Annotated in this window: 48 protein-coding genes and 2 pseudogenes (2 of these 50 running past the window's edge); 24 read left to right on the top strand and 26 right to left on the bottom strand. The window is 74.9% G+C overall.

Features of this window, described 5'->3' with window-relative positions:
• The 9 genes from eccCa to ABD223_RS24945 form a co-directional block, all read right to left on the bottom strand.
• Positions 1-3,773, bottom strand: partial view of a type VII secretion protein EccCa gene (eccCa, locus tag ABD223_RS24985; protein ID WP_344038905.1) — the 5' portion only. Its footprint begins 160 nt before the window's first position; the window shows 3,773 of its 3,933 coding nt (coding positions 1-3,773); the start codon lies at positions 3,771-3,773; the stop codon falls past the left edge of the window.
• Positions 3,770-4,693, bottom strand: coding sequence for a nucleotide-binding protein (locus tag ABD223_RS24980; RefSeq protein ID WP_344038958.1), 924 nt, complete (start codon positions 4,691-4,693; stop codon positions 3,770-3,772). Before ABD223_RS24980 ends, eccCa begins: the two co-directional genes overlap by 4 nt.
• Positions 4,694-4,721: 28 nt before the next feature.
• Positions 4,722-6,032: a type VII secretion integral membrane protein EccD gene (gene eccD, locus ABD223_RS24975; RefSeq protein ID WP_344038904.1), complete on the bottom strand. Its 1,311-nt coding sequence runs from the start codon at positions 6,030-6,032 to the stop codon at positions 4,722-4,724.
• Complete coding sequence (locus ABD223_RS24970) at positions 6,029-6,274, bottom strand: hypothetical protein (RefSeq protein WP_344038903.1); 246 nt, start codon at positions 6,272-6,274, stop codon at positions 6,029-6,031. The genes eccD and ABD223_RS24970 overlap by 4 nt, the downstream gene beginning before the upstream one ends.
• Before the next feature lie 12 nt (positions 6,275-6,286).
• Entirely contained in the window at positions 6,287-8,032 is a 1,746-nt protein-coding gene (locus ABD223_RS24965; protein WP_344038902.1) for an AfsR/SARP family transcriptional regulator, read from the bottom strand.
• 16 nt (positions 8,033-8,048) lie between these two features.
• A complete protein-coding gene (locus ABD223_RS24960; RefSeq protein WP_344038901.1) occupies positions 8,049-9,407 on the bottom strand; it encodes a glycoside hydrolase family 16 protein in 1,359 nt (452 codons plus the stop codon).
• A gap of 109 nt (positions 9,408-9,516) precedes the next feature.
• Positions 9,517-10,170: a response regulator transcription factor gene (locus tag ABD223_RS24955; protein WP_344038900.1), complete on the bottom strand. Its 654-nt coding sequence runs from the start codon at positions 10,168-10,170 to the stop codon at positions 9,517-9,519.
• A 22-nt stretch (positions 10,171-10,192) separates the two neighbouring features.
• Positions 10,193-10,894 (bottom strand): helix-turn-helix transcriptional regulator, encoded by a 702-nt coding sequence (locus tag ABD223_RS24950; protein ID WP_344038899.1) that lies wholly within the window; start codon positions 10,892-10,894, stop codon positions 10,193-10,195.
• Positions 10,891-11,571, bottom strand: coding sequence for an AfsR/SARP family transcriptional regulator (locus ABD223_RS24945; protein ID WP_344038898.1), 681 nt, complete (start codon positions 11,569-11,571; stop codon positions 10,891-10,893). Before ABD223_RS24945 ends, ABD223_RS24950 begins: the two co-directional genes overlap by 4 nt.
• A gap of 39 nt (positions 11,572-11,610) precedes the next feature.
• Here ABD223_RS24945 and ABD223_RS24940 point away from each other — a divergent pair, with 39 nt between their 5' ends.
• Together ABD223_RS24940 and ABD223_RS24935 are read left to right on the top strand one after the other, a co-directional pair.
• Positions 11,611-12,273: a response regulator transcription factor gene (locus ABD223_RS24940; protein WP_344038897.1), complete on the top strand. Its 663-nt coding sequence runs from the start codon at positions 11,611-11,613 to the stop codon at positions 12,271-12,273.
• A complete protein-coding gene (locus ABD223_RS24935; protein ID WP_344038896.1) occupies positions 12,270-13,538 on the top strand; it encodes a sensor histidine kinase in 1,269 nt (422 codons plus the stop codon). The genes ABD223_RS24940 and ABD223_RS24935 overlap by 4 nt, the downstream gene beginning before the upstream one ends.
• On the opposite strand, the gene ABD223_RS24930 is transcribed toward ABD223_RS24935, so the two are convergent.
• On the bottom strand, positions 13,525-13,947 hold the full coding sequence (locus ABD223_RS24930; protein WP_344038895.1) for a hypothetical protein: 423 nt from the start codon (positions 13,945-13,947) through the stop codon (positions 13,525-13,527). The two genes, ABD223_RS24935 and ABD223_RS24930, sit on opposite strands and share 14 nt — an antisense overlap.
• Positions 13,948-14,017: 70 nt before the next feature.
• Between ABD223_RS24930 and ABD223_RS24925 the strand changes: the two genes are divergently transcribed.
• From ABD223_RS24925 to ABD223_RS24910, 4 genes are read left to right on the top strand one after another with little or no spacing between them, the layout of a single operon-like run.
• Positions 14,018-15,841 (top strand): fibronectin type III domain-containing protein, encoded by a 1,824-nt coding sequence (locus ABD223_RS24925; protein WP_344038894.1) that lies wholly within the window; start codon positions 14,018-14,020, stop codon positions 15,839-15,841.
• Positions 15,838-16,788 (top strand): AAA family ATPase, encoded by a 951-nt coding sequence (locus ABD223_RS24920; protein ID WP_344038893.1) that lies wholly within the window; start codon positions 15,838-15,840, stop codon positions 16,786-16,788. The genes ABD223_RS24925 and ABD223_RS24920 overlap by 4 nt, the downstream gene beginning before the upstream one ends.
• A 3-nt stretch (positions 16,789-16,791) precedes the next feature.
• Positions 16,792-17,838 carry a DUF58 domain-containing protein gene (locus ABD223_RS24915; protein ID WP_344038892.1) on the top strand — a complete coding sequence of 349 codons (1,047 nt, stop codon included), beginning with the start codon at positions 16,792-16,794 and terminating at the stop codon, positions 17,836-17,838.
• Complete coding sequence (locus ABD223_RS24910; protein WP_344038891.1) at positions 17,835-19,784, top strand: transglutaminaseTgpA domain-containing protein; 1,950 nt, start codon at positions 17,835-17,837, stop codon at positions 19,782-19,784. Before ABD223_RS24915 ends, ABD223_RS24910 begins: the two co-directional genes overlap by 4 nt.
• On the opposite strand, the gene ABD223_RS24905 is transcribed toward ABD223_RS24910, so the two are convergent.
• Positions 19,785-21,236: a protein kinase domain-containing protein gene (locus ABD223_RS24905; protein ID WP_344038890.1), complete on the bottom strand. Its 1,452-nt coding sequence runs from the start codon at positions 21,234-21,236 to the stop codon at positions 19,785-19,787. It abuts the gene before it with no gap.
• Positions 21,237-21,345: 109 nt separating this feature from the next.
• Between ABD223_RS24905 and ABD223_RS24900 the strand changes: the two genes are divergently transcribed.
• Together ABD223_RS24900 and ABD223_RS24895 are read left to right on the top strand one after the other, a co-directional pair.
• A complete protein-coding gene (locus tag ABD223_RS24900; protein ID WP_344038889.1) occupies positions 21,346-21,831 on the top strand; it encodes a hypothetical protein in 486 nt (161 codons plus the stop codon).
• Positions 21,832-21,855: 24 nt separating this feature from the next.
• A complete protein-coding gene (locus tag ABD223_RS24895; RefSeq protein WP_344038888.1) occupies positions 21,856-21,984 on the top strand; it encodes a hypothetical protein in 129 nt (42 codons plus the stop codon).
• Positions 21,985-22,019: 35 nt separating this feature from the next.
• Here ABD223_RS24895 and valS read toward each other — a convergent pair whose 3' ends face one another.
• Positions 22,020-24,566 carry a valine--tRNA ligase gene (valS, locus tag ABD223_RS24890; RefSeq protein ID WP_344038887.1) on the bottom strand — a complete coding sequence of 849 codons (2,547 nt, stop codon included), beginning with the start codon at positions 24,564-24,566 and terminating at the stop codon, positions 22,020-22,022.
• A 208-nt stretch (positions 24,567-24,774) separates the two neighbouring features.
• Between valS and ABD223_RS24885 the strand changes: the two genes are divergently transcribed.
• The 3 genes and pseudogenes from ABD223_RS24885 to ABD223_RS24870 form a co-directional block, all read left to right on the top strand.
• Positions 24,775-25,776, top strand: coding sequence for an ABC transporter ATP-binding protein (locus ABD223_RS24885; protein WP_344038957.1), 1,002 nt, complete (start codon positions 24,775-24,777; stop codon positions 25,774-25,776).
• A gap of 110 nt (positions 25,777-25,886) precedes the next feature.
• A pseudogene (locus ABD223_RS43645) lies at positions 25,887-26,528 on the top strand (ABC-2 family transporter protein); the annotation flags it as partial.
• 214 nt (positions 26,529-26,742) lie between these two features.
• Positions 26,743-27,153: pseudogene (locus ABD223_RS24870) on the top strand (ABC-2 family transporter protein); the annotation flags it as partial.
• Positions 27,154-27,235: 82 nt separating this feature from the next.
• Here the strand turns inward: ABD223_RS24870 and ABD223_RS24865 are convergent.
• From ABD223_RS24865 to ABD223_RS24835, 7 genes are all read right to left on the bottom strand, one after another.
• Positions 27,236-28,894: a family 43 glycosylhydrolase gene (locus tag ABD223_RS24865; RefSeq protein WP_344038883.1), complete on the bottom strand. Its 1,659-nt coding sequence runs from the start codon at positions 28,892-28,894 to the stop codon at positions 27,236-27,238.
• A gap of 71 nt (positions 28,895-28,965) precedes the next feature.
• Positions 28,966-30,105, bottom strand: coding sequence for a hypothetical protein (locus tag ABD223_RS24860; RefSeq protein ID WP_344038882.1), 1,140 nt, complete (start codon positions 30,103-30,105; stop codon positions 28,966-28,968).
• A 398-nt stretch (positions 30,106-30,503) separates the two neighbouring features.
• On the bottom strand, positions 30,504-31,988 hold the full coding sequence (locus ABD223_RS24855) for a sensor histidine kinase (RefSeq protein WP_344038881.1): 1,485 nt from the start codon (positions 31,986-31,988) through the stop codon (positions 30,504-30,506).
• Positions 31,985-32,695, bottom strand: coding sequence for a response regulator transcription factor (locus ABD223_RS24850; protein ID WP_344038880.1), 711 nt, complete (start codon positions 32,693-32,695; stop codon positions 31,985-31,987). The genes ABD223_RS24855 and ABD223_RS24850 overlap by 4 nt, the downstream gene beginning before the upstream one ends.
• Positions 32,674-33,813: a streptophobe family protein gene (locus ABD223_RS24845; RefSeq protein WP_344038879.1), complete on the bottom strand. Its 1,140-nt coding sequence runs from the start codon at positions 33,811-33,813 to the stop codon at positions 32,674-32,676. Before ABD223_RS24845 ends, ABD223_RS24850 begins: the two co-directional genes overlap by 22 nt.
• Positions 33,810-34,604 (bottom strand): ABC transporter permease, encoded by a 795-nt coding sequence (locus ABD223_RS24840; RefSeq protein WP_344038878.1) that lies wholly within the window; start codon positions 34,602-34,604, stop codon positions 33,810-33,812. The genes ABD223_RS24845 and ABD223_RS24840 overlap by 4 nt, the downstream gene beginning before the upstream one ends.
• A complete protein-coding gene (locus ABD223_RS24835; protein ID WP_380648311.1) occupies positions 34,601-35,509 on the bottom strand; it encodes an ABC transporter ATP-binding protein in 909 nt (302 codons plus the stop codon). Before ABD223_RS24835 ends, ABD223_RS24840 begins: the two co-directional genes overlap by 4 nt.
• 179 nt (positions 35,510-35,688) lie before the next feature.
• On the opposite strand from ABD223_RS24835, the gene ABD223_RS24830 reads away from it, so the two are divergent.
• The 10 genes from ABD223_RS24830 to ABD223_RS24785 all read left to right on the top strand — a co-directional run bounded on the left by ABD223_RS24830 (position 35,689) and on the right by ABD223_RS24785 (position 44,126).
• Positions 35,689-36,129: a hypothetical protein gene (locus tag ABD223_RS24830; protein ID WP_344038876.1), complete on the top strand. Its 441-nt coding sequence runs from the start codon at positions 35,689-35,691 to the stop codon at positions 36,127-36,129.
• 116 nt (positions 36,130-36,245) lie between these two features.
• Complete coding sequence (locus ABD223_RS24825; protein ID WP_344038875.1) at positions 36,246-37,292, top strand: hypothetical protein; 1,047 nt, start codon at positions 36,246-36,248, stop codon at positions 37,290-37,292.
• Between the two features lie 294 nt (positions 37,293-37,586).
• Entirely contained in the window at positions 37,587-38,840 is a 1,254-nt protein-coding gene (locus tag ABD223_RS24820) for a DUF6357 family protein (protein ID WP_344038874.1), read from the top strand.
• Complete coding sequence (locus ABD223_RS24815) at positions 38,837-39,478, top strand: hypothetical protein (RefSeq protein WP_344038873.1); 642 nt, start codon at positions 38,837-38,839, stop codon at positions 39,476-39,478. The genes ABD223_RS24820 and ABD223_RS24815 overlap by 4 nt, the downstream gene beginning before the upstream one ends.
• Positions 39,479-39,934: 456 nt before the next feature.
• Positions 39,935-40,843 (top strand): ABC transporter ATP-binding protein, encoded by a 909-nt coding sequence (locus ABD223_RS24810; protein ID WP_344038872.1) that lies wholly within the window; start codon positions 39,935-39,937, stop codon positions 40,841-40,843.
• Between the two features lie 10 nt (positions 40,844-40,853).
• On the top strand, positions 40,854-41,594 hold the full coding sequence (locus ABD223_RS24805; protein ID WP_344038871.1) for an ABC transporter permease: 741 nt from the start codon (positions 40,854-40,856) through the stop codon (positions 41,592-41,594).
• A gap of 3 nt (positions 41,595-41,597) precedes the next feature.
• The gene (locus ABD223_RS24800; protein WP_344038870.1) at positions 41,598-42,878 is read left to right on the top strand and encodes a sensor histidine kinase; all 1,281 of its coding nucleotides are present in this window, start codon (positions 41,598-41,600) and stop codon (positions 42,876-42,878) included.
• Entirely contained in the window at positions 42,875-43,504 is a 630-nt protein-coding gene (locus ABD223_RS24795) for a response regulator (RefSeq protein ID WP_344038869.1), read from the top strand. The genes ABD223_RS24800 and ABD223_RS24795 overlap by 4 nt, the downstream gene beginning before the upstream one ends.
• Positions 43,505-43,818: 314 nt before the next feature.
• Positions 43,819-43,962 (top strand): hypothetical protein, encoded by a 144-nt coding sequence (locus ABD223_RS24790; protein WP_344038867.1) that lies wholly within the window; start codon positions 43,819-43,821, stop codon positions 43,960-43,962.
• On the top strand, positions 43,959-44,126 hold the full coding sequence (locus ABD223_RS24785; protein ID WP_344038866.1) for a hypothetical protein: 168 nt from the start codon (positions 43,959-43,961) through the stop codon (positions 44,124-44,126). The genes ABD223_RS24790 and ABD223_RS24785 overlap by 4 nt, the downstream gene beginning before the upstream one ends.
• A 184-nt stretch (positions 44,127-44,310) precedes the next feature.
• Here ABD223_RS24785 and ABD223_RS24780 read toward each other — a convergent pair whose 3' ends face one another.
• On the bottom strand, positions 44,311-46,188 hold the full coding sequence (locus ABD223_RS24780; RefSeq protein ID WP_344038865.1) for an AMP-binding protein: 1,878 nt from the start codon (positions 46,186-46,188) through the stop codon (positions 44,311-44,313).
• 556 nt (positions 46,189-46,744) lie between these two features.
• On the opposite strand from ABD223_RS24780, the gene ABD223_RS24775 reads away from it, so the two are divergent.
• On the top strand, positions 46,745-47,158 hold the full coding sequence (locus tag ABD223_RS24775; RefSeq protein ID WP_344038864.1) for a hypothetical protein: 414 nt from the start codon (positions 46,745-46,747) through the stop codon (positions 47,156-47,158).
• A gap of 41 nt (positions 47,159-47,199) precedes the next feature.
• On the opposite strand, the gene ABD223_RS24770 is transcribed toward ABD223_RS24775, so the two are convergent.
• Positions 47,200-47,343, bottom strand: coding sequence for a hypothetical protein (locus ABD223_RS24770; RefSeq protein WP_344038863.1), 144 nt, complete (start codon positions 47,341-47,343; stop codon positions 47,200-47,202).
• Positions 47,344-48,505: 1,162 nt separating this feature from the next.
• Between ABD223_RS24770 and ABD223_RS24765 the strand changes: the two genes are divergently transcribed.
• Positions 48,506-49,858, top strand: a complete 1,353-nt coding sequence (locus ABD223_RS24765; RefSeq protein WP_344038862.1) for an NsdA family TPR-like regulatory protein — start codon at positions 48,506-48,508, stop codon at positions 49,856-49,858.
• A 299-nt stretch (positions 49,859-50,157) separates the two neighbouring features.
• Positions 50,158-50,592, top strand: a complete 435-nt coding sequence (locus ABD223_RS24760) for a transposase (RefSeq protein ID WP_344038861.1) — start codon at positions 50,158-50,160, stop codon at positions 50,590-50,592.
• Between the two features lie 85 nt (positions 50,593-50,677).
• On the opposite strand, the gene leuD is transcribed toward ABD223_RS24760, so the two are convergent.
• The 5 genes from leuD to ABD223_RS24735 all read right to left on the bottom strand — a co-directional run.
• Positions 50,678-51,271, bottom strand: a complete 594-nt coding sequence (gene leuD / locus ABD223_RS24755) for a 3-isopropylmalate dehydratase small subunit (RefSeq protein ID WP_344038860.1) — start codon at positions 51,269-51,271, stop codon at positions 50,678-50,680.
• Between the two features lie 5 nt (positions 51,272-51,276).
• Positions 51,277-52,701, bottom strand: a complete 1,425-nt coding sequence (gene leuC, locus ABD223_RS24750; RefSeq protein ID WP_344038859.1) for a 3-isopropylmalate dehydratase large subunit — start codon at positions 52,699-52,701, stop codon at positions 51,277-51,279.
• A gap of 207 nt (positions 52,702-52,908) precedes the next feature.
• Complete coding sequence (locus ABD223_RS24745) at positions 52,909-53,940, bottom strand: 3-isopropylmalate dehydrogenase (protein ID WP_344038956.1); 1,032 nt, start codon at positions 53,938-53,940, stop codon at positions 52,909-52,911.
• Positions 53,941-54,144: 204 nt separating this feature from the next.
• Positions 54,145-55,869 (bottom strand): 2-isopropylmalate synthase, encoded by a 1,725-nt coding sequence (locus ABD223_RS24740; RefSeq protein WP_344038857.1) that lies wholly within the window; start codon positions 55,867-55,869, stop codon positions 54,145-54,147.
• 206 nt (positions 55,870-56,075) lie between these two features.
• Positions 56,076-57,671 carry the 3' portion of a long-chain-fatty-acid--CoA ligase gene (locus tag ABD223_RS24735; protein WP_344038856.1) on the bottom strand. It continues 129 nt past the right edge of the window, so 1,596 of the gene's 1,725 nt are visible here — the last part of the coding sequence; its start codon lies beyond the right edge, outside the window; it ends in the stop codon at positions 56,076-56,078.

Below are 57,671 nucleotides of genomic sequence, written 5' to 3'. Positions count from 1 at the left end.
CGCACGGTCGCGGTGAACTGCTCGTGCAGGCCGCGCGCCGCACCCAGCACCCGGCGGGTCATCAGCACGTGCAGGCCGAGGTCGCGGCCCGCGGAGACGAACGGGGCCAGGGCGGCCAGCGGGCGGGTGCCCGCCGCGTTGAGCACGTCGTAGTCGTCGACCAGCAGCACCACCCGCGGGCCGGTGGCGCGGCCGGACGCCGCCCGACCGCCCAGCTCCTCGGCCACGGCCGCGGCGAGCTGGGCGGCCAGGGCGGTGTTGGCCGCGTACCCGCCCAACCACTCCTCGGGCACCAGGTCGGCCAGGCCGCGCCTGGGGTCGAACACCGCGAACACCAGGTCCTCCGGTCCGTGGCGGCGCACCAGCCCGTCGGCCAGCACGCGCAGCAGGTTGGTCTTGCCGCACCCGCCGTCGCCGAGCGCCAGCAGGTGCTGGTCCCGGTCGAACAGGTCCAGCGACACCGGGGCGAGCCCGCTCTCCTCGACGCCGAACGGCACGGTCGGCAGGTCGGCGGGCAGCGCGTCGGCGGGCAGGACCGGCGGCAGCAGGCGCACCGGGGGCGCGGTCGGCCCCACCCACGAGGCGCGCACCGCCCGCACCGCGCCCGCCACCCCCTCGCCGGTGCTCGCCGGGTCCGCCACCGAGTCGATCCGGGGCAGCGCGACCTGGCCGAACAGCAGGTCCGGGGTGAGCGCTCGGCCGGGGCGGCCCTCCGGCAGGGCGCGGGCCAGCCTGCCGTCGATGCCGGATTCGGCGGGCTCGGCCAGCCGCAGCTCCAGCCGGGTGCCGAACGCCACCTGCTGCGCCAGCCGGACCTCACCGAGCCGCCGCGCGCAGGCCACCACGTGGACGCCGTGCGCGCCGCCGCGGGCCAGCAGCGCGTGGACCAGGGGCGCGAACCGCTCGAACTCGCCGCTCAGCTGGCCGTACCCGTCGAGCACGAGCACCACGTCGGCGGCGGCCAGCTCGGGCACCCGCCCGGCCGCGTGGGCGGCGCGCAGCTCGGACATGTCGTCGAACCCGCGCCCGCGGAACACCTCCTCCCGCCGCTCCAGCTCGGCGTCGAGCTCCTCCAGGGTGCGGCGGATCCGCTCGGTGCTGTCCCGGCCGGCGACGCCGCCCACGATGGGCAGCGGTTCCAGCGCGCGCAGGCCGGTGCCGACCAGGTCCACCCCGTACACCGCGACGCGGCCCGGCGGGAGGGACAGGGCCAGCGAGAGCACCGCGGTGCGCAGGAACGTCGTCTTGCCCGAGTGCGGCCCGCCGAGCACGAGGACGTGCCCGCCCGCCGCGGCCAGGTCCAGCCGCCACGTGCCCCGCCACTGCCTGGCCGGGTCGTCCAGCAGGCCGATCGGCACCTCCAGCCCGGTGCCGGCGGGACCGCCGAGGGCCAGCCCGGTCGGGGTCGCGTCGACACCGCCCGCCACGACGTCCAGGGCGACCGCGGCGGGGAGCGGGTCCAGCCAGATCCGGCGCCCCGGCTCCCCCGCGCCCGCCAGCGCGCCCACCACGGTGGACAGCAGGGTCGGGCCGGTGGTCCGCTCGGTGGCGTGCCGGTCGTGGTCGGGCGGCGGCGCGGCGGGGCGGGTCGGGTACCGCGGGACCGGGTGGACCAGCGGGCCCGCCGGGGTGGGCGGCGAGGGCGGTTCGGCGGCGTGCAGGGGTCCGGAGACGTAGGCGGTCTTGAAGCGGGTGTACACCGAGACGTCGACCTTGAGGTAGCCGAAACCCGGCAGGGGCGGCAGCAGGGCCGCGTCGGGGGTGTCCAGCACGGCGCGGCTCTCCGCGTCGGACAGGGTGCGCAGGCCCAGCCGGTAGGACAGGTGGGTGTCCAGCTGGCGGATCTTGCCCGCCTCCAGGCGCTGGCTGGCCAGCAGCAGGTGCACGCCGATCGAGCGGCCGACGCGGCCGATGGTCAGGAACAGCTCGATCATCTCCGGCTCGGCGGTGAGCAGCTCGCCGAACTCGTCGATGATGACGAGCAGGTGCGGCAGGGCGGGCAGGTCCGGCCGCTCCTCGCGCAGCAGGCGGTAGGTGGCGATGTCGGGCGCCTTGCCCGCGTCGGCGAGGACCTGCTGGCGGCGCTGCACCTCGCCCGCCAGGCTGGTCCGCACGCGGTCCACCAGCCCGGCGTCGTCGACCAGGTTGGTGATCAGCCCGGTCACGTGCGGCAGCCGGGCCAGCGGTGCGAACGTGGCGCCGCCCTTGTAGTCGACCATGACCAGGTTGAGCAGGTCCGGCGGGTGCGTGGCGGCCAGCGACAGCACGAGGGTGCGCAGCAGCTCGCTCTTGCCCGACCCGGTCGCGCCGACGCAGAGCCCGTGCGGCCCCATGCCGAGCTGGGCGGACTCCTTGAGGTCGAGCCACACCGGCCGGCCCGCCTGGTCGACGCCGATCGGCACGCGCAGGAAGTCGCGGTCCGACCGCGGCGCCCACAGCGCCGCCGGGTCGAGGCGGGTCGGGTCGCCGAGGCCGAGCAGGTCGACGGGGTCGGCGGGCGCGGTGCCGGACCCGTCGTCGTGGCTCTCCGGGGACAGCCGCAGCGGGGCCAGCGCCCGCGCCAGCCCCTCGGCCTCCGCCGCGGACAGCCCGTCCGGTTCGCCCGCCGCGGTGTCCGGCTGGTCGCCGCGCAGGTCCTCCACCGCCAGCCGGCCGTCGCCGGTCAGGGTGATCCGGACCGACACCTCCTCCGGCTCGGCCATCCGGTCGGCGACCAGGTGCAGCGTGGTGACGCCCAGGTCGGCGGCCGCGGCCGCGCGGTCCGGCAGCGGCAGCGGTTCCGCGTCGCGGCCGTGGCAGTCGCACAGCACCAGCAGCCGCTGGTGGGTCGCGGCGGCCTTGCCGCCCGCGTCGAACCGGCGGGACTGCGCGGCCCGCGTGGCGCGCTCGGCCAGGTCGTCGGCCAGCAGCGCGCACAGCGCGCCGGGGTCGGGCGCGATGCGGCGCAGCGCGCCCACCGAGTCGCGCCGCGCCGGGTCGACCAGGTGCGGCAGCCAGCGCAGCCAGTACCAGTCCCGCGCCGACGACGGCGGGTGGCAGACCGCCACGGCCACGTCCTCGGGCGCGTGCAGCGCGGCGACCTGGCACAGCAGCGCCCGGACCAGCGCGAGCACGTCCTCCCGGTCGCCGATCACGGCGACGTCCCCGGCGAGGTCCAGCGACGCGCGCAGCGGCTGCCCGGGCACGGCGCCGAACCGCCGCAGCAGCGTGCGCGCCTCGGCGAGCAGGAACGGGTCGGTCGGGTTGGTGGGCGTGCCCTCGTCGGCGAGGGTCAGCGCGCGGCCGGGCCGCGGTCCGACGCCGACGCGCACCGCCAGGAAGTCCCGGTCGCGGCGGCGTCGCTCCCACAGCCGGGCCGGGTCGCGCACCAGGTCGGCCAGCGCGCCGGGGGCGGGGTCGAGCAGCCAGGCGTGGCCGCGCGCCTCCCGCTCGTGCCCGCCCAGCTCCTCGCGCAGCCGCTCCAGGTGGTCGAGGTAGCGCTCGCGGTGCAGGCGGCGCTTGCGCGCGGCCTGGCCGCGCTGGCTCAGGAACACCACGGCGGTGGCGACCAGGACCACCACCATCATCACCGCGCCGAGGGCGGCGAACGCCGAGCCGCGGAAGAACATCATCAGCGTCAGCGACGCCGCCGACCCGGCGATCGGCAGCAGCGTGAACGCGCCCGACGCGCCCTTGCCCTCGGGCAGCACCGGTGGCGGCGCGACGTCCAGCGGCTGGTCGGGCCGCCGCGGTCGCACGGCGCGCACGGGTCGGTGCACGGTCTTCACGCTCACAGCGGCCTCGCCCGCTTCAGCGCCAGGGCGGCGACCCTGGTCGCGGACACCACGGTCGGCTCGGCGAGCCGGCGCACGTCCACCACGCCGCCGCCCGCCAGGTGGCGGTCGAACCCGAGGTGGACGACCGGGACCCCGAGCACGCCCACCGCCCGGCGCGCCCGGTCGAGGTCGACGCCCTCGGACCGGTCGTTGAGCGAGGACAGCACCACCACGACCCGGCCGAGGTCGACCACGCCGGGCGCGGCGTGCAGCCGGTCCAGCACGACCCGCGTGCTGCGCACGCCGTCGAGGGTGGCGGGCGCGGCGACCACGACCGCGTGCGCCTCGACCAGCACCGGCGCGGGCAGCACCATGCCGTGGCCGCAGTCCAGCACGGTCACGCCGAAGTGCCGGGACAGCGACCGGCCCACCTCGCGCGCGGCGGAGACCGCGTCCGCGGCCGGGCCGGGCCGCACGGGGGCGGGCACCGACCACAGGCCGGGTCCGGCCGCGCCCAGCAGCGGCTCCAGGTCGGCCATGCCGAGCACCTCGCCCGCGAGCAGGCGGCGGGCCAGCACGGTCACCGGGTGGCCGGTCGGCGTGCCCAGCCGCCACGCCAGCGAACCGACCTCCGGGTCGGCGTCGACGGCCAGCACCCGGTCCGCCCGGCGGCGCGCGAAGACCCGGCCGATCAGCGCGGCCACGGTGGTCTTGCCCGCGCCGCCGCGCACGCCGGTCACCGCGATCCGCCTGCCGGTGGTGATCGGCTGCTGCACGGCGGCGATCAGCTCCGCCAGCTCGTGCACCTCGGCCGAGGACGACGCGAACACCCGCCGCACGGACCGGGCCACCCGCCGGTGGGCGGGTTCGCCCGCGCGGCGGCGGCCCGCGACGGATTCGGGGTCCAGCGGCGGGACCGGGACGGCCCGCCACCGCATGTCGGTCACGGTTGCCTCCTAGTTGATCTCAGAACGTCGCGAGCAGCCGCGCGTACACGCCGAACTCGCCGAGCACCACCGGCACCAGCGCGATGACCACCGCCGCCTCCAGCCGGTCGCCGAACTGCCGGAACCGCGCCGCCACGTGCTCCTTGGGCACGTGGAGCACGCGCAGCAGCGCCGCCGCCGCGCAGACCAGCAGCAGCGCGCACACCCAGGGGCGGGCGTCCGGCTGGTCGGCCAGCCAGCGCCGCAGCAGCCCGACCACGACCGCGGCCGTGCCGCCGAGCAGGGCGACGACCTGCGCCAGCAGCGGGAACGCCCGCAGCCGCAGCACCAGCGCCGACGCGGTGAGGCACGCCAGCGCGACGGTCCACGGCGTCGGCGCGGTGGTCAGCGCGAACCCCGCCGTCCCGGCGGCGCGCGCGGCGGCGGCGGTGGCGACGGTCAGACCCCGGTGGGCCGCGGCCAGCGCGCCCGCCACGGCGGGCCTGCGCACCACGCCGTCCCCGACCAGCACGTCGTCCAGGGCGGCCAGGCCGGAGCCGACCACCGCGAGCCGGGGCAGCGCGCCGAGCAGCAGCACGGCCACCACGGCGACGACCGCCGACGCCCGGCCGGTCGGCAGGTCCAGCAGCGCCGCGCCGGCCCACACCGCGAGCAGCGCCAGCGCCACCGCGCCGCCGAACACGCCACCGCGGCCGAGCCCCGAGCACGCGCCCAGCACGACCGTGGTGACCGCGACCGCGGCGACCGCGCCGCCCGCGGCCGCCGCGGGGTGGGGCACCTGCGCCAGCGCCAGGTGGACGCCGACCGCGCCGCCGGCGAGCACCACGGCGACGCCCACCGGCCGGGAGGCCCGCCGCGCCACCACCGCACCGGCGACCAGCAGCGTCACCGCCACCGCGACGGGCACCCGCGCCAGTGGCGCGAGCACGGCGCACGCGGCCACCACCGCGACCACCGCGATCGCGGTGCACGTCCAGCGCAGCGCGTCGGGTCCCCAGCGCCACGCCCGGCCGCCGAAGTCGTCGGTCGTCGCGTCGGCCACGTCGTGCACCACCGCCGCCGACGGCACCTCCGGCCCGCGCAGCAGGCGCAGCACCGCGCCGTCCGGCACGTCGGCCTGGTGGAGCGTGCGGTCACCGGGCAGCGCCGCGCCGTCGACGCCGACGAGCCGGTAGGACTCGGGCGGGTCGCGGTGGGGTTCGCCGGTCAGCCGGAGCAGCTCCGGCAGCAGCACGGCCAGCGGCTCGGCGGAGGGCAGCACGACGTCGACCCGCCTGCGCGTGCCGACGAGGGTCACCCTGGTGCTCCCGGTGGCGGTCGTGGCGATCACGGCGCGCTCACCTGCACCCCGGCGCGGCGCTGCTGCTGCTCCTCCAGCACGTCGTGCAGGAACGCCCAGCCCACGCAGCCCGCGCACACCACGGCCGCCACCACGCACCCGATCACGAACCGGGCCAGGTTGTCCGCCGTGGACCGCTGGTGCCGCAGCGCGCCCCACAGCAGCGCGTCGCGCAGCCGCCGCCGGCGCACCGCCACCGATTCCAGCAACTGGCTGTCGTACTCGCGTACCACGTCGACCTCCCACTACCCGGCGGCTCGCCCGGTGCTCGCCGCCGACCGCTGCCGGTGCGCCGCGTAGAGCCGGATGAGCCGGGGCATCCGGTAACCGCCGCTCGCCTCGGTGATCAGGTGCGCGTCGGCCAGGGCCGCGACGACCGCCCGGCCGCGTTCCGGCGCGGCGCCCAGCAGCGCGGCGGTCGAGGCGGCGGTGATCTCGCCGGCGGGGGCCGCGCCGAGCACCCGGAGGGCATGCCGCTCGACCTCGCCCAGCGCCTCGCCGGCGCGGTCGAACCGGGCGCGCACGGACAGGTCCTCGCAGGTCAACCGGTCCAGCCTGGTGCGCTCGTCGGCCAGCAGGTCGGCCAGCGCGCCCACCGACCGGTCCGGGTGCGCCGCCAGCAGCGCGCCCGCGACCCGCAGCGCCAGGGGCAGGTGCCCGCAGCGCTCGGCGACCAGGCGGGCCGCGGCGGGTTCGCGGGCGACGCGGGCCGCGCCCGCCAGGTCGGCGAGCAGCGCGACCGAATCGGGCTCGCCGAGCACGTCGACCCGGCGCCGGACCGCGCCGTCCAGCGCCGCCAACGGGTTCCGGCTGGTCACGATCACCGCGGACCGGCCGTCCCCGGGCAGCAGCGCGCGCACGCCGGCGGCGTCGGCGGCGTCGTCGAGCACGACGAGCAGCGCGCGGTCCGTGGTGCGCGCGCGGAACAGCTCGGCCCTGGCCTCCAGGCCGGGCGGGACGAGGTCGTCCGGCACGCCGAGCAGCCGCAGGAACCGGTCCAGCACGGCCGAGGGGTCCGCGCGACCGCCGTCGAGGCCGGCGTGGAGCTGGCCGTCCGGGAAGTCGTCGCGCAGCGCGTGCGCCAGCCACAGCGCCAGCGCGGACTTCCCCACCCCCGGCATCCCGGTGACCACGCAGGTGGACGTGCCGGCGCGCAGCGCCGCGGCGAGGTCCGCGAGCGGTTCGTCGCGGCCGACGAGGCGGCCCCGGCGGGCGGGCAGGGCGCACGGGCCGGTCGCCCGCGGACCCGGGCGGGGCGGTTCCTCGCCGTGCAGCACCATCCGCTGCAACCGCCGCAGCTCCGCGCCCGGCTCCAGGCCGAGGTGGTCGGCGGCGAACCGGTAGGCCGCGTCGTAGGCGGCCAGCGCCTCGGCCCGGCGACCGGCCCGGTGCAGCGCCAGGACCAGCAGGTGGCGCAGGTGCTCCCGGTCCGGGTGCTCGGCGACCAGGCCGCGCAGCTCCTCCACCGCCACGCCGAACCGCCGGGCGGCCAGGTTGGCCTCGGCGCGCCGCTCGCGCGCGGTGGCGCGCAGCTCGGTCAGCGCGCGGACCTCCCGGTAGCGCGGCCAGTCGCCCGGCACCCCGGCGAGCACGTCGCCGCGCCACAGGTCCAGCGCGGCGTCGAGCGCGGCCAGCTCTGCCGCCGGGTCGGTCGCCGCGGTCGCCGCGTCGAGGGTCCGCCGGAAGTCCTCGGCGTCCACGGCGTCGGCGCCCAGGTCGAGCCGGTAGGTGCGCGGCCCGGTCTCGACGCGGGCCGCGCACCCGGTGGCGGCGAGCGCCCGCCGCAGCCGCAGCACGTGGACGTGCAGCGTGCCCACCGCCCTGGCGGGGGCCGCGCCGTCCCACAGCCGGTCGACCAGTTCGCCCACGGGCAGCGGCCGTCCCGCGGTGAGCAGCAGGTGGGCCAGCAGCGCGCGCTGCATCGGCGCGCCGAGGTGGTGCGCGCGCGTGCCGTCGTGCGCCTCCAGCCGACCCAGAACGCGGAACAACATGGACGAGCCCTCCCGGTCAGGCGTAGACGCGGACCCAGTCGACCTCGAACACCGCCGGGCGCAGGCCGCCGTCGCCGGTGAAGTTGTCGAGCTGGAGGTTGAGGTGGCCCGACGGCATGGCCTGGACGTCCCGCCGCCCGTGGGGCCCGCCGCCGCCGGAGACGCGGAACCACTCGACGCCGTCCACGTAGCCGACCAGGGCGGCGGGGGTCCACTCGAAGGCGAAGTTGTGCCACTGCCGCATGTCCACGGGGCAGCGCTCGCGGTACTCCTGCTGCACGGGCACGCCGTCGGGGTGCGGGTAGTGCAGGAACGCCGACAGGCACCCCGCGTCGGGGTCGGTGTACTCGACCCAGTCGTACTCGCCGTCCTCGGGCCACTGCTCGGAGGTCGGCCAGATCAGGTGCAGCGGGTGGTACAGGCCGCCCGAGGCGCCGGTGTTGCGCGACCGCGAGCGGACCTCCCAACGGCCGTGCCGGCGGTCGAGCTTCTGCCTGAGCCAGCCGGTGTCGCCGTTCGCCTCGCCGGTGATGGTGAGGACGCCGCCGCCGACCACGCTGTTCTTCGCGCAGCGGCGGCCGTTCCCGGCGTGGCCCTCCCAGCAGCCCGCCGTGCCGCCGACGGAGCCCGACGGCGTCGACCACTTCGCCGGGTCGACCGGGCCGGTGTAGCCGAACTCGTCGGAGATCGGCAGCGGCGCGCCCCAGCCGTGCCGGACGGCGGCCTCCGCCTGGTCGCCCGGCGCGGTCGTGGTGGTGGTGGTCGACGTGGTCGTGGTGGTCGACGTGGTCGTCGGGGAGGAAGCGCCCACCCGGTAGTCGCACGCGGTGGCGCGCAGCGTCGCACCGGCCGCGGTGTGCTCGTGCTCGGTGAGCACGTTGGCCCGGACCGCGCCCGCCGGCGCGGTGAACTCGCCCGCCACCCTGGTCCAGCCGGCGTTCGCCGCGAACGACGTCCACGGCGCGACGTCCTGGCGCAGGTAACCCGAGTTGTCGCCCTCGGGCGTGGAGTACCAGTCGACCTCGACGCGGGCGCGCCCGGCCGACGTGGCGGACGCGTCGTAGGCGAAGGTCCACCGCTCACCCGCCCGGACCTGTTGCTGCGGCAGGTGGAAAGACGGGTTGGCGACGGCGTTGCCCCGCTGCGCGTAGGCGAACCGCGCCGACCGGTGCCCGACCGCTTCGCGGGTCGCGGCGGAACCTCGCAGCGACCCCCAGCCCGTCGTGCCCTTGTTCAGCACCGGGTTGTCGCACGTGGACACGTCGGTGCCGGTGGGCGGCGGTTGGGCGGTGGACACCTGCACCAGCGACAGCGCCGTGGTCAACCCGATGGCCGCTCCCACCGCGGCGAGCCACAGCCCGCGTCCGGATCTCATGATCTGCTCTCCCCTGCCCGTCGTGGTCGTCCGTTGGGAGCCTGGCAGCGCCGGGTGGTCCGCGGCCCCTCGTGGCACCAACCGGTCAACCCCGGTGGGGCGTGGGCGATCAGCCGATCCGGTAACCGACGTTGCGCACGGTCTCGATCAGGGGCGGCGTGCGCAGCTTGCGCCGCAACTGCCCCACCAGCACGTCCAGCACGTTGGTCGCGGGTCGCACCAGCTCGTCCCAGGCGTGCCGGAACAGCTCGTCCCGCGTCACCGGCCGCCCCGCGTTGGCCAGCAGCAGCTCCAGCACGAGGAACTCGCGGCGGGTCAGGGACAGCAGCACCCCGGCCCGGCGCACCTCGCGCGCGCCCGGGTCCAGCTCCACGTCCGCGTGGCGCAGCACGGCGGGCCTGCTGATCTCCCGGCGGCGGCACAGGCCGCGCACCCGGACCACCAGCTCATCCATGGCGAAGGGCTTGACCAGGTAGTCGTCCCCGGTCCGGAGCCCCTCGACCCGGTGCGCCACGCTGTCCAGCGCGGTCAGGAACAGCACCGGCACGCGCAGCCCGGCGCGCCGCCGCTCCCGCACGTACACCAGCGCGTCCCCGTCCGGCAGCACCCGGTCGAACACCGCGCAGTCGTAGGAGTTCACCGCCAGCGCCTCGTCCGCGCCGGCCAGGTCGGCCGCCACGTCCACCGCCAGCCCCCCGCCCCGCAGGGACACGGCGACGGCGAGGAGCAGGTCTTCGTCGTCCTCGGTCACCAGGATGCGCACGACGCCACCGTAGTCACCCGGGTCACCCGGCCCGGCGCAGCAGCCAGCCGCGATCGGCGGCCTTCGCGCCCGCCTGGAACCTGCTGCGCGCGCCGAGCCGGTTCATGATGTCGGCGACCAGCCGCCGCACCGTGCGCACCGACACGCCCAGCCGGGCCGCCGCCGCCTCGTCCGTGCTGCCCGCGAACAGCAGCGTCAGCAGCTCCCGCTCGCGCGGCGACAACCCGCACGGCGACCCGGCCGCGGCGAACACCGGCACCGCCTCCGGCCACACCCGCTCGAACAGCTCGACCGCGGCCCGCACCACGCCGGGCAGCCGGAACACCGCCGCGCCGCCCTCGGCGGGCAGCACGACCGCGGCCCCGTCGACCACCACGGCGTCCATCGGCACCTGGGCCACCGTGCGCACGTCGGTGCGCGCCAACGCCAACGCCGAGGTCCGCAGCGCGTCGGGCAGCAGCACCCGGTAGCGCACGCCGCGCCGCAGGTTCTCCTGGTCGACCCGGCGCAGCCGCGCACCACCGGTGGACATCACCACCACCTCGGCCCGCGCCCGCGCCAGCAGCGCGTCCACGCCCGTCGGCAACGCGGGCGCCGCCTCGCCCGCGCCGCGCCCCCGCCGGTCGGCCACCCCGACGACCACCCCGGTCCCGCTCATCCCGCCACCCCCGATCCGCTCCACGACCACGTCCACCCCTCGTCCACCCGCGCCGACCCCGATCACGCGGCCACCTCCCGACGCGCCCGCAGCAGCTCCGGCCCCGGCGCCACGCCCAGCTCGGCCGCCAGCAGGTCGCACACCCGCCGGTACTCGACCAGCGCGTTCGCCCGCCGCCCGGCACGGGACAGCGCCCGCACCAGCCGGGCCCACGCGCCCTCCCGCAACGGGTCCTCCGCGATCAGCGCGCGCAGCACCGCGATGGCCTCGCCGTGCCTGCCCAGCGCGGTCCACGCGTCGGCGAGCCGTTCCCGCACCTCCCAGCGCAGGTCGTCCAACCGGGCGGCCTCCGGCGCCGCGACCTCGTGCCGCAGCTCCGCGAACGGCCTGCCGCGCCACAGGTCCAGCGCCGCCGTCAGCGGCTCCACCGCCTGCGCCGCCGGGCCGCGCGCGGCGCGGTCGAGCAGGTCGCGGGCGACGTCGGCGTCGGTGTCACCGGGCTCGACGCGCAGGCGGTAGGTGCGCGACCGGGTGTCGATCCGGCCGGGCGGCAACGCGCGCCGCCACTGCCACACGTAGGTGCGCACGTTGTGCCCGGCCGAGGGCGGGACGTCCTGTTCCTGCCAGATGTGCTCGATCAGCTCGTCTAGGCTCACCCACGCGTTAGCGTGCAGCAGCAGCACGGCCAGCAGGGTGGCGGGCTTGCGGGCGCCGGGTTGCGGCCCGAGGACTCGGAAGATCACGCGCCCACCATCCGCCACTACACATGAGGTTTCGATGACATGCGGGTGATGGTGGTCGAGGACGACGAGGACCTGCGGTTCGCGATCGCCGCCGAGCTGCGCGGACGCGGCCTGGACGTGGACACCTCGCCCGACCTGGGCGGCGTGGACCGGGCGCTCGCCCGCGCCCGCTACGACTGCGCGGTGTTCGACCGGATGCTGCCCGACGGGGACGCCATCCACTACGTGCAGGAGCAGCGCAGGCGGGGGCTGGCCGTGCCGGTGCTGTTCCTCACCGCGCGGGACGCGCCGGCCGACCGGGTGGCCGGTTTCGCCCACGGCGGCGACGACTACCTGGTCAAGCCCTTCGCCAACGCCGAGCTGACCGCGCGGGTGTTCGCCCTGTGCCGCCGCTCGGGCGCCGCGCGGCCCTCGGTGCTGCGGCACGCCGACCTGGAGCTGGACTGCGCCCGGCACGAGGCGCGGCGGGCGGGCGTGCTGCTGACGCTGTCCGGCAAGGAGTTCGCGGTGCTGGAGTACCTGGCGGCGCACGTCGGGCAGGTGGTCAGCCGGGCCGACCTGATCGAGCACTGCTGGGACGCCGAGTCCGACCCGGTGGCGAACGTGGTCGACTCGGTGGTCAGGCACCTGCGGCGCAAGCTGCACGACCCGGAGCTGATCCACACCGTGCCCGGGCACGGCTACCGCCTGGGCTCCTCGTGAGGGCCCCGGCCGGCCGGCAGGCGAACCACTCCTCGGCGGCGCGGCTGCGCTCGCTGCGCCTGCTGCTCACCGTGCTGTTCACCGCGATGAACACCGCCGGGCTGCTGGTGCTGGCGATCCTGGTGGTGCGCGAGGACGCCGAGCAGGGCGCCGACCGCCTGGACGCCGAGCTGCACCGCGTCACCGCCGTCGCGAGCAGGCTGATCGACTTCCGCGACTCGCTGGTCACCGCGGACCTGATCGCGGACCCGGTGAACCGGGAGTGCCCCGGCTTCGCGATCCTGCCCGGCGGCGCGGAGCCGGAGTTCCGCGGCCACCTCGGCGAGGGCGGGTGCGTCGGCGTGGACGTGGACGCGCGCCTGGACGTGCTCAGCGCCCTGGCCACCCGCGCGGTGGACGGCGGCGGCACCGTGACCGGCCGGGTGGACGGCCTGCGCGTGCGCGCGGAGCCCCTGAGCACCGTCGACGGCCGGGTGCTCGGCGCGGTCGTCGCCGTCGCCGACCTCGCGCCGGAGCAGGCGCGGCACCGCGGGGTGGTGGTGCGGGTCGTGCTGGGCTGCGCGGTGCTGGTGACCGCGCTCGCGCTGGCCGGGCACGTGCTGTCCGGGCGGGCGATCCGCCCCGCGGCGGCGGCGCTGGAGCAGCAGGAGGTGCTGCTCGCCGAGACCGCGCACGACCTGCGCACCCCGGTCGCGGCGCTGCGCGCGCTGGCCGAGACCGCCCTGCGCAACCCCGGTCAGGCGGCGCAGGTGATGCCGCGCGCCGTGGGGTTGGCCGCGCGGATGGGCGGCATCATCGACGGGCTGCTGGTGCGCGCCAGGCTCGCCGCGGGCGTGGAGCAGCTGGCCATCCAGCCGCTCTGGCTGGACCAGCTGGTGTCGGCCGTCGTAGAGGACACGCCCGCGCCCGGCGCCCGGGTCACCGTGACCGCCGCGCCGACCAAGGTCGACGCGGACCCCAGCCTGCTCCAACGCGCCGTCGGCAACCTGCTGGGCAACGCGCTGCGGCACGGCCGCCGGCCGGACGGCGAGGCCATCGTGCACATCACCGTCGCCGACGGCCGCGTCACGGTCGCCGACCACGGTCCGGGCATCGACCCCGACGCGGCCGAGGCGGCGTTCGACAGGTTCACCGGGTCGGGCACCGGGCTCGGGCTGTCCATCGTGCGCTGGGTGGCCCTGGCGCACGGCGGTTCGCTGCGGGTCTTCAACGCCGAGGAGGGCGGCGCGATCTTCGAGCTGAGCCTGCCGGTCAGCGGATCGTGAACTCCTCCCACGGTTCCAGCGACCGCCACCGGTCGTCCAGGAGGTAGGCCAGGTAGTAGCGGTACTCGCCGGGGGTGTCGAACCGGCGGCTCAGCACCACCTCGCGCGTGCCGGTGCCGAGGTCCTGGTCGCGCAGCTCCGGGAAGTCGTGCGACTCGCCGGTGCCGTAGTGCACCGCCCGCACGGTCAGCGCGCGCAGCGTGACCGGGCGGTCCGCGGCCAGCGTCGCGCGCACCTCCACCTCGTCGCCCGCGGCGGGCAGCCGCGGCTCCAACCGCAGGGAACCGGCGATGGTCGGGGTGGCGGGCAGGTCGGCGACCGGGACGTCCGGTTCGGCGGTCAGGACGAGCACCAGGACCAGCGCCGCGACCGCCGCCAGCGCGCCTGGGATGAGGAACCGGGGATTCACCGAGTCTGGACCATTTCTGTATCGGGTGCTCTACGCTACGTGACCGAAGGACCAGGGGGGTTCGAACCCGATGAAACTGTCGGCCGAGGTGCGGGGTCGTGCACCTGTCGCGTTGCTGCTCGTCATCGCGCTCACCGCGGTGGGCGCCGCCCTCGCGGGAGCGCGGGGCGGCCCCGGGCTGGAGTTCCTGCAACCCGGTCACTGGGTGCTCAACCACGCGCTGGGCGCGGTCTTCCACGTCGACGGCGCGACCAAGCAGGTGGACGCGCGGGTCGAGGTGCCCGGCGCGGACCAGGGCGCCCTGGTCGTGCAGGGCGACTCCAGCGGGTACGTCGTCGGCCGCGGCAAGTACACCGAGTTCGACAAGTCGACGCTGCGCGTGCAGGGCAGCACCCCCGCGCCCGACGAGCTGCCCGTGGCGTTGCAGGGCTCCGGCGGCCCCTACCTGGTCTACCGGGAGCGGGGCGTGGTGGTGCGGCTGGGCGACGAGCCCAGGACCATCCCGGTCGGCGGCCGGCTCGGCGCGCCGGTGGTCACCCCCGACGGCACGGTCTGGCTGCACCGCGTCGACATCGGCAGGCTGTGCCAGCTGCCCAGGGGCACCGACGCGCCGCTGTGCCCCGTCGAGGTGCCGGCCGGCGAGGCGGGCGGGCTGACCGTGGTCGGCGACGAGCCGCTGTTCGTGGACACCTCCCGCGACGTCCTGCACGTGGTGGGGGACAACGGCCTCGGCCGGTCCAAGGCCATCGGCGCGGACCTGCCGGACACGGCGCGCGTGGCGCCCGGCGACGCGGACGGCCGCGTGCCGGTGCTCGACCCGGCGGGCACCCTGTACCTGATCGACACCGCGGACGTGGTCGGCGACCGGCCCGGCGCGCGCGACGTCGTCGTGCCCCTGCCACCCGGCGGCGAGTACACCGGCCCGGAGTCGACCGGGTCCACCGTGGCGGTGCTCGACCGGCGCGGCGGCGCGCTGCTGACCTACGACAGCGCGGGCACCCGGCGCGCGGTGACGCCGCTGCCGCCGGAGACCGGCGCCCCGCGCCTGGTCAGGGGCGAGGACCGGCGCCTCTACGTCGAGGGCGGCCAGGGCGAGCACGTGCTGGTCGTGGACCCCGGCGGCGAGGTGACCGGCGTGCCGACCACCGGCGTCACCACCGGCACCGGCTCGTCCACCGCGGCGCCGCCCGCGACCACCACCGCGCAGGACCCGGGCACCTCGCCGCCCGACCGGGAACAACCGGGCGACGGGCAGCGCGACACCCCGACGCAACAGGACACGCGAGCGGGGCAGGACACGCAGGCCCGGGTGCCCGCGCCGCCGGTCGTCCCGGCGGGCCCGCCCGGCGCGCCCGCGGGCGTCACGGCCGCACCCGGCGACGGGTCGGTGGCCCTCACCTGGGGCGCGGCGGCGGAGAACGGCGCGCCGGTCACCGCGTACCACGTCTCGTGGAACGGCGGCGGCGTCACCGTGACCGGCGACGCGCGCGGCGCCACCGCGAGCGGCCTGGCCAACGGCACGGCCTACACGTTCACGGTGGTCGCCGAGAACAGGGCCGGCCGCGGCTCGCCCGCGACGGCTCAGGCCACGCCGAAGCGGCCCAGGACCATCACGGTCTCCCGCGGCCCGGAGACCACCTACAACGAGAACTGCGAAGCTCCGCAGTGCGCGTTCTTCCTCATCGAGATGCACGGTTTCGAGCCGAACACCCGGTACGAGATCATCCCGTTCGCCAGCCGGTGGGGCGACTTCAACCCCGGCACCACCAGGACCACCGACGCGCAGGGCTCGCTGGTCGTGGACGACGAGTTCCCCTTCAACGGCGACGGCCAGCAGGTCTGGGTGGTCGTCGACGGCCAGGAATCACCCCGCTACACCTGGAGGAACCAGTGACCGCACCCCGGTCGACCCTGGTGTACCGCGCGATCGCGGACAACGTCGAACACGTGGTGCGCGGCAAGCCCGAGGTGGTCCGGCTGGCGGTGGCCGCGCTGCTGGCCGAGGGGCACCTGCTGGTGGAGGACGTGCCGGGCGTCGGCAAGACCACGCTGGCCCGGTGCCTCGCGCGCAGCATCGGCGGCACCTGGAACCGCATCCAGTTCACCCCGGACCTGCTGCCCGGCGACGTCACCGGCGTGATGGTCTACCACCAGAACGCGGAGCGGTTCGAGTTCCACCGCGGTGGCGTCTTCGCCAACGTGGTGCTGGCGGACGAGATCAACCGCGGCACGCCGAAGACGCAGTCGGCGCTGCTGGAGGTGATGTCCGAGCGGCGCGTGACGGTGGACGCGGCGACCCACGAGGTGCCGCACCCGTTCCTGGTGGTGGCCACGCAGAACCCCATCGAGATGGAGGGCACCTACCGGCTGCCCGAGGCGCAGCTGGACCGGTTCCTGGTGCGGGTGTCGGTCGGCTACCCCGACCTGGCCGCCGAGGTGCTGGTGGTGATGAGCGACTGCGCGCGGGTCAGCCCCGACGACCTGGGCGCGGTGGTCGACGTCGACGGGCTGCGGGCGGCGATCGCGGAGGTGCGCGCCTCGCACGTCGCCCCGGCGGTGTGCGAGTACGCGGTCCGCGTCGCGGCGGCGACCCGGGAGCACGCGGCGGTGCGCTGGGGCGCCAGCCCGCGCGGCAGCATCGGCCTGATCCGGGCCGCGCAGGCGCTGGCCGCGACCGAGGGCCGGCTGTACGCCACACCGGACGACGTGAAGGCGGTGGCCGAACCGGTGCTCGCGCACCGGCTGGTGCTGTCCCCGGACGCGGAGCTGAACGGCAGGCGGCCCGCCGAGGTGGTCGCCGAGGTGCTGGCCGGCGTCCCCGTCCCCGTCACGGCGGGGTGAGCGGTGCGGTTGACCTGGCGCGGGATCGCCGTGCTCGGGGCGGCCGCGGTGTGCGGGGCGGTCGGGCTGGGCGCGGGCTACCCGCTGGTGCGGGCGCTGGCGGGGCTGATGGTCGGCGCGGTCGTGGCGGCGTTCGCCGCGGCGGCGCGCGAGCCGCGCGTGGAGGTGCGGCGCGAGGTGTTCCCCGACCGGGTCGAGCGGGGCGGGCCCGCGCTGGCGCGGCTGCGGGTGCTGCGCTCCGGCGGCGGGTTCACCGCGCGCGACCGGTGCGGGCGGCACGTGCGGCGGGTGGTCGTGCGGGCCGACGCCACGTACCACTACGAGCTGCCGACCACCGACCGCGGCAGGCACACCGTGGGACCGCTGGCGGTCGAGCGGACCGACCCGCTCGGCCTGGTGCGCTCCCTGACCGACACCGGTGACACCACGACGCTGTGGGTGCACCCCCGGTTGCTCCCGGCGCGGGCGTTCACCGCCGCCTCGCACCGCCGCCACCACGAGGGGCCGACGACCGACCGGTCCCCGCACGGGTCGCTGGACCTGCGGGAGGTGCGCGAGTACGTGCCCGGCGACGAGGTGCGGCTGCTGCACTGGAAGGCGATCGCGCGCACCGGCAGGCTCATGGTGCGCGACTACACGGACCCCGACCAGCCTCGGTTCTCGCTGGTGCTGGACACCCGCCACGAGCGGGCGTTCGAGGAGGTCGTGGAGGCGGCCGCGGCGCTGCTGCACGCGGGCGCGGTCGCGGGCAGGCGCTCCCGGCTGCTCACGCCGTGCGGGGTGGACGTGAGCGCGCCCGGCGGCGTCGCGGGTGCGCGGGTGCTGATGGACGAGCTGTGCGTGCTGCGGGTGCGGCCCGGCACGTCCCTGCCGCCGCGACCGCCCGGCGGCGTGGTCGTGGTGACCGCCGGTCCGCTCGACGACGTCGGCGGGCTGCGGCCGGACCTGGTGCTGTCCCTCGGCGGTCCCGGCGAGGTGGCCGGGGCGCGGGTGCTGTGGGGCCCGAGCGCCGAGCAGGTCGTGCGGCGCTGGAACGAGGTGGCGGCGTGATCCACCGCCTCCTCGCCGTCTGCGCCGCCGCCGTGCTCGCGGGGTCGTTGTTCGCCCCGGTCTTCGGCCTCGGCGCGCTGCTGCCCGTGATCGCCGCGGCGGCGCTGCCCGCGGCGGCCGTCCTGTGCCGGCTCCGGGGGCTGGAGGCGTGGCGGGCGGTGCTCGCCGTCGCCGCGGGGCTCGCCGGGCTGCTGGCGGCGGTCCGGCCGGCCGACCCGGTGGCCGCGCTGGTCGGCGGGGCCGCGAACGGGTGGCGGCTGGCGCTCCAGTCCACGTGGCCGGTGCGCCCCGACCCGGAGCCGCTGGTGTTCGTGCCCCTGCTGGTGCTGGCCGCGGTCGTGTTCGGGGCCGAGCTGCTGCTGCGCCTGCGGGCGCCGCTGGTCGCGCTGCTGCCCGCGCTGGCCGTGCTGGGGCTGAGCCAGGCGTACGCCGCCGCGACCGGTGCGACCGCGGTCCTCGCCGCGCTGGCCTTCGCCGCGTGCGGCGCCGTCCTGGTGGCCCGCGCGGTCCCGTGGGCGGCCGTGGCGCTCGGCGCGGCCGGCGCCACCGCCCTGGGCGCGGTGTCCACCGGGGCGCCCGCCTCGCTGCGCGACGGGCAGTTCGCGCCGCCGCCCGCCACCCGGGTGGCCAACCCCCTCGGCGACCTGGCCGCCCGGCTGGCCGACCCGGACCTGCCGGTGTTCGAGTACACCTCCGACGAACCGGTGGACCGGTGGTCGATCGCGGTGCTCGACGACTTCGACGGCGTGAACTGGACCCCGGGCGGCGAGTTGCGGCGCCTGGGCGTCGGCCTGCCACCGGGTGCGGCCGCGCCCGCGCGGCGGCGCTCGGCCACGGTGCGCCCGCACGGGCTCACCGGACCGTGGCTGCCCAGCCAGGCGCGGCCCGCCGAGGTCACCGGCGTGGACCCGCTGGTCTACCCGGCCCGGGGCACGCTGCTCGCCGAGCGGCGGCCGGCGGAGTACGAGCTGGCCTGGTGGGAGCCCGAGACCGACGCCGCGGCACTGGCCGGCGCGGCGATCGACCCGGCCGCCGAGGGCGGGTTCGGCGGCGTCGGGGAGGTGCCCGCCGAGGTGGTCGCCCTCGCCAACGACGCGGTGCGCGGGATGCGGTCGTCGTTCCAGACCGCCCTGGCGCTGGAGCGGCACCTGCGGGAGGAGTACCGGCTGGTGGTCGACGGCACGCCGCCGGTGGGGCACGGTTGGCCGCAGCTGACCCGGTTCCTGGTCCACGACAAGCGCGGCACCAGCGAGCAGTTCGCCGCCGCGTACGTGGCGCTGGCCAGGGTCCTGGGCATCCCGGCGCGCCTGGTGGTGGGGTTCGCCGCGCCCGGCAGCGGTTCCGTCGTGCGCAACGGCGACGCCCTGGCGTGGCCCGAGGTGGCCGTGGCCGGCGTGGGCTGGGTGGCGCTCGACCCGACCGGCAGGACGCGCGGCACGGCCGCCACGAGCCTGTCGCAGGCCACCGAGGAGGCGCGCGGACAGCTGCCGCCGGGCCGGGCGCCCGAGCCGGTGCTGCCGCCCGGCACGGGTGACGGCGAGCACCGGGAGCCGTTCCCCTGGACGGTGGCGCCGTGGGCGGTGGCGGCGCTCGCGGCGGGTTGGCTGCTGGCGGTGCCCGCGCTGGTCACCGCCCGGTCCTGGCGGCGGCGGCGCGCGGGCACGGTGGCCGCGGCCTGGGTCGAGGTGCGCGACCGGCTGCGCGCCCACGGCGTTCCGGTGACGCCCGCGATGACGGTGCGCGACCTGGCCTCCGCCGCGGCGCCGGTGGCGGGCGGCGCGACCGCGGACGCGGTGCGCGGGCTGGCGGACGCGGTGGACGCCGCGCTGTGGTCCGGCGCGCCGGTCGACGCGCGGCAACGGGCGTGGGCGGCGGTGGGCGCGGTGCGGTCCGCCTTGGCGCGCAGGCCGTTCCGCGACCGGCTGCGGGCGGTGTACCGCGGCTAGTCAGCGCACGCAGACGGCCTCGCGGATGCCGCGCGGCTCGCTGACCACGATCCCGTCGCCGTCGGTGCCGCGCACCTCGAAGCAGTACTTGCGGCCCGGCTCGACGCGGACCTCCGTGGTGTGCCCGCGCAGTTCGACGGTCGCGCTGTTGGGCAGGCCGTCCGGCGCGACGATGACCACGTAGGAGAGGCGGGGCTCGCCCCGCCAGGAGAGCCGGACGGAGTCGGTGTTGTCCTCGACCGCCTCCCACTCGATGCTCCCCAGCGGCGTCCGGCCGGCCGGCGTGTCCACCGCGGGCGTGCCGGGCTTCGTCGGCGGCGGGTCGTCGCGCAGCAGGACGAAGGGCGCGGCGGCGAGCAGCGCCAGCGCGCCCACCACGCCGAGCGCCGGGACCAGGCGGCCCGTCCGGTCGCGGTCGGGGTCCCGCTTGACCTCCACGATCGGGGTGCGGCCCGGCGGGAGCCGGTTCGGCGGGACGTGGTCCCGCGGCGGCACGGCGGTCTCCCGCGTTCCCGCGATCGGGATGGGGCCGGTCTGGTCGGGGTCGACCTGCTCGGCGGTGGTCCGCGCCGTGTCGACGTGGTGCGGGGTGATGTCGTGCGGGGTGATGTCGTGCGGGGCGAGGGGATCCGGGGCGATGTCGTGCGGGGCGACGGGGTCCGGGTCGGTGTGCCCGAGGTGGGGCGGCGTGGTCGGGTGCGCCGGGGGGAAGCCGATGCGCGCCAAGCGGCCCGGGACGTCGTCCGGCCGGTCGCCGGGGTCCTTGGCCAGCAGCTCGCGCACCAGCTCCGCCAGCGCGGGCGGCACGTCGGTCCGCTCCACGACGGGCACCGGGTCGCCGAGCACCCGCAGCAGTCGCTCCTCCGCCCGCTCGCCCAGCCGCCCCGGGTACGGCGCCCGCCCGGTGAGCGCGAGGAACAGCACCGCGCCCAGCCCGTAGAGGTCGGTGCGGGCGTCCCGCACGGCGTCGCGCACGGTCTCCGGCGCGGTGAAGGCCACCGGCGGGTCGGCCGGGAACGCGCGCCGCAGCACCATCCCGCCGTCGCCGAGCACCGGTTCGCCGGTGAGGCGGAACAGCACGTTGTGCGCCGTGACGGCACCGTGCACCAGCCCCTTCCCGTGCGCCACCGCGAGCGCGCCGCCCAGCGCCCGGCCCAGCGCGACCACCTCCGCGACGGGCAGCGGACCGTGGTGCTCGACCCGGGCCGCGAGCGACGGCCCGCACAGCTCGGAGCGCACCGCCACCACACCGGCCGCGGGTTCCACCACGCCGAGCACGGCGAGCGTCGACGGCACACCCCGCCAGGCCGACAGCTCGGCGTCGAGCTTCGCCCTCGTCCGGCGGTCCAGCACGCCCGGGAACACCTTCAGGGCGGTGTCCCGCTCCACGTGCACCACGGCCGCGGACCCGCCGCCGGGCGGAATCGACCCGTCGCTCCCTGGAGTGATCATCGCGGTGGCCATTGTCCCACGGTCCCGCAACCGGTCCGGCGATCCGCCGCCGTGACCGCTACCGGACACGACGCCGGCGCCGGGACCCGCGCGCCGGTAGGAACGGACCATGCGGAAGATCCGGCCCGCCCTGCCCCTGGTGGTCGCGGCGCTCCTGGCGCAGGGCTGCACGACGAGCACACCCGGCACCGCCTCGGCCCGGAGCGGCGCCCCCACCGCCACGACGACCCCGAGCGCGGCGCCGACGTCCCCTCCCCCGCCGCCGGCCGACACCGACCCGGCGGCGTGCGCGGACGCGGACTGCCGGCTCCGGGTGTCGGGCACCGTCCAGGTGCCGCTGGCCCCCGGGTTCGGCTGCGCCGGCTTCACGGTCACCCACGGCGCGCCGAACAAGGTGGACTTCACCGTGGTCCGCACCGAGATGAGGACGGTGCGCGCGAACCTGATGGGCACCGGCTACCTGTCCCTGGGCAACGGCGTCACCGTGACGATCGAGGAGGTCTCGCCCACCGGCGCCGTCCTCCGCTTCGAGCCCCGGGCGGAGGACCCGACGAGGGACACCGCCCGCGCCTCGGAAGGCCTCCGGATCTACTGACCGCGCCGCGGCATCGGCCCCCTGGTGGAGACCTTCCCGGTGGGGGAGATCAACACCGCGATCGACGTCGTGCGCGGCGGTCGAGCGCGCTACCGGGCGGTCGTCACCTTCGAGGACACCTCCGGGCAAGCACGGGAAACGCCTGCCCCGTGATCACGGGGCAGGCGTTTCCCGGTCCACCGGCGCCGCTATTCGGGCAGGGTCACCTCGAAGCGGAGCGCCTCGGTCGTGGCGTCGAACTCGACCACGCCGACGTGGCCTGCCGCGCGGATGTCCTCGGCGATCAGCCCGATCCGGTCGAGCTGCTCGCGGGGGCCCAGCACGCGGACCTTCTCCACCGGCGCCCGCATCGACTGCTTGGCGTCGCTCTTGGCCTTGCGCACCGCGCTGATCGCCGTGGTCGCCAGGGCGACCAGCTCCGCCGACGACGCGTCGCCGCCGCCCGCCGAAGTGGGCCAGGACTCGGCGTGCACGGACCCGGTGTGCCACCAGGACCAGGCTTCCTCGGTGGCGTACGGGACGAACGGGGCGAACAGCCGCAGCAGCGTCGACAGCGAGGTGCGCAGCGCGAGCCGCGCGGACTCGCGGCCCGCGTCGCCGCCGATGTCGGCGTAGGCGCGCGGCTTGACCAGTTCGAGGTAGTCGTCGCAGAACAGCCAGAAGAAGCGCTCCGCGACCTCCAGCGCGGTGGTGTACTCGAACGCCTCCAGCGCCGCCGTGGCCTGGGCGACCACGTCGTCGAGCAGGTCGAGCACCGCGCGGTCGAGCGGTTCGGTCACCTCGGCGCCCGCGGCCGGCTCCGGGATGCTGAGCACGAACTTGCTCGCGTTGAGCAGCTTGGTGGCCAGCCTGCGGCCGACCTTCATCTGCCCTTCGTCGAACGCCGTGTCCGTGCCCGGCCGGCCGCTGGCCGCCCAGTACCGCACCGCGTCGGCGCTGAACTGCTCCAGCAGGTGCATCGGGGTGACGACGTTCCCCTTGGACTTGCTCATCTTCTTGCGGTCCGGGTCCAGGATCCACCCGGACAGCGCGGCGTGCCGCCACGGCACCGCGTCCTCGGACAGGTGCGACCGCAGCACCGTGGCGAACAGCCAGGTCCGGATGATGTCGTGGCCCTGGGGGCGCAGGTCCATCGGGAAGGTCTGCGCGAACAGCTCGGGGTCGGACTCCCAGCCGCAGACGATCAGCGGGGTGAGCGACGACGTGGCCCACGTGTCCATCACGTCCGGGTCGCCGACGAAGCCACCCGGGCGGCCGCGCTGCCCCTCGTCGTACCCGGGCGGGGTGGCCGAGGAGGGGTCGACCGGCAGCGACTCCTCGCCGGGGACGATGGGCTCGGCGTAGACCGGCTCACCGTCCTCGTCCAGCGGGTACCACACCGGGAACGGGACGCCGAAGAACCGCTGGCGGCTGACCAGCCAGTCGCTGTTGAGGCCGCGCACCCAGTCGTCGTAGCGGGCCTTCATGTAGGCGGGGTGCCACTCCAGCTCCGCGCCGCGGTCGAGCAGGGCGTCCTGGTGCGAGAGCGACCGGATGAACCACTGCCGGCTGGACACGATCTCCAGCGGCTTGTCGCCCTTCTCGTAGAACTTGACCGGCCGCACCACCTTGCGCGGCTCGCCGTCCAGGTCGCCGGACTCGCGCAGCATCGCCACCACGCGCTCGCGGGCCGTGTGCACCGTCGCGCCGGCCAGCGAGGCGTACGCCTCGCGGCCCTCGGCGCCGTCGAGGCCGGCCGGGGCCTCCGGCAGGATCCGCCCGTCGCGGCCGATGATCGTGCGGGCGGGCAGCTTCAGCTCGCGCCACCACTGCACGTCGGTCATGTCGCCGAACGTGCAGCACATCGCGATGCCGGCGCCCCGGTCCTGCTCCGCCGCGGGGTGGGGCAGGACGGGCACGGGCACGCCGAACACCGGGGAGGTCACGGTGGAGCCGAACAGCCCCTGGTAGCGCTCGTCGTCCGGGTGCGCGATCAGCGCGACGCAGGCCGGCAGCAGCTCGGGGCGGGTCGTCTCGATGAAGACCTTCTCGCCGCCGGGCGCGTGGAACGCGATCCGGTGCCACGCGCCGGGGTGCTCCCGGTCCTCCAGCTCGGCCTGCGCGACCGCGGTCTGGAAACCGACGTCCCACAGCGTCGGCGCCTCGGCCTGGTAGGCCTCGCCGTTCCGCACCAGGCGGAGGAACGCGAGCTGGGAGAGCCGCTGGACCCGCCGGCTGATCGTCATGTACGTCATCGACCAGTCGACGGACAGGCCCAGCCTGCGCCACAGCTCCTCGAACGCGAGCTCGTCCACCTCGGTCAACTTCTCGCACAGCTCGACGAAGTTGCGCCGGGACAGGTTGACGAGAGGGCGCTCGCCCTTCTTCGCCAGCGGCTCCGGGTAGGTGCAGTCGGGGTCGTAGGGCAGCGACGGGTCGCACCGCACGCCGAAGTGGTTCTGCACCCGCCGCTCGGTCGGCAACCCGTTGTCGTCCCACCCCATCGGGTAGAAGACGTGCTTGCCCCGCATCCGCTGGAAGCGGGCGACGACATCGGTGTGCGTGTAGGAGAACACGTGGCCCACGTGCAGCGAGCCGCTGACGGTCGGCGGCGGCGTGTCGATCGAGAAGACGGCGGAGCGGTCACCGGGGGCGTCGAACCGGTATACCCCCGACTCCTCCCACCGAGCCGCCCACTTGAGCTCCAGACCGTCCAGGGACGGCCGCTCTGGAACGTTCGGCGTGAACTCAGACACGCGCTCGCCACCTCATCAACTCGAACCGGATGCGCACGGGCACGACGGCGACTCCCTGCCTGCCACGACCCGTGTGACCAAACAGCCTAGCGCAACGCCCTACCTGCCCATCCGGCGGTGATGGCGCGCTCCGCCCCAGGTGGGAGTCGGTCCGGGCGGGGTCGGGGGGCACGCGTGATCGCCCGTTCGCGGCGGGTCGGTCGACGCCCTGTGCCCGCGGTCACGGAGCCGTCACCAAGAGGTCCCGCCCCGCCCCGGCGGCGGCCGGGGCGGCCGCCGAGCCGGAAGACCGGGCGGGGCCGCCGCGGCGCGCAGCCTGTTCGCCAGGCGGACGCGCACCGTCGCCGCGGTCCGCGACGCCTCCTTCGAGATCGGCGAGGGCGAGGTGGTGGGCTTCCTCGGCCCCAACGGCGCCGGCAAGACCACGACGCTCAAGGCGCTCTCGGGGCTGCTCCACCCGACCGGCGGCAGCGTCACCGTCCTCGGGCACGTCCCGTTCCGCCGGGAACGGGCCTTCCTGTCCCGGATCGCCCTGCTGATGGGCAACCGCAACCAGCTCCAGTGGGACCTTCCCGCGGTCGAGTCCTTCGAGCTCAACCAGGCGATCTACCGGGTACCCGACGCGCAGTTCCGCCGGACCAGGGACGAGCTGGTCGACCTCCTCGGCATCGGCGACCTCCTGCGGCGGCCGGTGCGCAACCTCTCGCTCGGCGAGCGGGTGAAGGTGGAGCTGGCCGGGTCGCTGCTGCACCGGCCGCGCGTGCTCTTCCTCGACGAACCCACCCTCGGCCTGGACGCGGCCACCCAGCGGCGGCTGCGGTCCTTCATCGCCGACCACAACCGCCGTGACGGCACGACGGTCCTGCTGACCAGCCACTACCCGGCCGACATCGAGGCGCTGTGCGCGCGGGTGGCGATCATCAACCGGGGGCGGGTCCGGTACGACGGGCCGCTGGACGCGTTGAGCGCCGCGCTCGCCACCTCGAAGGAGATCCGGCTCACCCCGGAGGAGCCGGACGTCGACCTGTCCGCGTACGGGCAGGTCGTCTCCCGGGAGGGGCACTCGGTCGTCCTCGCCGTGCCGAAGGCCGAGGCGGCCGGCGTGGTCGCCGCGATCCTGGCCGCGCACGCGGTGGCCGACCTGGCGATCAAGGACCCGCCGGTCGACGACGTGATCGACCTGGCGCCGGCCGCGGGGGACGCGGAGTGAGCCGGGTGGACGGCGTCCGGCACCTCGCGACCTTCTACGCGCGCGCCGTCAGGTTCTCCATCAGCAGGCAGTTCCAGTACCGCGCGACCAACTACCTGGTGCTGGCCGCGATGTTCGTCGAGTCGCTGATCTACCTGGCGCTCTGGCACGCGGCGGCGCGGGCGGGCGGCGGCTCGGTCGGCGGGTGGACCGCGGGCGCGCTCTCGGCGTACTTCCTGGTCTGGATGCTCGTGCGGAACATGGTGGTCGCCTTCACCCCGTACGGGTTCTCCGCGCGGATCGTGTCGGGCCAGTTCTCGTCGCTCATGCTCCGGCCGGTGCACCCGGTCCACCACGACATCGCCATGTTCGCCGGGTGGGAGCTCGTCATGATCGCCTTCTGGCTGCCGGTCGCCGCGGTCCTGGTGCCGGTGGTCCGCCCGGAGCTGTCGGTCACGCCGCTCCAGGTCGCGGTGTTCGCCGTCGCGGTGTGGGGCGCCTACCTGATCCGCGCGCTGTACCTGTGGCTGCTCGGCCTGACCTCGTTCTGGACCACCAGGTCCTCGGCGTTCTTCGACGTCTTCCTCGTCGCGGAAATCCTGCTGTCGGGTCGGATGATGCCGATGTCGCTGCTGCCGCAGTGGCTGCGCGACGCCGCCGAGCTGACGCCGTTCCCCTGGACCTTCGGCTTCCCCGTCGAGTCGCTGCCCGGCACCCTGACCACCGGCGAGGTGGTGCGCGGCCTGGTCGTGCAACTGCTCTGGACCACCGTGGCGGGGACGGCGGTGGCCCTGGTCTGGCGCCGCGCGGTGCGCAGGCACACGTCGGTCGGGCACCGAGGTCGAATCGAGGCGGTCATGCGCGTCCACCACGTCCGGCTGGCGCGGCACCTGCTGCGCGTCCAGGTGATGAACGACCTCCAGTACCGGGCCAACTTCTTCATCCAGCTGTTCCACTCCGCCGGCCGTCGCCGCCGCGGTCGCCGGCGCGGGCCTGGTCACCGCGGGGGTGCTCGGCTCGGCCGGCCGCACCGGACCGGTCGACCTCCTCCTGTTCGCGCTGACGGCCGCGGTCGGGCTGTTCATCCTGTACTGCTTCCTGTTCAGCCTCGTGTGCACCGCCTTCTGGCTCGTGGACATCGCGGAGGTCGTCTCGCTGTTCGAGTCGGTGTACGAGGCGTCCCGGTGGCCGCTGACCATCTACCCGTCGTGGTTGAGGTACACCCTGACGTTCGTGGTCCCCGTGGGTTTCGCGGTCACGCTGCCCGCGGAGGCCATCACGTCGCGGCTCTCCGCGGCGGCCGTGCTGGTCGAGCTCTGCTTCGCGGCCGTGGCCTTCTGGTTCACCCGGCGGTTCTTCCACTCAGGACTGCGCCGCTACTCCGGCGCCTCGGCCTGAACCGCCCCTCGCCCGCGCGGACCACCTGTGCGGGAGCCGCCCCGATCGGGTCGTCGGGTGTCCCGGGAGCGCGCCTCCGCCCTCAGGGCCGCACCACCACCGGGAGCGCGACCTCGACCGGAGTGCTGTGGCGCGGTCCGGTGTTGGCCACGTCGCGGTAGCTCCCGTCGGCGAGTTGGCGCTGGTACGTGACGGTGAGCGAGAGCGGGCGCCGGCCGGTGGGGGTGACGGTGACCCGATCGCCCCGCACGACGACCTCGCCACCGTCCGCGGGCCGGAGCACGGCGCGGAGGCGGTTCTGCGGGTTGGTCGGGTCGAACTCGGCGCCGCGGGCGCTCGTCACCCGGACCCTCGTGGTCGCGGAGCCGTCCGGGCCCGTGCGCAGCACCCGGTCGTCGGCCCGGATCCGCAGCGGACCGACTCCGGACGGCAGCGGTTCGTCGGACGTCGACGCGTCGATGGACAGCTCCTCGCCCAGGTGCAGGCGCGAGGTGTAGAGCGCCCGGGAGGAGGTGGTGGACGGGCGGCCGTGGTGGACGTAGTAGAGCTGCTCGCCGTCCGGTGAGCCGATGATGCTGCCGTGCCCGGTCGAGTACAGGTCCTCGGCGGGGTCCTGGGACAGCACCGGGTTCTCGGCGGCCTTGCGCCAGGGGCCGAGCGGGCCGTCGGCGGTCGCGTAGCCCACGCCGTAGAACTCGTTCTCGTAGTTGTTCGCCGAGTAGGTCAGGTGGTAGCGGGGAGCGCCCTGCGCGTCGGTGGTCCTGGTGGTGGTCGAGCCCTCGGCCCACCGCCGGTCCTTCTTCTCGCCGCCGGACTTCGCGTAGTCGTCGACGTGCGCGTTCTCCCACGCCTGCTTGTCGGAGCCGTAGGCCAGGACCGGGACGTAGCCGTCCTTGCGGACGCCCGGCGCGTCGCCCGGCGCCCGGTTGGCGTCGCGGTAGGCGGGCGCGATCGCCGGCATGGTCCGGCCGGTGGGGTCGCGCCACCAGTCGCCGGTCAGCTCGACGGCGTAGATGTTCGACTCCTCGACGTACTTGCCGAGGTCGTCGTCCCACACCCAGTTGCGGTAGGCGTTGCGGGAGAAGTACAGGTAGACCCGGCCGTCGGCGTCGAAGAAGACGTTGGGGTCGATGTAGGGGATGTAGGTGCCCAGCGGCGCGGTCCGGCCCTCCTCCAGCGTGGCGGGCGGCTTCTTCTGCTCGGCGTCCATGATCAGGTTGACGTCGTGGTACGCCGGGTCGTACGGGTGGTAGTCCAGCGGCGCCTCGGTGATGTCGTGGAACGGCCCGGCGGGCGAGCGCGACACCGCGACGCCGACCTTGCACGGCTCCTCGAAGTCCGCGTGCCCGAAGTGCGCGGCCACGTCGCGGTTCATCCTGCCCGCGTAGAACAGGAAGTACAGGCCGGTGTCCGGGTTGTGGTAGACCTCGGGCGCCCAGAACCAGTCGTGGGCCCAGTCGCCGTCCTGCCCGGCCCGCAGCGCGCCGCCGGGCAGGTGCTCCCACGTGGCGAGGTCGGGTGAGCGGTAGATCGCGAAGTGGTGGCCGGGGTCGGCGCCCTCCGTGGAGTAGGCGTAGTAATAGCCGCTGGGGCGGTCGAACAGCACGAACGGGTCAGCACCGGGAGTGGCGGCGTCGTTGTGGTAGGTCGCGTCGGTCCCCCGGGCGGGGTGGGCCGAGGCCGTTGCGGGCACGAGGGACAGGACCACGAGCGCGGCGACGAACAGGGCGGTGAGTCGCATACCCGCCATCCTGCCGCCCGACCCGGCCCCCGCGCCCGCCGACGGACGCGCCCGTGCAGGTGAACCGGTCGTCAGGGCATCCGGGCCGCGATGGCGGCGGCGAGGGGTTCCAGGCGGGCGCGCATGTCGGCGGGCGTCCAGTCCGCGTTGCCGTTGCTGAGCCCGCAGTCGACGCGGACCTGGTGGAAGCCGTGCGTGAACTGGAGGCTGAAGGCGGAGGGACCGGCGCCGAACACGGCCCCGTCGCCGACGCCGGGGATCTCCACCGCGCCCGCGAGGTCCCGGCGGTCCTTCGCCACCGCCGCCCGCGCCGCCGCGGCGTCGGGGTGCTGGGTGACCGTGACCTTGGGCGACATCGCCCCGTCCAGGTAGGTGGTGCCCCCGGGGGCCGGCCGCTCGCGGTCGATCGTGGCCGTGGTCCGCCGGCACGTCCTGGTGATCGACCCCGTCGACGTCGTGGTGTAGCTGCGGTCGACGTTGGCCGGGTTGACGGCGTAGTCCACCGCGTCCTGGAAGTCCGCGCCGGTGAACACGGTGCAGGCGTCGGTCACCACCCGCCGCCCGCCCTGGCTCAGCTCACCGAGGTCCTCCGCCGCGCCGGGGCCGGTGGCGACCCCCTCGACGACGCCCTTGACCAACGCCGTGATCGTCGCTTCGGGGATGGGCGGCTTCTTGGTGCTCCAGACGAGGTTCATCCTGAAGCGCAAGTTGCGGACCTGGCCGAACACCTCCACGGCGCCGTCCTCGTCCCGCACGACGACGTTGTCGACGCCGGGCAGCGACCGGCCCCGTTCGGCGGGCGCCTCCACCACGTCGGCCTCGGCGTACTGCTCCAGGTCCAGCGAGAGGCTGCGGAACGCGGCCCCCTGGTGGTCGACCGGCCTGATGTCGCAGAGCGACCGCGCGGAGAAGGGCCACGGCGACGCCGGGTCGGCGGTCGGCAGGGGGTCGGCGAACGACTCCTGCACCAGCAGGCCCTCGTCGCCGATCGGGCCGACCCGGGCCGCCGTGCTCGACGGGTCGAGGAGGCCGCAGGCGTTGACGTACCGGTACTCGCCGAGGCAGTAGTCGCCCGAGCAGCCCGCCTCCTCGGTCACCTCGCCGCCGCGGGCGTCGCCGCCGTCGTCCGAGGACCCGCCACCGCCCAGGGTGAACCAGGCCACGACCCCGCCGGCCACCAGCACCACGACCAGCGCCACGACCACCCACACCGGCCCGTTGCCGCGCCGGGGCGGCGGTGGCGGCGCGGGTGACCAGGCCGGTCCGGCCGGGTAGGCGGGCCAGGGCTGCGGTCCGCTCCCCTGGTTCGGAACGCCCTGGTTCGGCGCACCGGGCCCCGGGCCACCCGGTCCGGGAACACCGGGCCCCTGCGGGTACGGCGGCGGTGACGGCGTGTTCGGCACTAGACCCACACCCGTTCACCGGGGAGAAGCGACTCGCAGCGCACCCGTCCACCACCGTTCCGCCGACGGAGCCGGCCACCCGTCAGGACGGACCGCGCGCCGACTCCTCGTCCCACGAACTCCGGCGGCTTCGACGGTCCCGGCCGGTCGGGGGTTCCACCCGACCGGGAATCCGGGTGCGGCCCGGCGCCGCGGGCGGCCGGTGCTCAGCGCCGGTCGGGCACGGGAGGGGCGAGGTCGAGCAGGGGCAGGGCGAGGCGGAAGCAGGCGCCTTCGCCCAGGGCCGTGTCGAGTTCGACGTCGCCGTCGTGGGCGCGGGCCAGGGCGCGGGCGATCGCCAGGCCGAGCCCGGCGTTGGCGCCGCCCGCGCGGTGGCGCGAGTGGTCGGCGCGGTAGAAGCGGTCGAAGACGCGTGCCGCCTGGTGGGCGGTCAGGCCGGGGCCCCGGTCCGCCACTTCGAGCACGGCGCGGCCGTTCGCCGTGCCCACGCCGATGCGGACGGCGGCGCCCGGCGGGGTGTAGGTGACGGCGTTGCCGATCAGGTTGGTGACGACCTGGCGCAGGCGGTCCTCGTCGGCGTGCACGGGCGCGGGGCCGGGTGGCCCGACCCCGCCGGGGCCGGTGAGCTCGACCGGGCGTGACGGGTCGAGGCCGCGCAGGTCGTGCCGGGCGTCGTTGGCCAGGGTGCGCAGGTCCATCGGGGCGGGGTCCAGCTGGGCTCCGGGCGCCTCGTCCAGCCGGGCGAGCAGGAGCAGGTCCTCGGTGAGGCTGGTGAGCCGGGTGGCCTCGCGGTCGATGCGGAGCATCGCCTCGTCCACGTCGGCGCGCTCGGGCATCGCGCCCATCCGGTACAGCTCGGTCGAGCCCTTGATGCCGAACAGCGGGGTGCGCAGCTCGTGGCTGACGTCCGAGAGGAACGTGCGCATGCGCGCCTCGGACGCGGCCCGGTCGGCGAAGGCCTGTTCGAGCTGGCCGAGCATGGTGTTGAGCGAGGTCGCCAGGTGCCCGACCTCCGTGGTGGGCGCGGCGAGGACGGGCACCCGCCGCGTGAGGTCGCCGTCGGCGATCGCGGCGGCGGTGTGCTCGATCCGGCGCAGCGGACGCAGACCCCGGTCGAGGGCGAACCAGCCGACCGCCGTCAGCAGCGTGAGCAGCACGGCGCCGCTGACCAGGCTCGTCGTCCGGAGCCGGGCGGTGGTGGCGTCGACCTCGGCGAGCGGCGCGGCGACGACGACCGTCCCGGCCCACCCGGTGGTCGGCCGCGCGGCCGCGCGCCAGCGGCCCGAGCCGTCCGCGGCGCGCAGGTCGACGGGCTCGCCGCCGGTGGGCACGGCGCGCAGCTCGTCGGGTCCGGGCAGGGTCGCGCCGTCCAGGCGGCTGGAGCGCAGGCCGCCCACCACCGCGCCGTCCGCGCCCAGGTACACGAGGTAGGGCGTGCCGATCAGGCCGAGGGCGGGGTCGAGGAGGTCGGCGCGGGGCGCGGTGTCGACGGCGTCGAGCGGCCCGGTGGCCGGCACCCGGGAGATGATCTCGCCGAGCGAGTGCAGCTGGGCGTCGACCCGGTCGAGCTGGTAGCGCTCCAGCTGGTCGGACACGACCGCGCCGACCAGGCCCAGCCCGGCCAGCAGCAGGCTCGCGGTGAGCAGCAGCAGCCTGACCCGCAGGGAGAGCCGGCCCAGCACGCGCCTCACCCCGCGGGTTCCCGCATCACGTACCCGACGCCGTGCACGGTGTGGATCAGCTTGGGCTCCTCGGCGTCGACCTTGCGCCGCAGGTACGAGATGTAGGTGTCCACGATGCCCGCGTCGCCGCCGAAGTCGTAGCGCCACACCCGGTCGAGGATCTGGGCCTTGGACACCACGCGCCCGGCGTTCTCCATCAGGTAGCGCAGCAGCCGGAACTCGGTGGGCGAGACGCGGACGGGCAGCCCGGCCCGGGTCACCCGGTGCCCTTCGGCGTCGAGCGCGAGCGCGCCCACGGTCAGCACGCCCTCCCGCCGGCCCGAGGTGCGGCGCAGGATCGCGCGGATCCGGGCGATCAGCTCCTCCAGGTCGAACGGCTTGGTCACGTAGTCGTCGGCGCCCAGGGACAGGCCGGTGACCTTGTCGGCCTGCCGGTCCCGGGCGGTGAGGAACAGGACGGGGACGGGCCCGTGGCGGCCCTCCGCGCGCTGCTCGCGCAGCCGCCGGACCACCTCGAACCCGTCCACGTCGGGCAGCATCACGTCGAGCAGCACGAGGTCGGGCGGTTCCGCGGTGGCCGCGGCGACCGCCTCGGCGCCGGTCGCCGCGGACGTCACCCGGAACCCGGCGAAGCGCAGCGTCGCGGACAGCAGCTCGCGCACGGTGGCCTCGTCGTCCACCACCAGCAGCGTCGTCACCCCACCCGGTCCCTCCACGGCGGCCACGATACGGGCGCCACCCTGAGGAACCCCTCGACGAGCACGCTGCCCACGACGCCGCCCGCGGCGCCCAGCCCCACCGCGGTCAACGGGTCCGCCGCCGCCCACGCGTCGAACACCGGGAACGAGAACCCGAACGCCTCGACGCCCAGCCGCACCGACGCCCGCGACAGCCACGCGAGCACGCCCAGCGCCACACCCGCCACCGCGCCGTGCCACGCGACCCGGCGCGGCAGCCCACCCCGACCGCCGGCCAGGGCGACGACGACGCCGAGGGCCGTCAGCACGGCGACCGCCACCCACGTCGGCGGCCCGCCCGGCGCGGGTGGCGCGACACCGTCGAGGACGCACGCGAGCGCGCCGCCCGCCCCGACCGACCACGGCACGCCCAGCCCGGGCGACAGCACGCCGAACACGGCCGACGGCAGCAGGAGCAGGGCGCCGCCCGCCACCGCCGGACCGCCCAGCGCCCACGCGACGAGCAGGCACGCGGCGGTGAGCCCGCCCGCCGCCCACAGCGCGCCGCGCGCCGCGATCCGGCGCCGCGCGACCAGCAGGCACACCCCCACGACCACCAACACCCAGACCACCGACCCGACCGCCACCGGCCAGACGGGCACGGAGAACCCGACGCCGAGCTGGTCCGCGGACCCGACGCGACCGAGGGGTCCGCCGCGCCCGAAGGGCCCCACCGCGGGCAGCCCGCAGACCCCGGGCACCCCGCCCGCCGCGTCACCGGGCAGCGTCACCGCGCCCCGGGCGGCCACCGCGACGGCCACCGCGCCGACCGGGAAGACCGCGGCCGCCGCCGCGCAACGGACCGGCAACCCGTCCCGGCGGCGCAACAGCAACCACCCCAGCACCACCGCGCCGGTCAACGCGACCCCCGACGGCACCAGGTCGAGGCCGCCCCGCACGGCGAACGGCGCGCCACCCGCCGGGACCGCGCCGAACTCCGCCGAACCGCCCAGCGCCATCGCGACCACGGCCGCCGTCACCCGGCCGAACCCGCCGAACCGGCCGGCGTCGAGGAGCAGCAGCCCGACCGCGGCGACTCCCGCCATGGCCGCCAGCGCCGCGACCGCCGCCGCCGCGCCCCGCCACGCCGCCGTCACGCGTCACGCCGGTGGAAGACGACGAACGCGGCGGCCAGCACGGCGGCCACGCCGAGGCACATCCCGCCCAGGTTCAGCCAGGGGTGCGGGTAGGCGGGGTTCGGCGCCGTCGCGAACACCGCGGCCGCGCCCCGCGTCGGCCAGAAGTCGAGCAGGCCCCGGGACCACGAGGGGAACAGGCCCGCCAGGGCCGGCACCAGGAACACGATGCCCACCAGCGCGGTGAGCGCGCCCGCCGTGGCGCGCAGGATCGTGCCGAGGCCGATCGCGAGCAGCGCGATCGCCGCGAGGTAGAGCCCACCGCCCACGACGGCGGACAGCACGCCGGGGTCGTCGAGCGCCGCGTGCGGCACGTCCTGGGCGGCGAGGAGGGCCTGGCCGAGGAGGAAGCCGGCGAACATCAGCGCCTGCCCCGCCACCACGGCGACGGCGGCGGCCACCACCACCTTGGCCGCGAGCAGCCGGTGCCGGCGAGGGGTCACCGCCAGCGACGTCCGCACCAGCCCGGTCGCGTGCTCGGAGGTGACGACCAGCGTGCCGAGCACGCCGATGACCAGCTGCGCCACGAGGTAGGCGGTCAGGCTGCGCCCGGTCGGGTCCCACGCGAGCCGTTCGGCGGCCGGAGCGCTCGCGTACTCCTCGCCCGCCCGCCCCGTCGCGAGGGACGTGATGCCGAGCCCGACCGCGAACAGGCAGGCGAGCGTGTGCCAGGTGGAGCGCAGGCTGCGCAGCTTGACCCACTCGGCGTGCAGCGCGTGGCCGAACCGCGCCCGGTGCGCGGGCCGGCTCACGCGGTCACCCCCTGGTACTCCACGCTGTCCCTGGTCAGCTCCATGAAGGCGTCCTCCAGCGAGGGCCGCTGCGGGGTGAGTTCGCCGAGCACGGCGCCGTGGTAGGCGGCGAGCCGCCCGATCTCCTCCCCGGTCAACCCGGAGACCACCAGCGACGAGTCGGGCCCCTCCCGCACGGTGGCGCCGGCCGCGGTCAGCCGGAGCGCGAACGCGGCGGTTTCGGGCGTGCGGACGAGCACCGAGCCCTCGCCGCGGCCGCGCAGGAACTCGGCCGTGCTCGTGTCCGCGATGAGCCGGCCCCGACCGATCACGACCAGGTGATCGGCGGTCCGCGCCATCTCGCCCATGAGGTGGCTGGACACCAGCACCGCGCGACCCTCGCGGGCCAGGGAGCGCATGAAGTCGCGGATCCAGCGGATGCCCTCGGGGTCGAGCCCGTTCACCGGCTCGTCGAAGATCAGCACCCGCGGGTCGCCGAGCAGGGCCGCCGCGATGCCCAACCGCTGCCTCATGCCGAGCGAGAACCCACCCGCCCGCTTGTGCGCCACCCCGTCGAGCCCGGTCCGCGCGAGCACCTCGTCCACCCGACGCCGGGACAACCCGTTGCCGACGGCCAGCGCCAGCAGGTGGTCACGAGCCTTCCGCCCACCGTGCACCGCGCCCGCGTCGAGCAGGGCCCCCACCTCGGCCAACGGCACGGGGAGGTCCCGGTAACGCCGCCCGCCGATCGTGACCGACCCCCGGGTGGGCGCGGCCAACCCGAGGATCACCCTCATGGTCGTGGACTTGCCCGCGCCGTTCGGCCCGAGGAACCCGGTCACCCGCCCGGCCTCGACGGTGAACGACAGGTCGTCCACCACGGTGTCGAGCCCGTACCTCTTGGTCAGCCCCCGCACCTCGATCATCGTCATGGGCCCGAGCCTGGAGAGCCGACCTGACCGATCCCCGGGAGTTCCTGGGAGAACCCGCAGGATCCCGCCCCCGCCCCCCGCTCAGGGCGGCGCATTCACAGGGAACACCCAGATCCGGGTCCCACCGCCCGTGCGGTGCGCGGGGTGGCGTCCGGGCAGGCTAGTTTGCTCGGATGAGCCTCCTCGATGACGTGGCCGAGCGCGATGGCTGGCGGTGCTGGGTGTGCGACGAACCGGTCGACCCCGACATGTCGGTGAACGACCCGAGGGGCCCCAGCGTGGACAGCCGGACCGCCGACCGGAAGGCCAAGGTCGCCGAGCGGCTCGCGCACCGGGGGTGCAACACCCGCAAGGGCGCGGTCAAGGTGGTCATCGCCTGGCCGGACCACCTGCACGTGGCCGACCCCGCGCCGCTGGTCACCGTCGCCGACCGGCTGGAGCGCAAGGGCGGCCGCGAGGTGGTGGCCCGCTGCCCGACCAGGCAGGACGCCCGGGCGTCGGCCGAGTGGCTGGTCGACCGGTTCTCCCGACTGGTCCCGGGGCTGCCGGTGACCGCCGACGTCCAGGCGGGCGGCGGCCAGTTCCTCGTCGTCCTGGCCACCGACCGCCGCTGACGCGCGCCGGTCGGGCACCCGGGGTCCGCACGCGATCGCCCACGACATCGGGAAGTCGGAGGAAAAATCCCGGCGCCGCCACCTGGTCGAGGGCCGCGCGGGCACAATGCCCGACCATGGTGGCTTACCGCAGCTTCGGATCACAACGCGCGCCCGTGGCGATGCGGGAGGCCTACCTGCGACCCGGCCCCGACGACCCGCTCGCGGCGGCCGCGGCGCGGACCCGGTCCGGGTGGGCCATCGCCGAGCAGCTCTTCCCCGGCCGGGTGTACGACCACACGTGCGCGTGCCCGCTGTTCGAGAAGTCCCACCCGGAGTCCGCGGAGGTGTGGCTGGGCGAGTTCGGCGACACGGTGGTGTGCATGGTGCCGTCGAACGTCGAGGACCGGCGGTCGAACCGGCACGTCGGCGCGGACCGGCCGGTGCGGGCCGAGCTGGTCGACGACGAGCGGGCGACGCTCATCCACGTCGATCGCGTCACCGGGGTCGAGCGGTTCGTCGAGATCGGTCCCGGGGCCACGCGCGGAGCCGTGCGCGGGTCCGCCCGCGGCGAGCCCCTGCCGTTCGAGCAGCCGTTCCTGGACGGTCCCGACGACGAGGTGTTCCCCCGGTTCGCGTACCTGCGGGAGGCGAAGTCGTGGCTGTTCGCGATCAGCCTCCCCCCGCGCCCGGTGCCGCCGGCCGCCACGGTGGTCCGCGGCTACCTGCTGGGACCGGTCGACGGCCCGCTGCCGCTGGCGGACGGGCGCCCGGTGGTGGAGCTGCCGCCCCCGGACGAGCTGGCCGACCTGCTCGCCGGCGCGGAACTGCTGGACGAACGCGACGGGCGGCACGTCGCGGGCGGCGGCGACTGGTTCCAGCTGCACCGCGTCGACGCGGACCGCGCGCTGCTGGTCGGCTTCGACGTCGAGGACACCGAGACCTTCTTCGGCGCCGCGGTGCGCTGGTTCGGCGCGAGCGACGAGACCGACCTGCTCGCCGCGGTCCCCGGGTGGTGGACCGACCTCGTGCGCACGCGGCACCCCGGCGCGTTCTCGACCGAGGCCGGGTTCGACCCGATCAACGTCGTGTGCGGGTGGGACGGCCGGCGGTGGACCAAGGCGATCGGCGCGCCCGACCCGGGTCTGCTGCACCTCTTCCTCTACCCGGACGAAGAGGCCTGAACCCGCGTCCTGCCGAAGGCCGCGCTCAGCGTGCCTCCGCCGCCACCGCGTCAGCGGACCGGACCGGAGCCGCGGGCGCCCCGTGGCACGAACCGCGGCGACCAGGCCGGTGTTGTCCCGCCCGCCGGCGCCGCCGTGCTGCTCGTCAACGCACGCCCGTCGGCAGGCGTCGGCGGCGCCGCGTCACGACGTGGCGCTCCACCGCGGTACCGGGTGTGTCGGGGTCTCGTGGTGGACTGGGCGTCGCACGCGACGTTCCGGGAGAACCCGCAGCCCGACGCACCGAGGATGGCGATGAGACCGCTCACTTTCAGCGACGACAAGGACGACGAGCAGGAATGGCTCCCGGGTGGCGCCCGCTCCGCCGTCGACGCGTTCTTCGAGTTCATCGCCCGCCGCCGTGATGTCGACAACACGTCGTTCGGCATCGAGGACGAGGAGAACGAAGAGGCGCTGCTGCTCATGTTCGAGGTCGGGGCCATCTGCCGGGTGAAGGGGTGGCAGGACTCGCGCAAGGAGTACCGCGTCGTCACCGACCACGACGACTACCGGACCCAGGCGGCCCACTTCGTCAGCGGTGGCTTCACCGCTCTCGACCACCACGGCCCCTGGTTGGCGGACGCCGCCGACTTCGTGCGGGCACGAGCGGCCCACCTCCGCCAACAGGGCGCGCGTGACGCCCACCAGAGCCGTGAAGCGCACGGAGAAGCACTCCGGCGCGAGTTCGACGGGTCCGTGCTGCGACGAACCCACCCGCGCGAGCTGCGCCGTCGACTGCGGGTCCTGACCCACGTGGACGGACGCGAGCCCACCACGGTCGCCGGGGTCACGCACTTCGGCTTCGGCAACGGCGACGGCGACACCGTCGACGCCTGGTTCACCGCCGAGGGCCGCGGCCTGGTGCTGACGTTCGACCACACCAGCGCGCTCAACGCCCCCGACGACGCCCACGCGCGGGCAGCGCTGTACGACGGTGTGCCGACGGACCTCCTCGACCTGGTGAAGCACGTGCCGCGAGCAGGCACGACCCCCGCGCACCCCGACGGCGCCCCGGCAGCCGCCACCGGCGTCTTCACCTTCTCCGGCCCCTGCGCCCCGTCCGACGGCCTGGTGTCCCGCTTGCAGGCGACCCGGTCGGGCATCGAGGCCACCGGCCTCAACCGGCTGCTGGAGGTCTTCCTCGCGCCGGAGGACTTCACGCCCGCCGCGGTGGCCGAGGCAGCCCGGTGGTGGAGCGCCGAGGACGTCGCGCGGGGTTTCGCCGCGGCCGGCCGGGAGCAGCCCCCGACCGCGCCCCTGGACCCGGAGGCGGTGGACCGCTTCTGCCGGACCTGGGCCGACTCCGGCTACAACGACCGCTGGGACGTGCACTACGTCCTGTTCGACAGCTGCACGGTCGAGGAGGCGGGCGAAGCCCGGGACGAGGCCCTGAGGGTGGTCGAGGCACTCGGGCTCGAACGCGTCGACACCCCGCCGGCAGCCGCCACCGGCGAGGTGTGGGTGCGCACGGACCCCCGCGTCGACGCCGAACTCGGGCACTGGTCATGACCAAGTCGAAGCGCACCAAGGCGGAGCGACCGCTCCCGGCGACCCCGCGCGAGACCTTCACCACCGCGCTGGGCAAACCGGTCGACAGCGCCGAAGCCCGAACGGTGATCGACGTGCTGGGCGGCGCCCACGAGATCCGCCCGCTCAAGCCCTCGGTCGCGCGCTACGACCCCGACACCGCGCGAACGGTGGCGTGGGACTTCCCCTCCGCGCCTCCCGCGAACCGCTGGACGGCCACCCACCTGGGCGTTCAAGACGACACGATCGTGTGGATCACCCTGGCCTCGGCCCTCGTGGACGGGGTGACCGGCGACCGGGCGGTCTTCCTCCGGCTCTCCGACGACGACGAAGAGGTCTTCCGGCCCCAGGGCCCCGACTGGAACTGGGCACCCGGGATCATCCGGCGCGGAACGGCGCACCTGCTCGACCTCGACGTGGGACAGGGCCACTGGGACGGCAACTACAAGTTCCCCCTCACCCCGCGCCAGGCGGAGAACCTGCAAGCGGACCTCCTCCTGTACCGCGAGGTGTGGGACGGCCTCGTCCGGATCTGCCAATCCCGCCGCTTCTTCGACGACCCGACGACGCTGCCGGGCGACGCGCAGGCCGTCATCGACGCGCGCTGCGGGCGCGGCTGACGCGGTCCTCCGCAAGATCCGCCAGTTGACGCCGGCACCCGCTCACCGCACGAGTCGGCCCGGGGCGTCGCCCCGGGCGCAGCAGCTCGGCCCGATCTCCACGTCACCGGAGGGGGAGCGACCGGGTACGAGGCGGTGACCGGTGAGATCGGCGCGTCGGCCGGTCGAGCGGGGGGTTGGCGGACCGGTTGCGCACGGCCGCCGAAGCGGCGCGGACGGTGTCGGACAACGCGGCGAAGCCGCGCGACCACCACCCGCGGCCACGACGCCCGGGAGTTCGGTGGTCGAAGGGTTCCCGCTCCTCCCCTTCACGCCGCCCGCCGAACCGGGCCGCGAGCACGTCACCGCCCCGCCCTCCATCCTCCGTTCGGAGGATGGAGGGGGTCTACCGCGTCCGCGGTGATCCCCGCCCGCGTGGTCGATCCGGCGCGCCCCCGCGGTCGGCAGGCTTTCCGCATGGCGATCATCGAGGTACACGGCCTCGTCAAGCGCTACGGCGACCACACCGCGGTGGACGGGGTCGGCTTCGCCGTCGAGCAGGGCGAGATCTTCGGCATCCTGGGCCCCAACGGGGCCGGCAAGACCACGACCGTCGAGTGCGTCGAGGGGTTGCGCGCCCCGGACGGCGGGACCATCCGCGTCTGCGGCCTCGACCCGCGACGCGACACCGGCGAGCTGCGGCAGCTGCTCGGCGCGCAGCTCCAGGAGAGCGAGCTGCCCGACAAGCTCAAGGTCCGCGAAGCGCTGGAGCTCTACAGCTCCTTCTACCGCCGGCCGGCCGACTGGCGGGAGCTGGTCGAGGTCCTGCGCCTGACCGACAGGCTCGACACGCAGTTCCGGCGGCTGTCCGGCGGGCAGAAGCAGCGGCTGTCGATCGCGCTCGCGCTGATCGGCGACCCGCGGGTGGCGGTGCTCGACGAGCTGACCACCGGCCTCGACCCCCGGGCCCGACGCGACGCGTGGGACCTCATCGCGGGCGTCCGCGACCGCGGTGTGACGATCTTGCTGGTCACGCACTTCATGGAAGAGGCGGAACGGCTCTGCGACCGGCTGGCCGTGATCAACTCCGGCCGGGTCGTCGCCCTCGACTCCCCGGCCGGGCTGGTCTCGCGGATCGGTGACCGGCAGCGCGTCCGCTTCCGGCCGTCCGCGCCGCTGGACCACGCCACGCTGACGGCGCTGCCCGAGGTCACCTCCGTCCAGCAGGCCGGTGACCGGCTGGTCGTGACCGGCACGGGGGACCTGCTGGTCGCGGTGACCGCCGTGCTGGCCCGCCACCGGATCACCGCGGCCGAGCTGCGGGTCGAGCAGACCTCGCTGGACGACGCGTTCGTCGCGCTGACCGGCCGCCCCGCCAACCCCTGAGGAGACCGCCGTGCCCGCCCTGTACCGACTCACCGCCACCGAGACCAGGCTGTTCTTCCGCGAGCCGGTGCTCGTGTTCTTCACGCTCGCCTTCCCGCCGCTCCTGCTGGTCGTCTTCGGCGCCATCCCCGCGATGCGCGAACCCTCCGACGACGCCGTCGGCCTGCGGGCGATCGACCTGTACGTGCCGATCACCGTCGCGTTGGGCCTGGCCATGTTCGCGCTCAACTGCCTGCCCCAGCTGTTCGCCACCTACCGGGAGAAGGGCGTGCTGCGGCGGATGCGGACCACACCGGTCGAGCCGAGGACCATGCTCGGCGCGCAACTGCTGATGGCCCTGGTCCTGTCCGCGGCGACCGCGCTGGTCGTGCTCGCCATCGGTCGGCTGGCGTTCGACGTGAGCCTGCCCCGGCACCTGCCCGCCTACCTGGCCGGCTACCTGCCGACGGCGCTGTCGGTGTTCACGATCGGCCTGCTCGTCGCGTCCCTGGCGTCGACCGGCAAGAGCGCCGGCGCGATCGGGACGCTGGTGTTCTTCCCGCTCGTGTTCTTCGCCGGCCTCTGGTTGCCGCGCGCCGGCATGCCCGACGTCCTGCGCGCGATCAGTGATGTCACCCCGCTGGGCGCGGGCGTGCAATCATTGCAGGACGCCACGGCCGGTCACTGGCCGCAGCCGCTGCACCTGGCCGTGGTGCTGGGGTGGGCGGTCCTGGCCGGGGTTCCGGCCGCGCGGTACTTCCGCTGGGAGTAGGTCGTGGGCGTCGAGGCCGAGTTGCGCGAGGAGTTCGACCGCTGGGAGCGCAAGGAGACCGCGGTCCTGGAGGTGCTCCCGTACCCGCTGCTGGCGGTCAGCGTCCTGTTCACCCTGTTGCAGCCGCTCTGGGGCGCGCAGGTGCACCTCCCCGCGGCGCTCGGCCTCTCGACCGCGCTCACCGCGTGGGTGCTGTGGTTCCACACGCTCCACCCGGAGTCGCACCGCGACGGCCCGCTGATGGGCCTGTACTACGCGGGGCTCGTGGCGATGACCGCCTGCCTGGTGCTGCTCACGCCCTGGTTCGGCTTCTTCGCCTTCATCGGCTACGTGCACGCGTTCCAGTACCTGAAGGGACGGTGGCGGTACGTCGGCGTGGCCGTCACGTCCGCGGTCACGGCGGTCTCCTACGTGGGAGGGTCGGCCGGCATCACCGCCAAGGAGTGGTGGAAGTGGCCCGCCGTCAGCGCGATCACCACCGTGCTGGCCATGGCGGCCTTCTACGCCGACGTGATGTCCGCCCGGCGCAACGACCGGCAGAAGCGGGCGCTGGTCGAGTTGCACAGGGCCAACGCCGACCTGGAGGCCGCGCTGGCGGAGAACGCGGGCCTGCACGCCCAACTGCTGGTGCAGGCCCGCGAGGCCGGCGTGCTCGACGAGCGGCAGCGGATGGCGGGGGAGATCCACGACACCCTCGCCCAGGGCCTGGCCGGCATCCTCACCCAGCTCCAGGCCGCCGAGCAGGCGTCGGACCACCCGGCGACGGCGCGCCGGCACGTGGCGAACGCGATGGACCTGGCCCGCGAGAGCCTCGTCGAGGCCCGCCGGACGGTGCGCGCGGTGGGACCGTCCGCGCTGGCGGAGTCCCGCCTGCCGGACGCGATCGGCGACGTGGCCAGGCGCTGGTCGGAGGTGAACCGGGTCGAGGCGGTGCTGACCACGACCGGTGACGCCCGGCCGATGCGCACCGACGTGGAGGTGGCGCTGCTGCGGACCGCGCAGGAGGCGCTCGCCAACGTGGCCAAGCACGCACGGGCCGACCGGGTCGCGTTGACCCTGTCGTACATGGAGGACCTGGTGACGCTCGACGTGCTGGACGACGGGGTGGGCTTCCTGGTCGACGCCAAGCGCGCCGGCGGTTCCCCGGACGGGGGCTTCGGGCTCGCCGGCATGCGGCAGCGGGTGCGGCGCCTCGCGGGGCGGCTGGACGTCGAGTCCGAGCCGGGTGGCGGCACCGCGATCACGGTGACGGTGCCGGCGATCCCCGCCGGGGGTGAGGGTTGATCTCGCTGCTGATCGTCGACGACCACCCGGTGGTGCGGGACGGGCTGCGGGGCATGTTCGGCGCCGATCCGCGCTTCGAGGTGCTCGGCGAAGCCGGTGACGGCGCGGAGGCGGTCGCGGCCGGGGAGCGGCTCCGCCCCGACGTGATCCTCATGGACCTGAGGATGCCCGGGACCGACGGGGTCGCCGCCATCAGGGAGTTGGCGAAGCGCGGCGTGCCGTCACGGGTGCTGGTGCTCACCACGTACGACACGGACAGCCACGTGCTGCCGGCCATCGAAGCCGGCGCCACCGGCTACCTGCTCAAGGACGCGCCGAGGGAGGAGCTCGTCCGCGCGGTGGAGGCGGCGGCACGGGGACAGGCGGTGCTCTCCCCCACCGTCGCGACCCGGCTCGTGGGGCAGGTGCGCAGACCGGCCCCGGCGCCGCTGTCGCAGCGCGAGCTGGAGGTGCTGGAGCTGATCGCCCGGGGCTCGACGAACCGCGAGGCGGCGAAGCGGCTGTTCATCAGCGAGACGACGGTCAAGACTCACCTGCTGCACGTGTACGCGAAGCTGGGCGTCAACGACCGGGCGGCCGCCGTGGCCGCCGCGTTCTCCCGCGGCTACCTGGCGCCGCGGGACTGACGGCGGGCCGGGCACCGGCAGGGCCTGCGGGGAGCACGACGAGCCCGAGCACTCCCGCGGTTCCTCTGCACGGACCACGCCGCCTACCGGCTCATGCGCAACGGCGCCGACGCCGGATACCTCCAAGGCCGCGGCACGGCCCACCGATGGGGGTCTCGCGCCGCGCAGCACGGCGTGCCCGGTGAATTCGACACCCGCGGTCGGCGCAATCGCCTGGTGGGCCGCGAACTCCGGCGGTTCGGGCGCATCCGGTCACGTCGCGCACGTCTGCGACCGCTTCGACGGCGCCACCTGGACCACCTCCACCTCATCCGGTGTCGACGACCTACAAGAAGGACACGGTCGCCGAGGAGCAGGCCGAGGCGCTGCCGGCGGCGTTCGTCTCGGTCCTGCGGGAGTGGGCGGGGGCGTCCGACCGGCGCCCGCTCCGAGCCGACGGCGCGCGGGGGTGGCGGTGAACGCGACGCTGCCCGAACTCGTCCGCGCCAGGGCGCGGGCCGGGCCCGGCGCGCCCGCCGTGTCGACGCCCGGCGCCCGGATCACCTACCGCGAGCTGGACGAGTGGTCCGAGGCGGTCGCGCGGCGGCCCGCGGCGTCGGGGCGGGCGACCGGGTCGCGGTGACCGCGCGGCGGTCGCTCGCGTACCCGGCGGCCGTGCTCCTCGCCTCGCTGACCTATTACCCGATCCTGGACGTGCTCATCGGCCACACCCTGGGGCGTCCCGCGGCAGAGGTTCCTGGCCGCGTGGCTCGACCACGCCGCGAGCACGCTGCGCCTCACGTGACCCCGGGCATCCCGCCCGGAGATCAGGCCTGGACGAGCGGATCGCCCGCGGTCGGCAACGAGACGTCCGCCTCGACGACGAGGCCCTCCTCCACCGACGACGGGTCGGACAGCCACGCGCGCAGTTCTGATCGCTTGATCTTCTTCGACGCCGTGTGCGGAAGTCCGCGCACGAACACGAACCGGCGCAACCGGCTCCACGCGCCGACTCCGGTGTCGACCAGGTCGCGCAGCTGCCCGGCGAGCACGTCGAGGTCCTGCGCCACACCGGCTTTGACGATCACGAAGGCGACGGGCACCTGGGTGAAGAACTCGTCCGGCGCGGCGACCACCGCGCAGCGCTCGACGGCGACGTGCGCGACGATGGCGTGCTCGACGTCGAGTCCCGACAGGCTGTCACCACCGACGTTGATGATGTCGTCCGTGCGCCCCGCCACCCACAGGTAGCCGTCCTCGTCGAGGTGGCCGGCATCGGAGGTGTCGTAGTAGCCGGGGAACCTCGTGAGGTAGGTGGCGACGAAGCGCTCGTCGTCACCCCAGATGGTGCTCAGGCAGCCCGGGGGCAGCGGGAGCCGGATGGCGATGTGGCCGGGGGCGCCCGGCGGCAGGGAGTTGCCGTCCTCGTCGAGGACCTCCACGTGGTAACCCGGCAGCGGGGTGGCGACCGAGCCGGGTTTGACGGCCGACAACCCGGGGCCGAGGCAGTTGGACGCGATCGGCCAGCCGGTTTCGGTCTGCCACCAGTTGTCGATGACCGGGCAGGCGAAGTACTCCTCCGTCCAGGCCATGAGATCGGGTTCGACGCGTTCACTCGCCAGGAACACCGCCCGCAGGTGGTGCCCTTCGGGCAAGGTCGTTCCCGCGCGGGTCTCGCGGCGGATTCGGCGCACGGTCATGGGAGTGGTGAACAGGACGTTCACCCCGTGCTCGGTGATCACCCTGGAGAACGCCCCGGAGTCGGGCGTGTCGACGGGCGATCCCTCGTACAACACCGTGGTGCACCCGGTGACCAGCGCACCGTAGACGCCGAAGGAGTGGCCCATCACCCAGCCGGGGTGGGAGTCGGTCCAGAACACGTCGTCCCGGCCCACCCCGAACACGTTCTCCACCGCCCAGCGCAAGGCGGTGAGGTAGCCACCCGTGTCACGGGTGATCGCCTTGGGCTTCGCGGTGGAGCCGGAGGTGTAGAGGATGTAGAGCGGGTGCCCGGCGGGGACGGGCAGGGCCCGCGGGCTCGGGGTGCACGCCCCGACCAGTTCGTCCCAGTCCAGGTCGCGCCCCTCGCGCAGGTGCCACCGCCCGGCATCGGGGCGTTGCAGCACCACGCACGCCGACGGCGCGTGGAGCGATTGGTCGAGCGCGGCCTCGACCACGGGCTGGTAGCTGACAGCCTGAGGTCCGTCGAATCCGCCCGACGCCGTGAGGACGACGGCCGGTCGGGCGTCGTCGATGCGATCACGGAGCACCGACGCGGGCACCGACGTGACCACAACGGAGTGGATGAGCCCCAACCGGGCGCAGGCCAGCATGGCGATCACGGTCTGCGGCGCGGCGGGCAGGAAGAGCAGGACCGTGTCGCCCTCCCGCAGCCCCAGGTCGGCGAGCGCCCCGGCGAAGCGGACCACTTCCCCGTGGAGCCGACGGTAGCTGTACGTCTCCTTCACCCCGGTCTGCGGGCTGTCGAAGATCAGCGCCGGGCGGTCGCCCCGGCCCTCCTCGACGTGCACGTCCAGGCAGTTGTGCGCCGCGTTGAGCGCGCCACCGGTGAACCACCGGCACAGCGGGTACCCGGTGTCGTCCAGGACCTCGTCCCATTCGCGGTCCCAGGTCAGCCGGCGGGCCTGCTCCGCCCAGAACGCGAACTGGTTTTCGGGCCACTCGTTGACGGATTCGGTGGTCATGACAGCATTTCCTCCACTGTGTCGGCATTTCACTCCCCCCGCGGGGGGGATCGCGCATGGCGGCTCTCCGGTGAAGTCTCACCGTCCGGTGGGTGGGTCCACCGTCGTCGCGACCAGACCACGACGCCGACGCGCGGCGCCCGTGCGGCCTCCGGCCACATGACTCGAACCTGCCGAGGCGCACTCTCCAAGATGGACGGTTCGGGCTTGCGGGCACAGCTTCCCCGCCATCCCGACGCCCGAGCGATCCCCCGCACTGCACGGTTCCGGTACAGCCAGCACCACCTGCGGTGTCCGGCTGGGCGCTCCGCGACCGCACCCGACGCCCCCACCTCGGCCGGACGTCCCCGATCGACCACGGGAACAGCCTCACCCCGACACCCGCTACGCGTGAACCACGCCGCATGGTGATCGGTGGCCCGCTGTGGGCACGGCCGGCGGTGGTCGAGCCGATCCGGCCGGTCGTGGGGATCGACGTGACCGAGCAGGGCGTGGGGCCGCTGCCGGGCAGCAGGAGCGCGGCGGGCAGCCGTTGTCCCCGGCGGTGGGCCGGGACGTGGAGCGTGCCGCAGGTCCTCGTGCCCTCGACGGTGAACACGACTTCGCGGTCGAGGGCCGGGACCAACCGGGGGTCGATTCGGCGGGGGTCGCGACCAGGGGCGCGGTCGTCGCCGGCATCGCGGTGGGCGCTGCTCGGCGCTGGAACACGGGCGACGCCTGTCGGGTGGGTGGCGAGGTGTTCCAACGTGATGGGGGCCGGGCGTCGCAGTCGCCATCCCGGCGGGAGGTGGTCGTCGACGGGGTCGTCGGCTGGTTGGTCCCGCTCGGCCGGTCATCGGCGGCCAAGGACGTGGAGCCGCTGGTGCTGCGGCGCGAAGTCGCCGCGCTGCGCCGCACCAACCCCCGCCCGCGAAGAAGTGGACCCACCGCACCGGCCGCCCACTGGTCGACGACACCATCGTGGCGTTGACCGAACGGATGGCACGGGAGAACGCCGGCCAGTCCACCACCTCATTCGACGCGGTCCTCGCCGACGCCGGCATCAAGGTCGTGGGGATCCCACCACGGTGCCCACGAGCCAACTGCGACGCCGAACGATTCGTCGGCGCCATCCGACGCGAAGCCACCAACCGACTGCCCATCATCAACGAACACCAATGGAGCCGACATAACCCCCCGCCGGCGGCAACGCAATCCTCGCGATAAAAACACGGCCATCGGGAGCCGGCGACCCGCGGGGCAGGTCAGGGGATGTGGCCGACTTCCGGAACCCCACGCGGACGGCATTTCGACAAGCACAGGACGGCACAGGCCGGCACGAGCCAGGGCTCGTCGTGAAGCCCCCTCACCTTCTTCGTGATTCCCGGTCGAAAGCCGAGAGCATTCCGCCCCGGGGAGAAGACCGGGACGATGTCGGCGTCGCGGGGCGCAGGTCGTGCGACGGGCGGTTGTCGGGGCTTGCGCACCACTCGGTGTGCGCCTGCTCGCGGGGTCGCCACCGGGGGGCGTGGAGTGAACGAAGGGGCGCGGGTGGTTCGCGCGCCTCTCCGGTTGTGAATGGACGGGCGTATCGAGGTGACGCCGGCGCACCCGGCCGGCTTCGCAGTTCCACCGACCCTGCGGCGCGCCTCGGTTCCGGGGAGGTCCTCGCGACGTCCGGCGGGTCCGGGAAGGCCGGCCGTCGAACAGGCCCTGCGAGCCGGGATTGGCGCCAAGTGCGGTCACGACACCGGGATCGGCTGCGATATTCCCACTCGCACGGCCCGTTCGTGCTCCCGGGCAGACCGACCCCCCGACGGCCCAGCGCACTCCTCGTCGAGTCCGAGTAGCAGTGTATTCACGCACAGTGTCGAAACGACTCACGTTCACCCCATCGGCTTATACCCACACCCCCCTTCCTGGCACCTAGCATGACTTACCCGTTGTTCGCATCTCACGCTTGACGCCTACTCCGGACGCAGTCGAACAAATGAAAGGGGAGCCACGCATAACCGGGCGCCTCGCACAGTCGCCTTGTTCACCTCGGGGCACGTCGAGCACCGACTCGCCCGCAGTGACGTTTCGACGGCGACCTCACCCGCTGTCCGACCCCGAGGCAGCTCGAAGCACCATCTGCGATCTTCGCGCAAAACCGCACCAGCCACATGCGGCGACTCCCGTCGGAATTCGTGACGGCACGCCGCCGACACCTCCTGCCACCTAGTCCGACGTTGACGCCGCGACCGCTTTCCACGCGGGCGGACACGCCGGACGAGTCGCGATACGTCGGTGATCGGCACCGGGGTTCCCGCTGCCAACGAGAAGGAGACGTGATGGCATGGGCGCGCGACAACTCGCCAAGCGAGGGGCGAACGAACGGCTGCGAGCGGTGATGCACGAAGCGGGGTGCTCCAACACCGGACTGGCCCGGCGGGTCAACGTGTGCGGCGCCGAAGAAGGGCTGAACCTGCGCTACGACAAGACGTCGGTGTCGCGCTGGCTAAGGGGGCAGCAGCCACGCGGGCGCGCACCGGCGATCATCGCCCAGGCACTGGGCCGGAAGCTGGGCCGCGTGGTGACCGTCGACGAGATCGGCATGGCGCCCGAGCCGGGTACCGCGCCGACCGCGGGCCTGCGGTACGAGCCGGTCCTGGAGGTGGCCCTGCGGGAGGTGTGCGCCCTGTGGCGCGCGGATGCGAACCACACCGTCGCGGCAGCGGGCGAAGGGCTGCCGACCTCCGTGCTCGTGCAGCCCAGCCGGGACTGGCTGATCACGGATCCGGACCCGACCGTCGCCTCTCCCGGCCCGTTCGCCGTTCGCACGGCGGACGTCACGGCCGCACGGGCGACGGCGGCGGCGTTCGCCGACCTCGACCACTGCTTCGGGAGCGGCACCATCCGCCCCTCCGTGGTCCACTACCTCGACGACGTGGTCTCCGGTCTCCTGATGGGCGCCCGTGACGACGCCACCGGGCGGCAACTGCTGGGCACCGCGGCGCGGCTCACCGAACTCGCCGGGTACATGGCGGTCGACACGGGCCAACCCGGTCTCGCGCAGCGCTACTACATCCAGGCCCTGCGCCTGTCCCACGCGGCGGACGACCACGGCATCGGCGCGTACGTGCTGGCGTCCGGCATGAGCCGCGGGGCGCTCCTGCTGGACAGCCCTCGCGAAGCCGTCCAACTCGCCCGCGTGGCGCAGCAGGGAGCCAGGAGGCGGGGCGCCCGGACCGCGGAAGCCGTCTGCCACGCGGCCGAAGCTCGCGGTCACGCGCTGCTGGGGGACGCGGATGCCTCCGACCGGGCGGTCGAGAAGGCGGTCGAGGCACTCGCCCAGGTGGAGCCCGACGAGAAGCCGGAGTGGGGCGCGCACGTCGACCGGTCCTACCTGGCCGAGGAACAAGCCCGCTGCCTGCGGGACCTGGACCGGCCCGCCCCCGCCGCGCGGTGGGCGCTCGAAGCCCTCCGGGCCTGTCCCGCCGGCCGGGCGCGACGCCGGGCGCTGCGGCTCCTGCTGGTGGCCTCGACGCAGCTGCGACTGGGGGAAGTCGGCCCGAGCTGCGAGACCGCCGCGCAGGCCGCCGAGATCATCGGCAGCCTGCACTCGACCCAGTGCTCCGAGGGCTTGGTGGTGTTCTGCGGTCGCCTCGCGGCGTCGGGGCACAGGGATGAAGCGCTTGCCCTGCTCTGAGGGCCGGGTGGGACCGGACCCCCACCGCGTGCGGGAAGCGGCCGACCGGGCGCGGTCCTCGGCCACGACCGGTGCGAGGCGGTCGCGGCAGCGCGATTTCCGAGGTGCTGAAAACGCGCGGCGACCGCGTCGGCCGGCATGCGCGGGGGGCAGCGGAAAGGCACGGGGTGCCGGTGGTGCACGCCCGCTCGCGGAAAAGCGTGGCAGGACAGCGATCGCACGTAATCCACCTGCGGACCGCCACCGCGAACCAGTGAGCCGGCGTGCCGGCGCCGTGCTCGTGCCATGCTGATTGGATTATGGGCAAGAAACTGGCACGACGCTTGGTACCCGACCCCTTCTGGGACCTGGTCTCACCCCTGACCCCCAGATTCGGTCCGCGACCGCAGGGTGGTGGCACCGTGCCGCTAGAGGAGCGCACCGTCTTCACGGCCGTGGTGTTCGTGCTGACGAGTGGATGCGCCTGGCACCGCCTGCCATCCGTTTTCGAGGTGTCACCGGCGACAGCGCACCGGCGGTTCTCCGCGTGGACGGAGTCCGGGTTGTGGATGCGGCTGCGGCAGGCGTTGCGGGAGGGCCCCGAGCTCGGCAACGAGGGGACGTGGGTGACGGCGGTCGTGGACGCCGCGGTCTCCCGCAACGCGCCCACCCCTGTCGACCGGCCCGGTGAGCCGGGCGAGGCCGCCGTCATCGCCCGGCGGTCCACGCGGCCGGGCGAGGTCCCGTGCGCCTGATGCCCCGCGCCGTGCCCGACAGCCGGGCCGGCACGGGACGGGCCGCCCCGCCCGGCGCCGCACCCGGTGACGGGCGCGGCGCCGGTCACCGGAGGAGGGTGCGAGGCCTGTGCGAAGGGCGTCGCGCCTCGTACTCCGCGATGCCGGACTCGTGTTCCAGCGTCAGGTCGATGTCGTCCAGGCCCTCCAGCAAGCGCCACCGGGCGTTGTCGTCGAGGTCGAAATTCGCCGTGATCCCCTCGGCGCGGACCTGGCGGTCGAGCAGGTCCACGGTGACCTCGGCCGCGGGGTCGGCCTCGGTCAGCTCCCAGAGCCGCTCGACGGTCTCCTGGGGCAGCACCACGGTCAGCAGACCGTTCTTGAGGGAGTTGCCGCGGAAGATGTCGGCGAAGCGGGAGGAGATGACGGCCTTGAAGCCGTAGTTCTGGAGCGCCCAGACGGCGTGCTCGCGCGAGGAGCCGGTGCCGAAGTCCGCGCCCGCCACCAGCACGGTGGCGCCCTGGCGGGTGGGCTGGTTGAGGACGAACCGCGGGTCCTTGCGCCAGGCGTCGAAGAGCCCGTCCTCGAAGCCGTCCCGGGTGACCTTCTTCAGCCAGTGCGCGGGGATGATCTGGTCGGTGTCGACGTTGCTGCGGCGCAGCGGGACGACCCGGCCGGTGTGCGTGGTGAAGGGTTCCATGGCGCTCAGGCTCCGACCGTCGTGGGGGATTCGGGCAGGTCGGCGGGCGAGGCCAGGTGGCCCAGGACCGCACTGGTGGCCGCGACCTGCGGGGACACCAGGTGGGTGCGGCCGCCCTTGCCCTGCCTGCCCTCGAAGTTGCGGTTGGAGGTGGACGCGGCGCGCTCGCCGGGCGCCAACTGGTCGGGGTTCATGCCCAGGCACATGGAGCAGCCCGCGTGGCGCCACTCGGCGCCGGCGGCGGTGAACACCTTGTCCAGCCCCTCCGCCACGGCTTGGAGCGCGACGCGCACCGACCCGGGCACGACCAGCATCCGCACCCCGTCGGCCACCGCGCGGCCCCGGAGCACGGCGGCCGCGGCGCGCAGGTCCTCGATCCGGCCGTTGGTGCAGGAGCCGAGGAAGACGGTGTCCACCGCGATCTCCCGCAGCGGCTGGCCTGCCGTCAGGCCCATGTACTCCAGCGCCTTCTCGGCCGCCGACCTCTCGCCGGGGTCGGCGAAGACCGCCGGGTCGGGAACGGAGCCCGACAGCGGGGCGCCCTGCCCCGGGTTGGTGCCCCAGGTGACGAACGGGGAGAGGGTCGAGGCGTCGATGACGACCTCGTGGTCGAAGACCGCCCCGTCGTCGGTGCGCAGGGCGCGCCAGTCGGTGACGGCGGCATCCCAGTCGGCGCCCTCGGGGGCGTGCGGGCGGCCCTTGAGGTAGGCGAAGGTCGTCTCGTCCGGGGCGATCATGCCCGCCCGGGCGCCCGCCTCGATCGACATGTTGCACACGGTCATCCGGGCCTCCATCGAGAGCTTCTCGATGGCCGGGCCGCGGTACTCGATGACGTGGCCCTGGCCGCCGCTGGTGCCGATCCCGGTGATCACCGCGAGGATCAGGTCCTTCGCCGTGACGCCGGGGGGCAGTTCGCCTTCGACCGTGACGGCCATGGTCCGGAACGGGGGCATCGGCAGCGTCTGGCTGGCCAGGACGTGCTCGACCTGGCTGGTGCCGATGCCGAAGGCGAGGGCGCCGAACGCGCCGTGGGTGGAGGTGTGGCTGTCGCCGCACACCACGGTCATCCCGGGCTGGGTCAACCCCAGCTGCGGCCCCACCACGTGGACTATGCCCTGCTCGACGTCGCCCAACGGGTGCAGCCGGACCCCGAAGTCCGCGCAGTTCTTCCGCAGCGTCTCCAGCTGGATGCGGGAGACCGGGTCGGCGATCGGCTTGTCGATGTCGGTCGTGGGGGTGTTGTGGTCCTCGGTGGCGATGGTGAGGTCGGTGCGCCGGACGCGCCGACCGGCCTTGCGGAGCCCGTCGAACGCCTGCGGGCAGGTCACCTCGTGCAGCAGGTGCAGATCGATGAAGAGCAGGTCCGGTTCGCCCTCGGCGTGCCGGACGACGTGGTCGTCCCAGACCTTCTGCGCCAATGTCCTGGCCATGAACTTCCCTCCGAGCGAATGGGTGGCGCCGGAGCCGGGGTGGCGCCGGGTTTCATGCTGTGCCCGCGGCGAGCCGACGGCTCCCGCACGGGTCGTCGGGTGCGAGTGCCCCGTGACTCGTCCACCGCGCCGGCGCGTGACCGCCGGAGCTCCGGGCGCGGCGCCCGGGCGCCCGGTGCGGGCCGGGCCGGCGGTCGACGGGGCGGCTCAGCCCGCCAGGCGTGCGGCGAGCGCGTCACCGATCTGCTCGGTGCCGCGGGGTGCGGCCGGGTCGCGCTCGGCGAGGTCGGCGGCGACGGCGGCCTCGATCCGCTCCGCCTCCCGGTCGTGGCCCAGGTGGCGCAGGAGCAGCGCGACCGACAGGACGGTCGCGGTGGGGTCGGCCGCGCCGGTGCCCGCGATGTCCGGGGCGGAACCGTGGACCGGTTCGAACATCGAGGGGTGGGTGCCGGCCGGGTTGAGGTTGCCGCTGGCCGCGAGGCCGATGCCGCCGGTGACGGCCGCGGCCAGGTCGGTGAGGATGTCGCCGAAGAGGTTGTCGGTGACGATCACGTCGAACCGCTCGGGCCGGGTGACGAAGAAGATCGTGGCGGCGTCGACGTGCAGGTAGTCGGTGGCGATGCCGGGGTGCTCGTCGGCGACCGCGTCGAAGGTGGTCCTCCACAGGTTGCCGGCGTGCACGAGCACGTTGTCCTTGTGCACCAGCGTCAGCTTCCGGCGCGGCCGGACCTCGGCGAGCTCGAAGGCGTACCGGATCACCCGCTCCACCCCGTAGGCGGTGTTGACGCTCACCTCGGTGGCCACCTCGGCGGGGGTGCCGGTGCGCAGCGCGCCGCCGTTGCCCGCGTACAGGCCCTCGGTGCCCTCCCGGACCACGACGAAGTCGACGGCCGGGTTGCCCGCCAGGGGGCCGACCGCGTTCGGGTGCAGCTTGCCGGGGCGCAGGTTCACGTAGTGGTCGAAGGCGAAGCGCAGCTTGAGCAGCAGTCCCCGTTCCAGGACGCCGGACGGGACGGAGGGATCGCCGATGGCGCCGAGCAGGATCGCGTCGTGCTGCCCGAGCGACTCCAGTTCGGCGTCGGGCAGGACCTCCCCGGTGGCGTGCCAGCGCCGGGCGCCGAGATCGTATTCGCTGGTCTCCAGCTTCACGTCCGGGGGGAGCACGGCGGCCAGGACCTTCAGCCCTTCCGCCACCACCTCCGGACCGATCCCGTCGCCGGGGATCACCGCGAGGCGAATGCTGCGACCGTGCGGCATGGCACCTGTCTCCTTCATCCTGGTGGGTGGTGTCCGGTTCCCGGACGTGCTCTCCGGGTGCGGGACGGGCCGGTCTCTCCGGGAGCCGGCCCGATGTGCCGCGGACGGGGGCGGACCTTGACCGCCTGCCCCCTGGTCCGCGAGTGGCCGCGGACTCCGCGTGTGGTGGGAGCGGACGTCGGGTGCTCAGGCGACGGGTTCCCTGACGGCCGCGTTCCGCGCGGCGCGCGGTGCGGCGCGCTTCTCGCCCAGTGCCCGTCGGGCGGCGGCCAGCGCGGCCCGCCGCACCGCTTCCGCCTCCTCCTCGTCGATGCCCACGCCCCACAGGGGACGCCCGTCCAGGGCGGTCTCGCAGAAGGCGGCGTACCCGGCGTGCCCCTTGAGCGGCTCCGAGGTGACGCCTTGGACCGCGCCGGGGACCTCCTGGGCGGTGAACGCCCGGGACACAGGGTTCTTCCAGTCACCGGGCGTCCAGCCGGCGGTGGAGATCCCCAGAGCCCCCGCCGCCCCCACGTCGTGCCCCGTGCCCGGCGCCACGTACCGCTCCGAGAAGATCTCCCACAGCTCCTCCGCGCCGACTTCGCCACCCCGCTGCTCGCAGAACTCCTGCATGACGTGGGCGAAGTCGATCTGCAACGACCTGGGGAGGGTCAGCCCTCGCGTGCTGAGCAGCAGGTGGGCGATGCCGCCCTTGCCGGATTGGGTGTTGATGCGGATCAGCGCCTGGTAGCTGCGCCCGATGTCGCGGGGGTCGACGGCGAGGTAGGGCACGTCCCACACGGCGTCCGGGTCACCCTCCTGCTCGCGGGCCTTGAGGCCCTTGGCGATGGCGTCCTGGTGCGTGCCCGCGAACGAGGTGTAGACGAACTCCCCCACCCAGGGGTGGCGGGCGTGGACCGGGAGCTGGTTGCACTCCTCGACCACGGAGCGGACGCGGTCCAGGTCGCGCAGGTCGAGCATGGGGTCGATGCCCTGGGAGAACAGGTTCATCGCCAGGGTGGGCAGGCACACGTTGCCCGTTCGCTCGCCGTTGCCGAACAAGCAGCCCTCGACCCGGTCGACGCCGGCGAGGATGGCCAGTTCGGATGCCGCGACGGCGCTGCCGCGATCGTTGTGCGGGTGCAGGGTGACGATGGTCCGGTCGCGGTGCGCCAGGTGCCGGCACGTGTACTCGATGCGGTCCGCCAACTCGTGCGGGGGGAAGCACTCCACCGTCACGGGCAGGGCGATCCGGAGGGTGTGGTCGGTGCGAGGGGCGCAGTACTCCTGCACCGCGTTGCAGATCTCCACGCCGAAGTCGGGCTCGGTCTGGCTCCACGACTCCGGCACGTAGGACAGGTAGAGCTCGGTCTCGCGCAGCTCCTCCTGGAGGCGCACGGCGTGCCGGGTGCCCTTGAGGGCCAGCGCCAGGGTTTCCTCGCGGCCGGCGTGGAAGACCACCCGCCGCTGCGCGACGGAGGTCGGGTTGATGTACTGGAGGACCGCCCTGTCGGCTCCGCGCACCGCGTCGACGCTCCGGTCGATGGCGTCGGTCCGCATGGAGCAGAGGACCTGGATGATGACGTCGTCGGGGATCGAGTCCGTCTCGATCAGGTGCCGCACGAAGTCGTAGTCGTCCTGGGACGAGGCCGGGTAGCCCACCTCGATCTCCTTGAACCCCATGGACACCAGGAGGTCGAACATGACGCGCTTGCGGGCGACGTCCATCGGCTCCAGCAGGGCCTGGTTGCCGTCGCGCAGGTCCACGCTGCCCCACAGGGGGGCGCGGGTGAGCCGACGGCCGGGCCAGGTGCGGTCCTCCAGCCCGATCGGCTGGTAGGGGGCGTACTTGTGCACGGGCATCCCGCTGGGCGTCTGCGCACCCATGTCCCGGGCGCGGAAGGTGCGGTGCTGCTCCGGTGAAAGGGTCATCTCTCTGTCCTCCGGCTTCGTGGTGGCGTCTCCCGCCGGTCCGAGTGGGGTTCCGGCACGAGAACGGGGTGTTTCGGAGCGGGTCGCGGGCAGGGGCACGCCCTCGCCCGCCGACGGGCCGGCGGTGGCGTGCGGACCGGGTCGCCGTCCTCGGTGGACTCGTCCGCATCGCCGGAGGTCCCACCCGCGGAGGGGGACGGCGGTTGTCACCTGCCGACGAGTCCCGACCGCCTGGTGGCGGGCCGGTCGCCGTGGTGCCTGCCGAGCCGCACGACGGGGAGCAGACCACCCGCGTACTGGTCCCGGATGGCCCGCTTGTCGTACTTGCCCACCGAGGTCTTGGGCACCGTCGGCAGGACCGCCCAGCGCTCGGGCACCATCCAGGCGTCGATGCGCTCGGCCAGGAAGTCGCGCAGTTCCGCCAGGTCCGTGCCGTCGTGGCGCAAGGACACGGTGGCCAGCGGGCGCTCGCCCCAGCGGTCGTCGGGCACCGCCACGACGGCGGCGTCGATCACCGCGGAGTGCTCCATCAGCGTGTTCTCCAGCTGTACGCTGGAGATGAACTCGCCGCCGGACTTGATGACGTCCTTCACCCGGTCGGTCAACCTGAGGAAGCCGTTCCCGGTGATCGACCCGACGTCGCCGGTCCTCAGCCAGCCGTCCGCGGCGAAGTTCTCCGCCGGCCGTTCCAGGGGAACCCCGTCGACCCCGCGGTAGGCGGACGTCACGTCGGGGCCGCGCAGCTGGAGCTCTCCGGTGGCCACGCCGTCGTGGGGCACCGGGGCGCCGTCCTGGCCGACGAGCCGGAACTCCACCGAGGGCGGGAACCGACCTTGGCTGACGCGGTAGGACCACTCCTCGTCGGCTCCCGTTCCCCGGGGCGGCACCGCCGCGGTGACCAGTCCCATGGTCTCGGTCATCCCCCAGCCGTGCAGGAGCTGGATGGAGTGCCGGTCCCGGTAGGCGGCCATCAACGCGGGCGGGCAGGCGGATCCGCCCACGAACGCCCGCCTCAGGCTCCCGGTGTCGTACGTGCGGGCGTCGAGTTCCTCCAGGAGGGAGGACCACACGGTGGGGACGGCGGCGCTGAAGGTGGGCCGTCCCTCTTCGATCATGCGGGCCAGCGATGCGGCTCGGGTGAAGTGGTCGGGCAGGATCAGCTCCGCGCCCGTGAAGAAGGCCGCGTGCGGGATGCACCACCCGTTCACGTGGAACATGGGCGCGATCGAGAAGATGGTGTCGCGAGGGCTGATGCCGTAGTGGCTCGGCGCCACCACCTGGAAGCAGTGCAGGTACGTCGAGCGGTGGCTGTAGACCACTCCCTTGGGCTTGCCGGTGGTGCCGGTGGTGTAGCAGATCGTCGCCGCCGCGCGCTCGTCCAGCCGGTCCTCCCACGGGTAGTCGCCGGGGCAGCCGCTGATCAGCTGCTCGTAGTCGTGCACCTCGCCGGTGAACCCGGACAACGCCTCACGGCCCCCGTCACCGGCGACGACGACGTGCCGCACGGTCCCCGACAACCGCGCGAGCACCGGGGCGAGCAACTCCGTCAGGCTCGCGTCCACGACGATCACCTCGTCACCGGCGTGACCGATGGTGTAGGCGAGCTGGTCCGCGTTCATCCGCCAGTTCAGCGTGTGCAGCACGGCGCCCATCGAGGGAACCGCGAGGAAGAGCTCGAGATGGCGGGCGTTGTTCCACATGAAGGTGCCGATGACGCCCTGTTCGCTCTCCGCCCGCGCGCCGGGGCGCACGCCCAGCCGGTCGCGGAGCGCGTGCGCCAGGCGGGCCGCCCGTTCGCCGAC

The sequence above is a fragment of the Saccharothrix xinjiangensis genome (assembly GCF_039527585.1).
Lineage (GTDB): Bacteria > Actinomycetota > Actinomycetes > Mycobacteriales > Pseudonocardiaceae > Actinosynnema > Actinosynnema xinjiangensis.
The sequence above is the reverse complement of the archived record's forward strand: the minus strand, read 5'-3'. Positions and strand labels throughout refer to the sequence as shown.

Bases quoted from the DNA above. Each gene is read 5' to 3' on its own strand.
- ABD223_RS24810 (WP_344038872.1), top strand. From the start codon at position 39,935: ATGGCGATCATCGAGGTACACGGCCTCGTCAAGCGCTACGGCGACCAC.
- ABD223_RS24905 (WP_344038890.1), bottom strand. From the start codon at position 21,236: ATGATCACTCCAGGGAGCGACGGGTCGATTCCGCCCGGCGGCGGGTCC.
- ABD223_RS24780 (WP_344038865.1), bottom strand. From the start codon at position 46,188: ATGACCACCGAATCCGTCAACGAGTGGCCCGAAAACCAGTTCGCGTTC.
- ABD223_RS24820 (WP_344038874.1), top strand. From the start codon at position 37,587: ATGAGACCGCTCACTTTCAGCGACGACAAGGACGACGAGCAGGAATGG.
- ABD223_RS24760 (WP_344038861.1), top strand. From the start codon at position 50,158: ATGGGCAAGAAACTGGCACGACGCTTGGTACCCGACCCCTTCTGGGAC.
- ABD223_RS24835 (WP_380648311.1), bottom strand. From the start codon at position 35,509: ATGATCGAGGTGCGGGGGCTGACCAAGAGGTACGGGCTCGACACCGTG.
- ABD223_RS24765 (WP_344038862.1), top strand. From the start codon at position 48,506: ATGGGCGCGCGACAACTCGCCAAGCGAGGGGCGAACGAACGGCTGCGA.
- ABD223_RS24740 (WP_344038857.1), bottom strand. From the start codon at position 55,869: ATGACCCTTTCACCGGAGCAGCACCGCACCTTCCGCGCCCGGGACATG.
- ABD223_RS24965 (WP_344038902.1), bottom strand. From the start codon at position 8,032: ATGTTGTTCCGCGTTCTGGGTCGGCTGGAGGCGCACGACGGCACGCGC.
- ABD223_RS24825 (WP_344038875.1), top strand. From the start codon at position 36,246: ATGGTGGCTTACCGCAGCTTCGGATCACAACGCGCGCCCGTGGCGATG.
- ABD223_RS24865 (WP_344038883.1), bottom strand. From the start codon at position 28,894: ATGCGACTCACCGCCCTGTTCGTCGCCGCGCTCGTGGTCCTGTCCCTC.
- ABD223_RS24980 (WP_344038958.1), bottom strand. From the start codon at position 4,693: ATGCGGTGGCGGGCCGTCCCGGTCCCGCCGCTGGACCCCGAATCCGTC.
- ABD223_RS24815 (WP_344038873.1), top strand. From the start codon at position 38,837: ATGACCAAGTCGAAGCGCACCAAGGCGGAGCGACCGCTCCCGGCGACC.
- ABD223_RS24940 (WP_344038897.1), top strand. From the start codon at position 11,611: ATGCGGGTGATGGTGGTCGAGGACGACGAGGACCTGCGGTTCGCGATC.
- leuD (WP_344038860.1), bottom strand. From the start codon at position 51,271: ATGGAACCCTTCACCACGCACACCGGCCGGGTCGTCCCGCTGCGCCGC.
- ABD223_RS24900 (WP_344038889.1), top strand. From the start codon at position 21,346: ATGCGGAAGATCCGGCCCGCCCTGCCCCTGGTGGTCGCGGCGCTCCTG.
- leuC (WP_344038859.1), bottom strand. From the start codon at position 52,701: ATGGCCAGGACATTGGCGCAGAAGGTCTGGGACGACCACGTCGTCCGG.
- ABD223_RS24960 (WP_344038901.1), bottom strand. From the start codon at position 9,407: ATGAGATCCGGACGCGGGCTGTGGCTCGCCGCGGTGGGAGCGGCCATC.
- ABD223_RS24830 (WP_344038876.1), top strand. From the start codon at position 35,689: ATGAGCCTCCTCGATGACGTGGCCGAGCGCGATGGCTGGCGGTGCTGG.
- ABD223_RS24925 (WP_344038894.1), top strand. From the start codon at position 14,018: ATGAAACTGTCGGCCGAGGTGCGGGGTCGTGCACCTGTCGCGTTGCTG.